At 42.7% G+C, this 57,671-nt stretch carries 53 protein-coding genes and 1 tRNA gene; 27 read left to right on the top strand and 27 right to left on the bottom strand.

Features of this window, described 5'->3' with window-relative positions:
• The first annotated feature begins 76 nt into the window (after positions 1–76).
• The 21 genes from J6I44_RS18975 (at position 77) to J6I44_RS18880 (ending at position 24,318) form a co-directional block, all read left to right on the top strand.
• Positions 77–424, top strand: a complete 348-nt coding sequence (locus J6I44_RS18975; RefSeq protein ID WP_265767785.1) for a hypothetical protein — start codon at positions 77–79, stop codon at positions 422–424.
• A 794-nt stretch (positions 425–1,218) separates the two neighbouring features.
• The gene (erm, locus tag J6I44_RS18970) at positions 1,219–2,037 is read left to right on the top strand and encodes a 23S ribosomal RNA methyltransferase Erm (RefSeq protein ID WP_265767784.1); all 819 of its coding nucleotides are present in this window, start codon (positions 1,219–1,221) and stop codon (positions 2,035–2,037) included.
• 348 nt (positions 2,038–2,385) lie between these two features.
• Entirely contained in the window at positions 2,386–3,483 is a 1,098-nt protein-coding gene (locus tag J6I44_RS18965; RefSeq protein ID WP_265767783.1) for a calcium/sodium antiporter, read from the top strand.
• Between the two features lie 323 nt (positions 3,484–3,806).
• Positions 3,807–5,453: a tetratricopeptide repeat protein gene (locus tag J6I44_RS18960; RefSeq protein ID WP_265767782.1), complete on the top strand. Its 1,647-nt coding sequence runs from the start codon at positions 3,807–3,809 to the stop codon at positions 5,451–5,453.
• Positions 5,454–5,660: 207 nt separating this feature from the next.
• A complete protein-coding gene (locus tag J6I44_RS20960; protein WP_350356721.1) occupies positions 5,661–5,909 on the top strand; it encodes a FitA-like ribbon-helix-helix domain-containing protein in 249 nt (82 codons plus the stop codon).
• Positions 5,906–6,688, top strand: coding sequence for a serine hydrolase (locus tag J6I44_RS18955; RefSeq protein ID WP_265767781.1), 783 nt, complete (start codon positions 5,906–5,908; stop codon positions 6,686–6,688). The genes J6I44_RS20960 and J6I44_RS18955 overlap by 4 nt, the downstream gene beginning before the upstream one ends.
• Before the next feature lie 285 nt (positions 6,689–6,973).
• Positions 6,974–7,474 (top strand): hypothetical protein, encoded by a 501-nt coding sequence (locus J6I44_RS18950; RefSeq protein WP_265767780.1) that lies wholly within the window; start codon positions 6,974–6,976, stop codon positions 7,472–7,474.
• A 183-nt stretch (positions 7,475–7,657) separates the two neighbouring features.
• Positions 7,658–7,867, top strand: coding sequence for a heavy metal-binding domain-containing protein (locus tag J6I44_RS18945; protein WP_265767779.1), 210 nt, complete (start codon positions 7,658–7,660; stop codon positions 7,865–7,867).
• Positions 7,868–8,106: 239 nt separating this feature from the next.
• Entirely contained in the window at positions 8,107–9,210 is a 1,104-nt protein-coding gene (locus tag J6I44_RS18940) for a nickel-binding protein (protein ID WP_265767778.1), read from the top strand.
• 110 nt (positions 9,211–9,320) lie between these two features.
• Positions 9,321–10,433, top strand: coding sequence for a nickel-binding protein (locus J6I44_RS18935; RefSeq protein WP_265767777.1), 1,113 nt, complete (start codon positions 9,321–9,323; stop codon positions 10,431–10,433).
• 169 nt (positions 10,434–10,602) lie between these two features.
• Positions 10,603–11,100: a YybH family protein gene (locus J6I44_RS18930; RefSeq protein WP_265767776.1), complete on the top strand. Its 498-nt coding sequence runs from the start codon at positions 10,603–10,605 to the stop codon at positions 11,098–11,100.
• A 114-nt stretch (positions 11,101–11,214) separates the two neighbouring features.
• Complete coding sequence (locus tag J6I44_RS18925) at positions 11,215–12,609, top strand: FAD-binding oxidoreductase (protein WP_265767774.1); 1,395 nt, start codon at positions 11,215–11,217, stop codon at positions 12,607–12,609.
• 131 nt (positions 12,610–12,740) lie between these two features.
• A complete protein-coding gene (locus tag J6I44_RS18920) occupies positions 12,741–15,182 on the top strand; it encodes a TonB-dependent receptor (RefSeq protein ID WP_265767773.1) in 2,442 nt (813 codons plus the stop codon).
• Positions 15,183–15,791: 609 nt separating this feature from the next.
• Positions 15,792–16,367 carry a Crp/Fnr family transcriptional regulator gene (locus J6I44_RS18915; RefSeq protein ID WP_265767772.1) on the top strand — a complete coding sequence of 192 codons (576 nt, stop codon included), beginning with the start codon at positions 15,792–15,794 and terminating at the stop codon, positions 16,365–16,367.
• A 246-nt stretch (positions 16,368–16,613) separates the two neighbouring features.
• Complete coding sequence (locus J6I44_RS18910) at positions 16,614–17,546, top strand: ring-cleaving dioxygenase (protein WP_265767771.1); 933 nt, start codon at positions 16,614–16,616, stop codon at positions 17,544–17,546.
• A gap of 34 nt (positions 17,547–17,580) precedes the next feature.
• The gene (locus J6I44_RS18905; RefSeq protein ID WP_265767770.1) at positions 17,581–18,255 is read left to right on the top strand and encodes an alpha/beta hydrolase; all 675 of its coding nucleotides are present in this window, start codon (positions 17,581–17,583) and stop codon (positions 18,253–18,255) included.
• A gap of 12 nt (positions 18,256–18,267) precedes the next feature.
• On the top strand, positions 18,268–18,618 hold the full coding sequence (locus tag J6I44_RS18900; protein ID WP_265767769.1) for a cupin domain-containing protein: 351 nt from the start codon (positions 18,268–18,270) through the stop codon (positions 18,616–18,618).
• Positions 18,619–18,673: 55 nt separating this feature from the next.
• Positions 18,674–19,246 (top strand): NADPH-dependent FMN reductase, encoded by a 573-nt coding sequence (locus J6I44_RS18895; RefSeq protein WP_265767768.1) that lies wholly within the window; start codon positions 18,674–18,676, stop codon positions 19,244–19,246.
• 341 nt (positions 19,247–19,587) lie between these two features.
• The gene (locus tag J6I44_RS18890) at positions 19,588–20,280 is read left to right on the top strand and encodes a DUF305 domain-containing protein (protein ID WP_265767767.1); all 693 of its coding nucleotides are present in this window, start codon (positions 19,588–19,590) and stop codon (positions 20,278–20,280) included.
• Between the two features lie 111 nt (positions 20,281–20,391).
• Entirely contained in the window at positions 20,392–22,431 is a 2,040-nt protein-coding gene (locus J6I44_RS18885) for an LVIVD repeat-containing protein (RefSeq protein ID WP_265767765.1), read from the top strand.
• A 237-nt stretch (positions 22,432–22,668) separates the two neighbouring features.
• Complete coding sequence (locus J6I44_RS18880) at positions 22,669–24,318, top strand: TlpA family protein disulfide reductase (protein WP_265767764.1); 1,650 nt, start codon at positions 22,669–22,671, stop codon at positions 24,316–24,318.
• 66 nt (positions 24,319–24,384) lie between these two features.
• Here the strand turns inward: J6I44_RS18880 and J6I44_RS18875 are convergent.
• From J6I44_RS18875 to J6I44_RS18840, 8 genes are all read right to left on the bottom strand, one after another.
• Positions 24,385–24,472 (bottom strand) — tRNA-Ser (locus J6I44_RS18875).
• A 105-nt stretch (positions 24,473–24,577) separates the two neighbouring features.
• Entirely contained in the window at positions 24,578–25,270 is a 693-nt protein-coding gene (locus J6I44_RS18870) for an energy transducer TonB (protein ID WP_265767763.1), read from the bottom strand.
• A gap of 23 nt (positions 25,271–25,293) precedes the next feature.
• On the bottom strand, positions 25,294–26,013 hold the full coding sequence (locus J6I44_RS18865; RefSeq protein ID WP_265767762.1) for a 1-acyl-sn-glycerol-3-phosphate acyltransferase: 720 nt from the start codon (positions 26,011–26,013) through the stop codon (positions 25,294–25,296).
• Positions 26,014–26,019: 6 nt separating this feature from the next.
• On the bottom strand, positions 26,020–26,949 hold the full coding sequence (murQ, locus tag J6I44_RS18860; protein ID WP_265767761.1) for an N-acetylmuramic acid 6-phosphate etherase: 930 nt from the start codon (positions 26,947–26,949) through the stop codon (positions 26,020–26,022).
• A 53-nt stretch (positions 26,950–27,002) separates the two neighbouring features.
• Entirely contained in the window at positions 27,003–27,356 is a 354-nt protein-coding gene (locus tag J6I44_RS18855; RefSeq protein ID WP_265767760.1) for a DUF4260 domain-containing protein, read from the bottom strand.
• A 174-nt stretch (positions 27,357–27,530) separates the two neighbouring features.
• Positions 27,531–29,039: an acetyl-CoA carboxylase biotin carboxylase subunit gene (locus J6I44_RS18850; RefSeq protein WP_265767759.1), complete on the bottom strand. Its 1,509-nt coding sequence runs from the start codon at positions 29,037–29,039 to the stop codon at positions 27,531–27,533.
• A 9-nt stretch (positions 29,040–29,048) separates the two neighbouring features.
• On the bottom strand, positions 29,049–29,765 hold the full coding sequence (locus tag J6I44_RS18845; RefSeq protein ID WP_265767758.1) for an esterase family protein: 717 nt from the start codon (positions 29,763–29,765) through the stop codon (positions 29,049–29,051).
• Between the two features lie 236 nt (positions 29,766–30,001).
• Positions 30,002–30,979, bottom strand: a complete 978-nt coding sequence (locus tag J6I44_RS18840; protein WP_265767757.1) for a phytoene/squalene synthase family protein — start codon at positions 30,977–30,979, stop codon at positions 30,002–30,004.
• Positions 30,980–31,161: 182 nt separating this feature from the next.
• Between J6I44_RS18840 and J6I44_RS18835 the strand changes: the two genes are divergently transcribed.
• Positions 31,162–32,130 carry a phosphoribosylaminoimidazolesuccinocarboxamide synthase gene (locus J6I44_RS18835; protein WP_265767756.1) on the top strand — a complete coding sequence of 323 codons (969 nt, stop codon included), beginning with the start codon at positions 31,162–31,164 and terminating at the stop codon, positions 32,128–32,130.
• Here J6I44_RS18835 and J6I44_RS18830 read toward each other — a convergent pair.
• From J6I44_RS18830 to J6I44_RS18815, 4 genes are all read right to left on the bottom strand, one after another.
• The gene (locus J6I44_RS18830) at positions 32,114–32,365 is read right to left on the bottom strand and encodes an anti-sigma factor (RefSeq protein ID WP_265767755.1); all 252 of its coding nucleotides are present in this window, start codon (positions 32,363–32,365) and stop codon (positions 32,114–32,116) included. The genes J6I44_RS18835 and J6I44_RS18830 overlap by 17 nt on opposite strands.
• 61 nt (positions 32,366–32,426) lie before the next feature.
• Positions 32,427–33,041, bottom strand: coding sequence for a sigma-70 family RNA polymerase sigma factor (locus J6I44_RS18825; RefSeq protein WP_265767754.1), 615 nt, complete (start codon positions 33,039–33,041; stop codon positions 32,427–32,429).
• Between the two features lie 62 nt (positions 33,042–33,103).
• Positions 33,104–34,159 carry a DNA polymerase III subunit delta gene (gene holA / locus J6I44_RS18820; RefSeq protein WP_265767753.1) on the bottom strand — a complete coding sequence of 352 codons (1,056 nt, stop codon included), beginning with the start codon at positions 34,157–34,159 and terminating at the stop codon, positions 33,104–33,106.
• A 68-nt stretch (positions 34,160–34,227) separates the two neighbouring features.
• A complete protein-coding gene (locus J6I44_RS18815; RefSeq protein WP_265767752.1) occupies positions 34,228–35,724 on the bottom strand; it encodes an asparagine--tRNA ligase in 1,497 nt (498 codons plus the stop codon).
• 276 nt (positions 35,725–36,000) lie between these two features.
• Between J6I44_RS18815 and J6I44_RS18810 the strand changes: the two genes are divergently transcribed.
• From J6I44_RS18810 to J6I44_RS18795, 4 genes are all read left to right on the top strand, one after another.
• Complete coding sequence (locus tag J6I44_RS18810; protein WP_265767751.1) at positions 36,001–37,314, top strand: pyridoxal phosphate-dependent aminotransferase; 1,314 nt, start codon at positions 36,001–36,003, stop codon at positions 37,312–37,314.
• A 139-nt stretch (positions 37,315–37,453) separates the two neighbouring features.
• The gene (locus J6I44_RS18805) at positions 37,454–37,903 is read left to right on the top strand and encodes a hypothetical protein (RefSeq protein ID WP_265767749.1); all 450 of its coding nucleotides are present in this window, start codon (positions 37,454–37,456) and stop codon (positions 37,901–37,903) included.
• A gap of 601 nt (positions 37,904–38,504) precedes the next feature.
• Complete coding sequence (locus J6I44_RS18800) at positions 38,505–39,851, top strand: ammonium transporter (protein ID WP_265767748.1); 1,347 nt, start codon at positions 38,505–38,507, stop codon at positions 39,849–39,851.
• 119 nt (positions 39,852–39,970) lie between these two features.
• Positions 39,971–40,669 (top strand): TorF family putative porin, encoded by a 699-nt coding sequence (locus J6I44_RS18795; RefSeq protein WP_265767747.1) that lies wholly within the window; start codon positions 39,971–39,973, stop codon positions 40,667–40,669.
• 158 nt (positions 40,670–40,827) lie between these two features.
• Here the strand turns inward: J6I44_RS18795 and J6I44_RS18790 are convergent, their stop codons facing one another.
• From J6I44_RS18790 to rimP, 8 genes are all read right to left on the bottom strand, one after another.
• Complete coding sequence (locus J6I44_RS18790) at positions 40,828–42,081, bottom strand: M16 family metallopeptidase (protein WP_265767746.1); 1,254 nt, start codon at positions 42,079–42,081, stop codon at positions 40,828–40,830.
• A gap of 102 nt (positions 42,082–42,183) precedes the next feature.
• On the bottom strand, positions 42,184–44,301 hold the full coding sequence (gene pnp / locus J6I44_RS18785) for a polyribonucleotide nucleotidyltransferase (protein ID WP_265767745.1): 2,118 nt from the start codon (positions 44,299–44,301) through the stop codon (positions 42,184–42,186).
• A 297-nt stretch (positions 44,302–44,598) separates the two neighbouring features.
• Positions 44,599–44,868, bottom strand: a complete 270-nt coding sequence (gene rpsO, locus J6I44_RS18780) for a 30S ribosomal protein S15 (RefSeq protein WP_265767744.1) — start codon at positions 44,866–44,868, stop codon at positions 44,599–44,601.
• Between the two features lie 95 nt (positions 44,869–44,963).
• A complete protein-coding gene (locus J6I44_RS18775; protein ID WP_265767743.1) occupies positions 44,964–45,899 on the bottom strand; it encodes a bifunctional riboflavin kinase/FAD synthetase in 936 nt (311 codons plus the stop codon).
• A 128-nt stretch (positions 45,900–46,027) separates the two neighbouring features.
• Positions 46,028–46,405: a 30S ribosome-binding factor RbfA gene (gene rbfA, locus J6I44_RS18770; protein ID WP_265767742.1), complete on the bottom strand. Its 378-nt coding sequence runs from the start codon at positions 46,403–46,405 to the stop codon at positions 46,028–46,030.
• Between the two features lie 35 nt (positions 46,406–46,440).
• The gene (infB, locus tag J6I44_RS18765) at positions 46,441–49,536 is read right to left on the bottom strand and encodes a translation initiation factor IF-2 (RefSeq protein ID WP_265767740.1); all 3,096 of its coding nucleotides are present in this window, start codon (positions 49,534–49,536) and stop codon (positions 46,441–46,443) included.
• Positions 49,537–49,657: 121 nt separating this feature from the next.
• The gene (gene nusA, locus J6I44_RS18760; protein ID WP_265767739.1) at positions 49,658–50,911 is read right to left on the bottom strand and encodes a transcription termination factor NusA; all 1,254 of its coding nucleotides are present in this window, start codon (positions 50,909–50,911) and stop codon (positions 49,658–49,660) included.
• Between the two features lie 24 nt (positions 50,912–50,935).
• A complete protein-coding gene (rimP, locus tag J6I44_RS18755; RefSeq protein WP_265767737.1) occupies positions 50,936–51,397 on the bottom strand; it encodes a ribosome maturation factor RimP in 462 nt (153 codons plus the stop codon).
• A gap of 260 nt (positions 51,398–51,657) precedes the next feature.
• Here rimP and J6I44_RS18750 point away from each other — a divergent pair, with 260 nt between their 5' ends.
• The gene (locus tag J6I44_RS18750) at positions 51,658–52,149 is read left to right on the top strand and encodes a DUF192 domain-containing protein (protein WP_265767736.1); all 492 of its coding nucleotides are present in this window, start codon (positions 51,658–51,660) and stop codon (positions 52,147–52,149) included.
• A gap of 125 nt (positions 52,150–52,274) precedes the next feature.
• Here the strand turns inward: J6I44_RS18750 and J6I44_RS18745 are convergent, their stop codons facing one another.
• The 7 genes from J6I44_RS18745 to J6I44_RS18715 all read right to left on the bottom strand — a co-directional run bounded on the left by J6I44_RS18745 (position 52,275) and on the right by J6I44_RS18715 (position 57,309).
• The gene (locus J6I44_RS18745; RefSeq protein WP_265767735.1) at positions 52,275–52,520 is read right to left on the bottom strand and encodes a DUF6429 family protein; all 246 of its coding nucleotides are present in this window, start codon (positions 52,518–52,520) and stop codon (positions 52,275–52,277) included.
• A gap of 116 nt (positions 52,521–52,636) precedes the next feature.
• Positions 52,637–53,284 (bottom strand): HAD family hydrolase, encoded by a 648-nt coding sequence (locus J6I44_RS18740; RefSeq protein ID WP_265767734.1) that lies wholly within the window; start codon positions 53,282–53,284, stop codon positions 52,637–52,639.
• A gap of 37 nt (positions 53,285–53,321) precedes the next feature.
• Entirely contained in the window at positions 53,322–54,632 is a 1,311-nt protein-coding gene (locus tag J6I44_RS18735; protein WP_265767733.1) for a TlpA family protein disulfide reductase, read from the bottom strand.
• Between the two features lie 197 nt (positions 54,633–54,829).
• The gene (locus J6I44_RS18730) at positions 54,830–55,165 is read right to left on the bottom strand and encodes a type II toxin-antitoxin system PemK/MazF family toxin (protein ID WP_265767732.1); all 336 of its coding nucleotides are present in this window, start codon (positions 55,163–55,165) and stop codon (positions 54,830–54,832) included.
• Positions 55,159–55,416 (bottom strand): AbrB/MazE/SpoVT family DNA-binding domain-containing protein, encoded by a 258-nt coding sequence (locus J6I44_RS18725; protein ID WP_265767731.1) that lies wholly within the window; start codon positions 55,414–55,416, stop codon positions 55,159–55,161. The genes J6I44_RS18730 and J6I44_RS18725 overlap by 7 nt, the downstream gene beginning before the upstream one ends.
• A 448-nt stretch (positions 55,417–55,864) precedes the next feature.
• The gene (locus J6I44_RS18720) at positions 55,865–56,533 is read right to left on the bottom strand and encodes a hypothetical protein (RefSeq protein ID WP_265767730.1); all 669 of its coding nucleotides are present in this window, start codon (positions 56,531–56,533) and stop codon (positions 55,865–55,867) included.
• A gap of 161 nt (positions 56,534–56,694) precedes the next feature.
• Complete coding sequence (locus J6I44_RS18715) at positions 56,695–57,309, bottom strand: hypothetical protein (RefSeq protein ID WP_265767729.1); 615 nt, start codon at positions 57,307–57,309, stop codon at positions 56,695–56,697.
• Positions 57,310–57,671: the final 362 nt, after the last annotated feature.

Raw genomic sequence — 57,671 nt, 5'->3', positions numbered from 1 at the left:
AATAATATGTTAGGCCACATGAAGGCACACAGGAGGTCTAACTTAAAATAAATTGTGCCAAATTAAGGAGAGCATTATGGAAAAACTAAAAGGTGATATTGGCGAAGTCTTACAGAAAAGCATCGAGACTGAAGAAACAGTTTCAGATTGCGTAAATTTCAACTTTGACGTCAAGATATTTAGCGTCAAGGGCAAGTTCTGCAAATCTGGAATTATTGACGTTACAGTTACAATAGCCGGAGTTCAAATACAACACTTACACGTGGATCTTTCGGACGGTGAGTACTGCAACAAAGTAAGTGTTGGCGTCGAAGAGGTGAAGTATTGTTTTTATCTGAAGGGAAGTTGCCTTTACACAAAGGGCTACGTCGACGGATGGTTACATCCTAAACAACCTTGGGATGAAAAAATAGTCTGTATCTAGATGTAGTTGAGTCCTAACAAATAATTCCAGCGGACGGCGTTGGCTTCCGCTTAACTTCGTTCCCAATCACCCGGTTGGGAATACCATAGCGGGCCACCCGATCCGCATAAAAAGGCTCTAAGGTATTTCTTTATCCTTGCGAAGTAGGTCTCCGGAGATTCAGGCTGATTAAGTCAGATAATCGACTCGGCGTCTCCGCCCAAGATTGAGCGTAGTTTGTAGTCTCGTTTCCTTCAGACTCCCGGTTACCCGGAACGCCCTTGCGGCTTACTAATGATTCAGGAGCCTAAAGCCTGCCCATAAGGGATTTTTAGCCTCAAGATTAATGGCTTACATTAGCGTAAGCCAAGACAGCCATGCCGGACACACACGCACTAGCACCATGCCGTTATACCCACAAACACCACTTGGAAGTTGATTATGTAGGCCAAAGATTTTATTATCAGCCTTCATTATCCACTTCAATAAAGCAGAACGAAACCAATCATGGGTTTTGGAATAATAGATATGCGCCAAGTAGACCGGTTGAAAACAACCTGTTAACTTGTAGCGTATAAACACCCCAAAAAATTTAGAACTTCTCCATTCTAACAGGTAGCCTTGCCATGTTACAATGGGAGGGGAATATTCTGCTTTCAGTAATAAGCTAACTTAGCGGAGCTTTATCGGGATTGACAGCACTGATGATTAATAGCTGAATATCAGTGCCTCTCCTCTCTTACCTATACGCTATGATAACAGGAATCAGCTCTTCTTTTCACCCAATTCCTAATTTATCCAGCGTATATCGTATTATGAATAATCTCAAGTATACCCAAAACTTCTTAAATGATCCTGCTATTACAAAAAAGATGATTAATCATGCCCAAGTCACTGGTAACGATATGGTTATCGATATCGGAGCCGGTAAAGGAGCTTTGACGAGTCCACTTTCACGACAAGCTGGAAGAGTAATAGCTGTAGAACTTGACAACAATTTAGCAAGCTCGTTAAAAAAATCATTTGGTAATAATCCAGATGTGAAAGTTCTCCACTTAAACTTTCTCAATATGCCTCTGCCTAACAGTAGCTTCAAAGTAGTTTCCAATATCCCATACAATATTACTGCAGATATATTTGGGCAACTCTTGGATGTTCCACAGACATCTTTTACTGGTGGCGTTATAAATATCGAGTGGGGAGCTGCCAAGCGATTTACCGAGCACTCCACAGACCCAAGGACTATAGGATGGAATACGTGGTACGATATCTCAATCGTTAACCGTGTTTCTCCAGAAGTATTCTCTCCGGCACCCTCTGTACAATCAGCTATGGTAAAGATAGATCAGAGAACAAAGCGATTGGTCAATCCACACGAGTATTACAACTATATAGCTTTTGTGGCTTCATTGCTCGAAAATCCCAAAATGCGTATGAGAGATGTACTTAAACGTATTTTCACCTGGAACCAAATCAAACGAATTAGCAGAGATGCTGGCATAAATCGTAACTTCCCCATTGCAAATCTCACGTTTTCTCAGTGGGCCCATTGTTTCAATACGATGCAAAAATTAATTCCAAAACGGATGCACCCGGTGATGCCAGATAAATATAAAAAGTACTATAAACGTTAGCTTTGTTTTGAAATAAGGTTTTAACAAAATTTGTTTTCAAAATACATTATGAAATATTCTAACAATGTGGGTACAACCCACGCATTAAACGGACGCACCTCGGTGAGGTGCGTCCGTTTTGTTTTTCCGGCGAACAAGTAGTAAACTGAAAATTGAATTTAAATCAAGGTGTGCGCCGCTTATACTAAATGTCGTCAGGTGGCTTTGCCCAAAAAATTAGCTCAAGAAATCTTCTTGAAATTTTAACGTCTATAGTTTAAAGTTTTAAAAAGAGGTTTTTATGAAGATCAGAGTTTACGATACCAAAAATGCTCCGAGGTGGCTTCTAATTAAGGTCCAGAATTTGAAATGACGCTTCTACTATTTATAGTTGGTTTAACCTTTCTTATTCTGGGAGCAGAATTACTGGTCCGCGGGGCATCGAAAATAGCAACTGCCCTAGGAATTTCTCCACTTGTTATCGGCTTAACAGTTGTGGCATTGGGAACAAGTTCTCCAGAGTTGGCAATTAGTATTAATGGGGCTTTGTCAGGGCAGGCCGATATCGCTCTGGGTAATGTTATAGGAAGTAATATATTCAACATCCTCTTTATTTTAGGTCTGTCTGCTTTAATAGTCCCTCTCTACGTTTCCCAACAACTGATTCGTTTCGATGTTCCGCTAATGATTGGGCTTTCGGTAGCGGTATTATTTATATGTCTAGATCAAATGCTTACCCGATTTGATGGCTTATTACTAGTAGCTTGCTTAATTATTTATATTGTTATATTAGTGGTTTTAAGTCTTCGAAATCGTTCAAAAGAAAATGGGGCTGACTTAAAACCACAGGAGAAGTCTACTTTCCAGGATGAAGAAAACTGGATAATAAATATTGTTTTTGTAGTAATTGGTCTGGCCCTATTGGTTTTGGGATCACGATGGTTTGTTATGAGCGTTATCACTTTTGCGAATTATTTTGGGATTAGCGAATTGATTATTGGACTTACAATTGTTGCTGCTGGTACTTCAATGCCTGAAGTGGTGACATCGGTTATTGCAGCTATTCGAGGAGAGCGTGATATTGCAGTTGGAAACGTTGTAGGTAGTAATATATTCAACATTCTGGGAGTTCTCGGTGTATCAACTATTCTAGCACCTTCAGGCATACCAGTTTCAGAAGCAGTAATTGGGTTTGATATCCCAATAATGATAGTGGTTGCAATTTCTTGTCTACCCATATTCTTCACTGGTGGTACAATCAATAGATGGGAAGGTGCTTTATTTTTGAGTTACTACATTTCTTATACCTTGTACCTTGTATTTAATGCAACGCAACATGACTTGCTCCCGATTTTCAATTATATAATGTTGTATTTTATAATTCCATTATCAGTAGTAACAATCATCGTTGTAGTGTTTCAGGAAATGTACGTAAAGAGTAAAACGCCACCTAACCAGGTGAATTAAGCGGATAGGCCTCGCCTGTTCTTGCCCGCTTGCCATTAACCTTTCATTTGTAAACAATTTCAACGCTTCGGCGCCTGCCCTTGTGGAATCCCGCAGAGCGGGGCCACAAAGTGGCATTCCACAGGGCCTTCAGCTTATGCGCAAGGCCGTTATACTACTCCAGCCAATAGTTTAGGTCTCATGACTTCATTCTAAATAGGGATTCAAAATATTTATATAGGTATTTTATTTATTATCAGCTATTTTATTAAAACGATAAGTTCATTGATTGAACTCCAGTAACGCAAGTGGTGATCGTTTTCTACTAACTCAGCCAACGTACAATGAAACGATTAACCGGAAGTATCTTCTTCCTCATATCAACCTTTCTGGTGTTATTACCTGGTGATCTCTTTGCTCAAGATTTGAATAATCCGGAATTCGCTCTGGGCAAGGTACAGTTTGAGGTATCCTGTTCCGAGGAAGTTATTTCGCCCTTTAACAAGGCGGTTGCCTTACTTCACCACATGACCTATCCACTGGCAAAAGAAGCCTTCGAGAAGGTAGCCGCTATGGATCCTAATTGCGCCATAGCTCACTGGGGAATTGGAATGACGTTATTTCAGCCGCTCTGGCCGACCCGGCCGGGACCAGAAGAATTAAAGGAAGGCTGGGAATCGGTTCGTAAAGCTAAATCTTTAAATCCGCCAACCCGTCGTGAACAACTTTTTATTGAAACTACCGAGGCTTTTTACCGGGACCCAATGGATTCAAATTATTGGGAACGCATCGGCCGGTGGGCTGAGGCTACCAAAAAACTTTATGACCAATTTCCGGATGATCCTGAGGTAAAAGCCTTTTTTTCACTTTCTTTGCTATCCGCGGGACAGCTACAAAGAGATAGACTTGATTACAACAATCGAGCTGCAGAAATTGCTTTGTCTATACACGCGGAGAACCAGTTTCATCCGGGGGCTATACATTACCTGATTCATGCAAATGATATCCGGGGGCGCGAACAGGAATCTCTGGACGTGGTTGAAAGCTATGGTGCTATCGCCCCGCGTAACCCACATGCGCTGCATATGCCAACCCATATTTTTACCCGCTTAGGCCATTGGGATAAGGTTATCGAAGGGAATCGCCAGGCCGCCGAAGCTGCTCTTGAACATCCGGCAGGTGACAAAGGACAGTTCATTTGGGATGAATATCCCCACGCCGTCGAATATATGGTCTATGCTTACCTACAGCAGGGTGATGATGAAGCAGCTTCTGCACTACTTACAAATATGCAATCTAAAGAATCCCTTCACCCAACTTTTAAAACGGCTTTTCACCTATCTTCTGCGCCTGCACGGTACGCACTCGAACGCCGGGCTTGGCTCGAAGCGGCTGGTTTGATTCCCCGTGCCTATAATGCCCTTGCTTGGGACGACTTTCCCTGGCCGGAGGCGATAACATGGTTTGCACGCGGCCTCGGTGCAGTCCACAATAACGACCTTGAGGAGTCAAAACGTGCGGTTTCACGGATCCGCGAACTTGAAAAGATAGCACACCAGGCGGGTGAGGACCTGTTTAGGAAGCAAATTAAAATCTTGCAGCTGGGCCTTTCTGCCTGGCTTGCACATGCTGAAAACAAAGAGGCATTGGCTGAATCATTAATGCGGCAGATGGCGGATCTTGAAACTTCGACAGCTAAGCATCCCGTTACCCCAGCCCCGACGCTACCTGCACTTGAGCTTCTTGGAGACCTCCTGATGGAACAAGGTAAGCACGAAGAAGCCTTGGCAGCATATAGAGAGACACTCGCGTTATATCCCCGTCGTTTTAATAGTCTGCTTGGTGTTGCACGCGCGGCACGAGCACTTGAGAATCAGCAAATAGCTGCGGAGTTCTATAGTGCCTTAATAAAAATAGGTGCAGATGGATCAAATCGCTCAGGATTGGATGAAGCTCAGAACTATCTTCAATCAGGTATCAAAAATAAATAACTCAAGTAGATTTAGTATTTAGGTTGCGTTACAACCGCGCTTCAATCGGACATCCTTTCCCCTCTTTCGTTTTTTTAGCTAACCTTTTTATTACAGGTAGTTTCAGGGATCCATCGCCTGCTGCTCAAGCAGAAGTCTGTTATACTGCTTTTCTTACAATAAGCGCCCCTTCTATTTAGTTTCACTTTGAAACCAAATTAATTTCAAATTGCTATACCAACAAATATCACAATCCGGGATATACCCGACGAAGTCTATGCCAAAATAAAGAAACAGGCAGAACTACATCATCGAAGTATTAACAGTGAAGTGATCGTCTATTTGAAAAAATTAGTCCAAAGCAACCGACGAGACCCTGATCAAATAATTACCCGTGCTAAAAAACTTAAACAGAAAGCAAAAGGCAGCCTTTCTATGGACGAAATTCAACAAGCGATTGATAAGGGACGTCCATGATTGTTGTCGATACGAATGTAATTGCGAGCATGTGGGTACCAAACGATATGGACGAGTGGGTTTATAAGGTACTTAAGAAAGATGATGATTGGGTTGTCCCTCTTCTCTGGCGATCCGAATTCAGAAATGTTCTATCGATATATTTACGGAAGGAAATTTTAGAATTATCGGTTGCTTTGCAGGCCACAGAAGAAGCCGAACAATTTATGGATACCAATGAATTCGAAGTAAACTCAACACAAGTTATGATTCTTGTTTCAGATTCATCCTGTTCGGGCTACGATTGTGCATTTGTGGCCTTTGGCGTGTTGGTTGCCGTAGTGGAATTGGTTTCGGGGCAAACGTATGAGGATTTTCTGATCCAACACTTTTTTGAACCGGCGGGGATGTCGCATACCGGATCCTACGGGCAACATGGCGGGCATGCACTTCGAGAATTTACTGTGGGTGCGGGACCTGAAATTATTGGGCTCCCCAATATTCCGCCCAATTGGGGTCCCACCCCCTGGCTGGTCAAAGGCAGTGGCGGCATGTATTCTAACCTGGATGACCTTCTGAAATTTTACCACTTTGTGCGCTCAGATCAATTGCTTGATGCTCGGTATCAGCACTTCTTCAGACAGCTCAGCGTAAACCTGGACGGATCTATGCGGGGATTTGAGTTGTTCAGTATTGCTAAACCCAACGGTGACACGGTGTATCTCTTTATAAATAACAAAGGAGAAACCGGGGCTTTACGAAAAGTATCCCAAGCCCTGGAACAGTTTATGATGGATTGAAACGAGGACTGTCGGAGGACGAAACACATAATTATTATAGGGATCTCCCCTCTTTTAGTATTCATACACCGCTAATACTAATTTTTGCTTTTTAGTGCACTTCTCTCCAAATTATTATTGATGCGCCTCTCGCTCAAGCACTGAGCCCGTATACCTTAATAATTGGTAGTGGATGTTTCTCGTGAAGTCACGGATTTTTCTTATCACCATTTTTCTAACTGTTTCTGTGGCATTATTCAATGGTGGATATGCCCAGATCCCGGAAAAGGCAAAAAGATCTTCTCAATGGAAAAAATTAATCCAAATGCTCCGAAACAACTTTCAGCTTTTGCTTTCCTTCTGGGAAAATGGAACTGTAAAGTTACCGTGAAACAAGAAGATGGAACAACTGTGAAGCTTCGTGCCACCTGGCAAGGACAAACTATTTTGGATGGATATGTAATTGCGGATCAGTTTAGGATGGTAGACACGAAAGAAGACCTGGTGATGCTCGGAATGAATTACCGAGCCTACAATTCAGAAACTAATACCTGGAATATGAAATGGCTTGAAGCCTTGTCCGGTACATGGCTGGATTTGGGAGCTCAAGAACTGGGAGGTGTCCAACTTACTGATACCACTATCACATATAAGGCGGAATATAAACCCGGTGAGCTGCATAGGATTACCTTTTCCGACATAACTGAGAATCATTTTAGGTGGAGTGTCGATATTTCAACGGATGGAGGACAACAATGGAATAAATCGGTAATGGTTATTCAGGCAAACCGAGTTCCAGAATCCTAAGTATCAGTTTAAGCTATCACAGGCACCTCAGCCCAGCAAAAAGATTTACTTCTTCTGTGGGAAGTACACTACACCATTTTAAATAGCTAAAACCTCGTAACTAATCTCTCTAAGGGGAGTATACAATCATGAAATCTATCTACTTTCTATACCAATATCATAAATACTGATCATTTCTCCGGCATGGAAAAAACACTGTGTATCCTGTCATTATTTCTTTTTACTAACCTTTTGGCTTCGGCTCAAGATAAAGCCGTACCAGCATTTTATTGCCCTCCCTGTGATTGCCAAGCCCATGAAGATGACGAAAAATTTAACGCAAGCGGCACCTGTCCCCATTGCGGAATGGACTTGCTGCCGGTGCAAAACAAAAACCACGCTGCTGTATCTTAGTTACAGCATTTCAATAAATCCTCTTTCCAAACCTTTCGCTGGCGACCAGGTTCGTTGATCACCCTCAGATTACCTGCCAAATGTAAGAAAAGCTGTACCGATATCCACAGATACTGAGCTCCTAAAAAGCCCCAACCATAGTTAAGTTTGAGTAGCCATAACCAAATGACTGGAGAACAGAAGTTTACATTTCAATTATTTTTTGTAGATTGAAATATCCATCATAAATAATTTTGCTTATGCCTTTATTCATGGATTATCATATCGTTTCTGATATTAGCATCGATGCGGTAAAACGGGGGCATATGGCAGACAGGTCTGTACAGGATAAATACGGCGTCAAGTATATTCAATTTTGGGTGAACCAGGAAGCCGGTACGATCTTTTGTCTCATTGAGGCACCTGATAAGGAGTCCTGCGAAGGAGTTCACCAAGAAGCTCATGGAAATATCGCCTGCAATATTGTAAAGGTTGAAAGCGGCTTTTATAAATTGTTTATGGGGGAATCACATCAGCTGGATCATGGAATTGTATTGGGGAAAAACGGCGATTTAGACAAAGCATACCGCTTTGTGCTTGCGATTAATATTTGGGGGATTACAAAAGCTGCAGGTTCGAATAATATGAAGCATTTAATCATTCCCTACAAACCCAAAAAACTGATTCGGCAAATTATTCCTTCTTATGAGGGAAGAGAGATTAAAAACCCTGACTATGATGGTATTCTGTGCGTCTTTACTCAAGCTGAAGAATCGATGGATTGTGCCATCGAAATTCAAAAGGAGTTATTAAAACGGATTGATAAACAGGAGGATGAATCCTGGAATATCACCTTCAAAATCGGGATTGGAGGTGGCCAGCCGGTAACGATGAGCGACCAGTTTTTTGAGCAGACGGTAGTGCTTGCCCGACGGCTTAGTTTAATTGCCGATGACGGAGAGATTGTTGCATCGAATATCGTTAACAAATTCACTACAACAGAGGAGAAACCTAAAAGCAGAACAGCATTAAAAGCGATACAATTGGCAGAAGAAGAGTTTCTCAAAAAGCTTTTTGATATAACAGAGAAAAATCTCTCCGATAATGCCTTTAATGTTGAAAGACTCTGCCATGAAATTGGCATCAGCCGTACGCAGCTCTACAGGAAAGTTAAGGCTACGACCGGACGTTCTCCGGTTGCATTTATTCGTGATTTACGCTTGAACAGGGCCCTTTCACTGATCAAAGAAAACAGATACAATCTTAGCGAAATAGCCCTGGAAATTGGGTATAACAATCCCTCCTATTTCTCAAAATGTTTCCGGGATAAGTATGGGGTTAATGCTTCCAATGTTGCTGTTTAGTTTCACAAAATTGGTTCTGTAGAATTACAGAGAGAGACTTTAAAAGTATTAGTACATAACCTGATTTTGAGAGTTATATTAAAAAAATAACACTCTTAACAATTACTACCATGCCTTTATACATGGATTGTCATGATACGCCGGGAATAAAAATTGAAGAAGCCGAAAAGGCTCATTTAAAAGATTTAGCTGTTCAGGAGAAATTTCATGTAAAATACCTGGCATATTGGGTTAACGAAGACAGTGGCAAAGTTTTCTGTTTGATGAAGGCCCCAAACAAAGAGGCCATTCATAAGACACATCTTTTAGCAAATGGGATAAAAACATGCAATATTGTGGAAGTGGAGGGAGGGCTTTACTCAGCCTTTATGGGGAAAGACCTGAGAAACAGAGAGGATTTAGTTGTAGATGAAAACGGAACACCAGATGGTGGATATCGATTTATCCTGAACCTGGATATCATCGCCGTCACCCGGTTGTCTGACTTTATTGATTTTGATGAACTAAAACTACCCCGGAAACCACGTGAAGCTGCGGAACGATTCATTTTAAAAAACAATGGTAACGTTGTAAATCAATTATCTTATGATCGAGTCATTGCTGTTTTTAAAACACCGGAAAGCTGTCTTCTTTGTGCAAAAGAAATCCAGGAAGAATTTCTCTCCCACAAAGTTGAGTATACATCCAATGAATGGAACTTCAGGTTCACAATGGGCTTGTGTATTGGAGAACCTGTTACTACTACTGACGACCGGATTTTTCAACAAGCACTTAATCAGAGTATGTGGTATTGTAAAATTGCTGAAAATGGTAAAATTGCACTACCGATTGAATTTCAAGAGATAAGCGTATTATGCCGAACAGAAATGGATATGCCCGATATTACAGTAATCGACAAGTCTGACCAGGATTTCATTCGGCAGTTGTTTGACCATATAAATGTGAACATTTCTAAAGACAATTTTACAATTGCCAAATTAAGCAGAGAGATGGGATTGAGCAGGGCACAATTGTATCGAAAATTAAATTCTATGTCTAATAGCTCGCCGGTTCAATTTGTCCGGGACCTCCGATTGAAATATGCACTTAACCTCATTAAAGAAAAAAAATTAACCATATCAGAAATTGCATATGAATTGGGATTCTCTAACCCATCCTATTTTGCCAAATGTTTCAAAAAGAAGTATGGTATTTCTCCCTCCAAAATAAAAGTTGAAGTGTAATTAATACAGCAAAAACGAAGCTGTAGCCCCTCTCTCCCCAGCTTTTTGTCTGCTTTTTAAGCCATGCAACAAATGTTGCATTATTTGAAACATATGAAGTGGAAGAGAACCCCAAACGGCAGTATATATAAACCAACACCAATTATTAACTGCCTAAACAATCATAACTATGAACTATTTATATAAAATTACTCTGATGTGTGCCCTTATCTCTTGTTGGGGATTAACGCCCCTTCAGGCCCAATCCGCAGACGGCATTATGACAGAATACCCGGAAGAAAAAGCCGAGATCATGCAGACGTGGAATGAAATTGTGGAGAGTATCAAAGATGGGGATGTAGACAAATTAATCTCTTTCCATGCATACGGCCCCAAATTCACTGAATTTAAACAAGGTGCACCTCGGAACGGTGGCGAGGAAAATGAGGCCTTTGAACGCGGAGTGTTTGGAAGTGTCCAAGAAGTTGTAAAAATGGACGGAAATAATATGAAAATTGCTATATATCACGGGAATGTAGCTGTTGTCACTTTTCATTCAGACTTTCATTTGAAATTTGAAGAAGACCAGGCGGTCATCAACGATCAGATAAGCTTGGTATTTGCTAAAAATGATGCTGGAGAATGGAAAATTGTACATGAGCATCACTCCCCGCTTAGTCAATCATAGGGAAAGATTCGTTCTACTGCTCGGTTAATACACAATAACAGGAATGAAAATAAGTGGGGGTACCCTTTTAGGAGCCCCTGATAATTAATCACTTAAATAACGAGGGAGAAACCCATGATAAATATTGAAGCATTGCAGTCAACGTTTAGAGGTCGTCTCATTCAACCAGACAACTATGATTATGATGAGGTACGACAAGTCTGGAACGGATATATTGATAAACATCCCGCCCTGATCGCACAGTGTTCCGGTACAGCTGATGTGATAGATGCGGTAAAATTTGCACGAAAAAATGATATAGAAGTGTCTGTTCGTGGCGGGGGACATAATGTGGCCGGAAGCGCGCTTTGTGATGACGGAATGGTGATTGACCTGTCTCAAATGCGTGGAATACATGTAGATCCCTCACAGAAACTGGCTCGAGTGCAAGGCGGAGCAACCTGGGGGGATCTGGATCGAGAAACACAGATATTTGGGTTAGCTGCTCCCGGCGGTGTGGTATTTACAACAGGAGTTGCCGGACTTACCCTGGGGGGAGGATTGGGATGGCTTCGAAAAAAACATGGGCTCAGCTGTGATAACCTGCACTCAATTGAAATGGTAACAGCCGATGGCAAATTACTTACAGCCAGCCAAACCGAAAACCAAGATCTTTTCTGGGCGCTGCGCGGTGGCGGCGGAAACTTTGGGATTGTCACCTCCTTTGTATTTCATCTTCACAACGTGGGTCCCACTGTAATGATGTGTGCAATCATGTACCCCATTGAAATTGCTGAGAATGTATTGTCTACATGGAGAGATTTTATGATATCCTCGCCGGATGAAATCAGTTCTCAGGCCTTATTCTGGGCGGTACCGGATATCGATGCTTTTCCCGAAGAGGCAAGGGGAAAACATGTCATCGTCATCTCTGCCATGTATGCCGGTGATCCGGATGAAGGTGAAAAGGCATTCCAAGAACTACGAGAAATTGATACCCCTGTTCTGGATTTGAGTGGTAAGATCCCCTATACAACAGCCAATTCCATGTTTGATCCATTTTTCCCAAAACATGAACGATACTATTATTTCAAATCACAGGATCTGGCCTCCCTAAATAAAGAAACGAGAAGTGCTCTTATTGAAGGAGCTAAAAACAGACCGGTGCCATCGATGTTGTTGGCTATATGGCATTATGGCAGAGAGATGAATCGAATTGCCAGCAAGGATACGGCATTTGGAAGCCGGGATACAACATTCCTACTGAGTGTAGATTCCATTTGGGATGATCCGGCTGACTCTGAAAAAGTCATTTCATGGTCGCGAGCATTCCTGGATAAAATGAAGCGTTTTTCCAGAGACGGGATGTATGTGAATTTTTCCGGATTCGGGGAGGAGGGCGATGACTTGGTTCAGAAAGCGTATGGGGATAACTATAATCGGTTAGCTAAAATTAAAGGCAAATACGATCCCGATAATTTCTTCCATCTGAACCAAAACATAAAACCTCTTTCCAGCTTATTGAAATAAGTATTTATTTTAGAACAGTTGCATCAACCAATAATAATTGCTTGAAATAATGTTTATGGAATTCACTTGTAATCTTTCTATTAAATTTCAACTCCTGTTAGCATTTGGTACGCAGGAAAAACCTCTTACATATGAAAAAGCATACGCTACCCAAATGTATGATCTATTTATTTTTTGTAGGGTTCCTGACCACCGAAGTAGTAGCGCAAGTTCAGGTCAAGGGAACCGTAGTTGATGGGGAAGGTTTGCCGTTGCCTTCAGCAAATGTACTGATCCTGAATGAAACCGATTCTGCGTTAGTAAAGGGGGCTATTTCGGATGAACTCGGGAATTACCAGTTTTTGGATATAAACCACGGGTCTTATATAATCTCAATCTCAATGGTTGGATTTAAAACCCATGAAGAACTTCTCCTTATTGAAGAATTAAACAATGAGCAATTTAGCATCAAAAAAATAACTCTTGAAGAGTCAATTGAACAACTTGGAGAGGTAGTTAAAACAGCCAGGCGACCCTTATATGAACAAGAAATAGACCGTCTGGTCGTAAACGTTCAACGGAGTGTCACTTCTTCGGGCAGTAGCGCATTGGAGGTCTTGGAAAAATCTCCCGGTGTTCAGGTGAATCGTCAAAGTAGTGATATATCACTTAACGGGAAATCGGGGGTCTTGGTAATGATTAATGACAAAACCGTTCGATTACCACTGGAATCTATTATCACCATGCTTAATGGCATGAACGCAGCGAATATAGAAAAGATTGAGCTAATAACAACACCTCCTGCAAGGTATGAAGCTGAAGGTGATGCAGGAATCATAAATATCGAGATGAAAGAATATTCTGACCTGGGATATACCGGCACATTGGGTACAAATGTTGGATATAACAGTGCCGAAACCCTTGGTGGAAATTTTGCATTCAGTCTCAGGAAAAAGAAATTGGCCTTCCTTTTAAATTATTCCATCAACTACAACAACTCTGAAGAAATTATGTTTGGCGAAAGGTTCTTGACCCAGGATGATTTTACCCAGACCATCCGCAGCGAAAATTTCCGCGATCCTATTACAACCGTGCAGAATATTTCGGTGGGTTTTGAATATACTTTAACTGAAAAAACGAATGCTGATCTTTTATTGACAGGATTCCAAAGAAATTGGGATACTTCAGATATTTCAGAAACCCTGGATCATTCCAGCCCCAGCTCTATGCTTATTATGGAGCAACGTATAAATGAAAAGAACTTGTGGAGAAATGGGATCGTAAATTTTGGTGTTGATCATTCGTTCAGTGAAGATAGATCACTAAACTTTGACTTGGATTACCTGTATTATAAAAACAGCAACCCATCCACTTACCGGAATGAAGTGATTACAGGAAATTTATCTCCAACGGACCCTGATGCTATCAACGTGGAAAAAGAAACTCCAATTAACATTTGGGTTGCCAGGCTCGATTATAAACACACGATATCCCCAAAGCTAACGCTTGAATCGGGAATGAAAAGTACTTTTTCTGACTTTTCTAATGACGTTAGGGTTACCGACAATATTAATGGCAATATTGTGGTTAATAACGCCTTTACAAATAAGGCTAATCTGGATGAATATATCGGGGCTGTATATTTTTCTACGAATATAACTCCTACTGATGGCTTACAAATAAATAGCGGGATTCGCTACGAGTATATCAACCGAAATTTAAACTCGGTAAGTGAAGGAAATGTAGTTGACCAACATTCAGGTCGCTTATTTCCAAGTTTATTTATCCAAAAGAGTATCAACAAAGATAATAATGTAAATTTCTCTTACAGCCGAAGAACCACCCGTCCTACCTTCTTGGACCTGGCACCTTTTGTTTTTTTTGTTGATCCAAAGACTTTTCTATCAGGTAATTCAAACCTGAAATCCGCCATCAGTGATGGATTTAGTTTGGGGTACTCCAGAAAACAATTTTTGGTCACTCTTTCTTATACACACAGCAACGATGAAATTGCTCAGTGGCAGCCTGCAATAAATACTCAAACCAATGAACAAACCTATAGTACTCAAAATTTAGACTATTTAGATACCTACTCACTGACAACAAGTTTCCCCCTGGAACCGCTGGCTTGGTGGAGCCTGCGTATCAGTGCTACCGGTAGATACCAATTTTACCGCTCCGCACACTTGCAAGATAATTTTTCCGGAGAGGCGGCTGGATTCAATTCAAATGTCGTGAATACGATCGATCTGCCAAAAGATTTTTCGTTTGAAGTGTCCGGCTTTTACCAGTCAAAGTCAGTTTGGGGCATTGCAAGGTCCAGACCCCAGGGGGCTTTAAATCTTGGCTTACAAAAAAAGATAGGAAACGGTCAGGGTACACTGAGATTATCAGCCACAGATATCTTAAATACCAATATATTGCAAGCTAACAATGATATTGAAAGTTCCAATATTAATTCTTTCTGGAGGTATAACTTTGATGCCAGATCAGTTGCTCTTTCTTTTACATGGAACTTTGGCAGTAATGAGTTTGAAAAAATCGAAGTAAAGTCTGGGTCTCAGGAAGAGCAAAATAGAGTTGGAGTCAATTAATTTTATTATTAGCTATGATGAAATTCAATTTCCCGACAAGTAACCAAGTAATGATATCTCTGCTATCTAACCAACTATAATTCACGACTGGTAAATTTCTGAGAGTATTTTAATCGTTAGCTTGGTTACCCCTCTTCCAAAGGCCGGAATGTACAGGTAAATTTGAAAGTAAATTCAAAAGTCGCTCAATAAGATTAGACCGTTTCTGTTATTAAGTAGAAGCTATCCCCTCCTATACTGCAAGTTCGACGTACTTCATTTTAAACTACCCTGACTTCAGTAAGGGGCCACTATTCGATACAATCATAGCAGACTTTTCATTGACCAGCAAAATCAACTCTGATATTATTATCCACGTATTGATTATCAATTCATTATGGTAATAACTATATGACGGCTGGAGCGGAAATCAGCTCAGACAAGTGCTGGATAGCCTTACAGACATCGTTGAGGAGTATTATCCCGCCTCTGTGTAATCCTGTAACTGATCAGCCTTCCTGCAATTGTGATGTCACATGTATGTTGAAAAATTCCTGTCTCATTATTTAATATGGATATTAGTTATACTTTAGGTATTTATCATCGACAGAAAAGACTATTGGATAAATAATGAGTTACGATTTTAAGAGGTATTTAAAAGGACATGCAGGTGTAACAGAAGAGCAGTCAGAACGGCTTGCAAAAGACATCTATAAAAGATCTCTTGAGGCGAATGAACTTTTATTAAGTAAAGGGGAGATATGTAAGAATTTCTTTTACGTTGAAAAAGGACTCCTTCGGTTTTATTCAATCGATAGTGCAGGTAAGGAACATATTTTAGAATTTGCCCCTGAAAAATGGCTTGTTGTTGACAGGGCGAGCTTTTATTTCGATGAACCTTCCGAATTCTACATCGATGCTATTGAAGAAACTACGGTCACGGTATTAGATGAAGAGTTCATCAATATCGCTTCTGAAATAAGTCCACAGTTTAGAAAATATAATGAGCGTATCCTGCAGAACCACATTCGTCACCTGCAAAAAAGAATTGGACAGCTGATCGGAACCAGTGCTAAAGAACGATATTTAGACTTTATCGAACAATATAAAGATGTAACCGCTCGGGTTCCTCAATGGATGATTGCTTCATTTTTAGGGATAACACCCGAAAGTTTGAGCAGAATTAGAAGAGAACTATCAAAATGAATAACACTCATCAGAGGCCAAACTTTAGGAGAAAATCGTTACACCTGCTCTCAATTCTTACCATACATCAATGCGCTTTAGTAAATAAATTCATACCATCCTTCTAGTGCTTGAATGTAGAACTATAGATAACAATATAGACTGTGATGTGTGTCGGTACATCCCGGATCTCAATAATCCGGATAGTTAGTTGTTAAAGCAGAATGAACTAAAATACTCTAATTAAATCCAAATAAACTAATCGTTATGAATGACACATCGAAAGGTATTCATCATATAACTGTTTTGGCAGGAAATGCACAACGTAATGCTGATTTTTATGTAAAATCGTTGGGAATGCGATTGGTAAAAAAATCCGTAAATCAGGACGACCCCGGTACCTATCACTTATTCTATGGAAATGCTGAGGCTTCACCGGGTTCCGGTCTTACCTTCTTCCCCTGGCCCATGGCTCGGCAAGGGAAACCGGGTCTGGGAGAAGCCGTTAAGGTTGCCTTTGCGGTACCAACGGGATCAGTAAATTTTTGGGCCGAACGTTTTGGAGAAGAAGGCATTGATTTCGACGGTCCCTATGATCGGTTTGGACAACAGGCCATCAGTTTTAAGGATCCGGACCACCTGCAGCTTGAACTGGTTTTCGATAAGCAAGCCGAACAACTGCCCGGCTGGGAAAAAGGTTCTGTGCCTGCCCAACACGGCATCCGAGGCTTTAGAGGTACTACCCTTCGCCTGAAAGAAACCGAACCAACAGCTAATGTCTTGGAAAATGTGTTTGGATTTCAGGAAACGGACAGTACCGAAAACACCCGGCTTTACACAACAGATGCTCCTATTGGGGGATCGGTCATTATCGAGGAAGGAGAAGAAAAGCCGTCCGCCAATGGACGTGGCATCATCCACCATGTAGCCTTTCGGGCCAAAGATGATGACGAGCTTTCGTCCATGCGTAAGCAGGTACTGGAGATGGGACTCTCCCCCACCGATGTTATCGATCGGCACTGGTTCCATTCGGTCTATTTTAAATCACCGGGCGGTGTGCTGTTTGAAATTGCAACCGACGGTCCCGGCTATGCGGTGGATGAAGACGCGGATAAACTCGGCCAGAAACTCATTCTCCCCCCCTGGCTTGAACCACGACGAAAAATGATCGAAAAACGGTTACCGGAAATCAACGTATAATAATTTAGAATCTTTGACTATATAAATTGTTTTCATGACTTTATTTAGAGTTGATGCCAATAATCCATTTAAAGGGCCACACCAACAATCCAAAGCGTTTGAACATGGGGCCTCGTTATCACGGGCAAAAGCGGCCATGATTATGGTGCACGGCCGGGGTGCCACCGCCAAAGGTATGTTTCCGCTGGCCGATGCCTTTGCACAACCTGACTTTCATTATGTCGCTCCCCAAGCAGAAAATCGTACCTGGTATCCCTATTCTTTTCTGGAACCTAAAGAAAAGAACCAGCCGGGTATATCCAGTGGATTACAACTTCTGCATGATCAGCTGGAATCTGTTGTACAGGCTGGCATTCCCAAAGAGAAGATTATCTTGTTAGGTTTTTCTCAGGGTGCCTGTTTGGCAACCGAATTTGCCGCGCGTCATCCACAGAAGCTGGGCGGAATCGTGGCCTTTAGTGGCGGACTCATTGGTCCCCAGATTGATGAAACGAATTATACGGGTTCACTAGATCAATCACCGGTATTCATGGGGTGTAGCGACTATGATCCCCATATTCCTCAAGAACGGGTTGATGAAACCGAGGCCGTCTTTAAGAGGCTCAACGCCGCTGTCAACAAACAAATCTACAAAGGTATGGGCCATACGATCAACAAAGAGGAAATTAAAGAAGTCCGTGCTATAATGGCGGATCTTCTCAAAAACTAAATATGATCTATTATGCAAATTACAAGACTGTATACCGGCTCAGACAATGAATCGTATTTTGAGGAAATTGAAATAGAGCTTGATGATGCGGGCAATATCGGTCAACTTTCAGAAAAGGTAGAAGCTACCGGTATTATTTTCCGCCGCACGGGTCCTGATTATGATTATGACTGGCATAATGCACCCCAACGCCAGTATATCCTCATGCTGGATGGAGCTGTGGATGTCGAAATTGGCGATGGAACAGTAAGGCGTTTTTCAACCGGCGATATCTTACTTGCCGAAGACACCACCGGCCGGGGCCATAAAAGTAAAGCCGTTAATAATGAAGCACGTACTTCGGTTTTTGTAACATTGGATTAAGCAGCACCACGCCTTAAGAATAAATAGCAATCAAAAATAACCTTCATTTAAACGTATGGCAGATTCAGAAAAAAATCAGACTATCGAAATATTAGCGTTTGCCGGGAGCCTTCGCAAGGGATCTTTCAATAAAGCTGTACTACGAGCAGCAAAAGAGCTTGCTCCTGAAGCATTGAATATTAAAATCTTTGACCTTCAGGGCATTCCCCTTTACAATGCGGATGTGGAGGCCCAGGGTGACCCCGATCGAGTAGCTGAATTTAAAGAAGCAATTGACCAGGCGGATGGGCTCCTCATTGCAACACCCGAATATAATCATGGAGTGCCGGCAGTGACTAAAAATGCTATTGACTGGGCCTCCCGGCCTCCGAAGAAAGCACCCTTAAATGAAAAGCCTGTTGGCATTCTGGGCGCCTCTCCCGGCATGACGGGCTCGGCACGTGGACAGAGCCAGTTACGGCAGGCCTTTGAATTTACCAACTCCTACTGCATGCCACAGCCGGAAATCCTGGTCTACCGCGCCCACCAGAAGTTTGATGATGCCGGTAACTTAACTGACGAAGCTACCCGTAAATATCTGGGCAAATATTTGGAAGCGCTATCTGACTGGGTCCACAAATTTACCTAATAATAGTCCGACTGGCAGACCTGAGAGTAAAACATACCGATTTGCCCGGAAACAAAAACTTTTTGGGCAAATCAAGACCCACCTATTACTGACAATAATCCGACCTTGTACAATAATGTACAAATAGCTGAGGCACTACTCGTCAAGAGGTACTTTAGTTGGAGAGATGATAAGGAGCGATGCATAGCTGCATGATTTGGGCTCACTATTTGTTATAATATTTAAAATATGGGTTTTCGTAGCCTTGTGAGTAAGATGCTATTGGTTTTTCTGATTTTTTGGGTTTATAATAACAGAGTTATAAGAAATATAAATCTCCAATCCAATACTATTCCAAACAAGTGATACGAAAAAACTATTATAATCTCTTGATCAAAGGCGTTGCTTGTCTGTTCGTCCTGCTGGGTGCCATAGCTTGTAAAAGCTCTGATACCGCTCGGCAAAGTACATCTGCAGACAATCAATCCAGCCTTGAAGAATTGTACTGGGCTCGTCAAGACAGTGCCCGCATGGCGTTTACGAAGGCCGACGTTAAATTCATGACCGGCATGATTGCCCATCACGCCCAGGCGCTTATCATGTCTCGACTGGCCCCCACTAATGGAGCCAGCTCCAGTATACAGACGCTGGCCTCACGGATTATCAACTCCCAGAAAGACGAAATTGCAACTATGCAGCAGTGGTTACGTGTCCGGGACCAAGCGGTGCCACAAATCTCTTTTGATGGTCTTGATATGACGATTATGCTTGGCGGTGAGCCATTTACCAGCTACCGTAAAATGCGGGGCGTGCTTTCTCAGGCGCAGTTGGAAAAACTGGGACAAGCCCACGGTAAAGAATTTGATCGGCTGTTTCTGAAACAGATGATTGAGCACCATGCGGGAGCCGTCTTTATGGTTGAAAACCTTTTTGCTACTGATGGTGCGGCCCAGGGCGATGCGGCCTTCCGACTGGCAAGCAACATCCAGGTTGACCAGCGTACAGAGATAGACCGGATGCGACAAATGCTCAATCGACTTACCCAACAGGGATAACGGCAGGTTGAACGATCAGTATTCTTCTCGTTGTACCATGATGAACTTTTCAATCAGTTTATAACTACCAAACAACAACACTTCACTATTAATCCAGACAATCATACACATATGAAACTTATCGATAAATTAATGCCGCCGGCTCACCTTCCGGGAGTTGGCAGATACTGTCTTTGTCTAATGCTAATCACCGCCCTTTTTGGGGCCTATGCCTGTACCCCATCCAAAGTGGTGGATGAACAGTCAGGTACTTCAGCAACAGCGGTAAACGTTAAGCCTTTAAGTGAGGTCAATCCTCCCAGTCCTGACAAGCGGGTAGGCCTTAAAGCAGGACTTTTTGATGCCGAAGAAGCCATCTGGAATCTTGAAATGCTCTCCCAAAAACGACCACCGGAAGACTTTGTGGGAGTTACCAATTCTGACCTCGCTTTTAAAGATAATTATGCCATCCAGGGGAATTACAACGGTTTTATGGTATGGGATATCTCTCAACCTAAAACGCCAGAGCTTGTTGTTGACTTCCTCTGCCCTGCTTCCCAGAGTGATGTCTCCGTATACGGAGACCTGCTGTTTGTATCTGGTGAAGGACTCGGTGGACGTCTGGACTGTGGTACCGAAGGCGTTGAGCAGACTGTAAGTGATGATCGGCTGCGCGGTATCCGGATTTTTGATATCTCTAACATCAAGGAGCCTGAGTATATCTCTAATGTACAAACCTGCCGGGGCTCTCACACCCATTCCGTGCTGAAAGACCCTGAGGATGATGAAAACGTATATGTCTATGTGTCCGGTTCTGCTCCCGTTCGACCGAACGAAGAATTGCCCGGTTGCTCGGATGCCATGCCTGAAGAAGATCCCAACTCGGCGCTTTATCGTATTGAAGTAATCCAGGTTCCGCTCGATAATCCTGAAGATGCCCAAATCGTTAACTCACCCCGCATTTTTGAAGAGCTGGATCCTGCTCCTACTCACGGTATCTCTCCTGCCGACCGAGCTAAGCTGGAAGAAGCCCGCAAAGAAGGTGCTTTTATTGTCCATATCTTTGGACAAGACCGTATTCTGCCTGATCGCTATGTTACGCCCATGCTTCAAAATGTTGTTGAAGAACGGGGTGGCAGCGGAGAGCCAACAGCAGCTGACAGTGCAGCCTTACGCGAGCAACTTCCTGAAATTATGGCCGAAAGATTCGGCGGTGGTGAAGAGAATCCCATGGATAACCGTGGACCCAACCAGTGCCATGATATTACCTTGTATCCGGAGATTGGCTTAGCCGGTGGTGCTTGCGAGGGTTATGGACTGCTGCTGAACATCGAAGATCCGGCCAACCCCCGGCGTGTAGATGCCGTAGCCGATTCTAACTTTGCCTACTGGCACTCTGCGACCTTTAGCAATGACGGTGAGAAAGTACTTTTCACCGATGAGTGGGGCGGCGGCGGACAGCCTAAGTGCCGCGAAACTGATCCAATGGAATGGGGTGCTAATGCCATCTTTACTATTGGTGATGATGATAAAATGGACTTCAAGAGTTACTTCAAAATGCCGGCACCACAAACGGCCCAGGAAAACTGTGTGGCGCATAACGGATCGCTTATTCCTGTCCCGGACCGCGACATTATGGTCCAATCATGGTACCAGGGTGGTATTTCCGTTTTTGACTGGACTGATCCGGAAAACGCAATAGAAATTGCGTATCACGATCGTGGTCCCGTTGATGCTAACAGCATGCAGATGGGCGGAAGCTGGTCGGTCTACTGGTATAACGGTGTGATTGTGAATTCCGAAATTGCCCGTGGACTTGATATCTTTGAGCTGAAACCCAGCCCCTATCTCACCGAAAATGAAATCGCTGCTGCAAAAACTGTAACATTCGAGCAGCTTAATCCACAGGGACAGCCCAAGTATGATTGGCCAACAACCTTCGTGCTTGCTAAGGCCTATGTTGATCAGCTGGATCGCGGTAAAGGATTATCTTCCGAACATATTGCCATGGCCCGGACTCAACTGGCTATAGCTGAACAGGCTTCCGGCAATGAGCAAGACGAAATTCTAACTTCTTTAGCTGATGAAGTAGAAAGCCAGGCTTCTGGTTCCAGTCAGAGTGAGAAAGTAGAAAAGCTGGTCACTACCGTACGTAACCTGGCGAGCATGTAACGCCTCCTTGCGTACTTCTTCATATTTCTACAAGGTATGGCTCCGTTAAACATTAGCGGGGCCATTTTTTATTTTGCCCTCCTTTTTGAACATCAGAAATACTTCTCTTCCCTTCAATAAGCACGCTTTTTAATCAATTATACTTACTATTATTTAATAAATTTAATAACATAGTAAACCGTATATACTATGAAATACATTGGGAATTAAAATTACATAAACCACCTATTAATAAATATGTATCAGGAGAAAATATTATTACTATTTATAATTTTATTTTTGTGCCTCGCCTGTAATAAAGAAAAAGTCCAAACGCCTTCTGTTACCGCTACAGTCATTGACCACCAAGGCAATAGTCTATCAAATTTCAGCCTACAGTTAATTGATGCTGCTGAAACATGGACTGGTAAGCCTTTCGTAGCAAAAGTCAGTGACAATACGAATACTATTACTACGAATCTTCCAACAAATCGGCCTGTTGTGCTAAGATTTGGTGCACCTGGTTATCAACCATTATTTACCTTTCTGATGCCTGTTGACAAGGCCGTAAAAATGAAAGTTAAACTTGGTGCTCCAACTAAAATACCTAATTCCAAGCCCGTTCTGGTGGGTAACTTTAATAACTTTGATGCCCAATCAGGTAAACAAATGGTTCAAAAAAACGATGGAAGTTGGTCCACAGAAATAAGATCGACAACAGATACGCTCAATTATGCAATAAGCCACTATATATTTGGAGCAACTATTGCGGGTACACAGGGGAGCTACCGTTTTCAAAAAGAAAGTCGTGGTCCAGAAACTTCTTTTACAAATACGATCACACGTTCATCTGAGGATTCAACTTTTCATATACGATTTAATCCTAAAGCTTACCAAGCAATCTTCAACTCTGCAAAGCCTGAGATTTCTTTTATAAGCCAAATCCCGGCTAGTGTAGAAGGGATTGCAAAAATCTATACAGCTATGACAAAAAAATTCGCAGATGATATAACGTCTCGGTATTTGTCTAAGCTTGGCCAAAATGAAACAGAAGCTTCATCCCCTTCTTTCAAAGAAAAACTTGTATCTATTGAACAAGAGTATGATGAAACCGCTGTATCCCATGCCTCTGATATAGCTAAATTGAGAATATCAGGATCAGATGCAATGTCGGTACCTGAAGCTGAATCTCTTTTGCAGAGTATAGCCGCCGACTCTCCACTTTGGCTGATCCATTTTCCTGCCCTAACCTCTGCAGTAAATCGGGTAGGACTTAAGAATAGTTTTGAACCAATTTCCAGGATAGCCGAAGAAACTCCCTATAAAGATCTACAGGGTGAAGCTTTATTCAATCGCCTTCGCTATTATTATGAGCAAAAAGCCGAAGCGAAATGGTATGCCACTTTTACAGAGTTGGTTTCTAATCATCCCGACCACTTTCGAACACCATATGCTTACAAAAAGTATGCCCCTTCTCAACCAATCAGTAAAGGCAACCCTCTACCCTTTGACCATTTTAATGGTCTAACAGAGGATACAAGCATCAATTTATCCGATTTAGAAGAATCTTACCTTTTAATTGACTTTTGGGCTACATGGTGCGGACCTTGTATCAAATCTCTTCCAGAACTACAAAAGATTCACAATCAATTTTCTAATAAAGACTTTGCCATCGTAAGTATTTCTCTTGATGACAGTCCACAGGAGGTAATAAGATTCAAGAATAGTAAAATGGCGATGCCTTGGTACCATGCTTATCAAAAGAGGGGAAGTAAAAAAATACGAAAGATGGGTATTACAAGTATCCCTCATTACCTCTTGTTAGGTCCTGACCGAAATGTCATTATCAGTGATCAAACAAAGCTTAAAGGCGACAGCCTTGCTAAAACCCTAAGCAGATATTTATAAGAACTACGCTGAGTTATTAACTGCAGTTTAGGAATAAAGAAAGCAATCTAAGAATTGATAAAAATGCGGAGAGAGGGGGATTCGAACCCCCGGTACGCGCTAGACGCACACACGCTTTCCAAGCGTGCGCCTTCGACCGCTCGGCCACCTCTCCAAAGAAGAATCGCAAATATAGGCTAATTTTTATGCGATCGCAACGTTAATTCTTATTCAAAAATATTATTGAGCAAGGATAGGGTTCTGCAGCCACTAAAGAGGGTTAAAACCCAAAGGTGAAAATCTGGGTAGAATATGCCCATACCACCTCTCCATTACTACGAGCAGGTTTAAAGGTCCACTGCAACGCGGCATTGAGCGTAGCCTCCGTCAGTCCATAACCGATCGTTTGCACCATCTTATAATCACTGGAGTTGGGACTGTCGTACAACCGGATTTCTTTGATACTGGCCTCCTGCACTTTTCCCGCTTTATCTACCAGCATATTGACCGTAATTTCCGCCTTTATGTTAGCCTGCTGAGCGGCATCCGGCGTAGCGGGCTCTACAATACGGATTATGCGGGGTGGCTGCTGAGGATTTCCTGACACCGGTCCTTCCTCATCCCCCTGCTCGCCAATAACAGCCTCCGACAGTGGGTCCGGATTCTCTGAAAACTCAATGTTATTTATCTCTGTGATCTCCTCCTCAATAATCTCGTCAGTCGGTTCCGGTATGGGGGCCGTTGGCTTGGGGGGTGGTGGCGGACTGCTGGACTGACGGGTGATTACGGCATCCTCCAATGTCACAACATCCTCAGAGAAATCATTCTGGTTAAAGGAACCTCTTTCATTTGCCTGTACGGGCCAGAATTTAACAATAGCAATACACAGAAGCTGTGCTACCACAATAGACATCAGGATTCGAATCCGATAAGCCGACTTTTGCTGGTTGCTATATTTAGGGGTATCAGCCAAATGAACTCCAGGATTAACAGCGATTATGACGAATGTAATTCCTTTTCTATTAACGAAAAAGCCGTGTCTTTTAATTCAGTTACCGAATCATACTGCTCAGAATCGAGGGGATCTAAGACCGAAATTTTGAAATTCTGTCGTGGAGCTATTCTCCAACTTCCGGATGGCATGGCTTCTCCCCCCCCTTGTAGAACGATGGGCAGGATCTTAAAATTATACTTTTTAGCCAGTTTAAAAGCACCGTTTTTAAAAGGCTTAAGTTCACCCGTGCGGCTGCGAGTACCTTCGGGAAAAATCATGGCAGGAATACCGGCCTGGATGGGAGCAACCAAGTCATCAAGCTTCTTGGCAGACCGCATGCTTTTCCGGTCAATGCCAAGATGGCCGGTCATATAGATAATCCAACCCAAAATAGGGATATAAAACAGTCCTCTTTTGGATACCCACTTCATACTCCAGGGCAACAGGTATGAAAGCGGCAGGTCAAGGAAACTTTGGTGATTAGCAATAACGATGGTTGGCTGTGCAATTTTTTGTGGATTGGCCCCTTCAATTTCAATGTTCCAGCCTGGATTCACTTTTAGCATGATCCACCCCAGCCCCTGCAGGCTCTTGTTGGTAATCGTATTAAAACGATCAAAAAGAAACGTAAGCAGGTACAGTACCAAGACGATCCCGAAGAATCCAATGATACATATCGCCCAGTATATCCACAAAATGATACTGAAAAGCGTCTTCATCATTGATAACTATACGGACGTTTCTTGCAATACTTTTCGAATAAACCCATCATGCTCTTCCAGCTTCTGCCGAGCCTCCAACTGGCTAAACCCCGTCTGTGCCATCACTAAAGCTGTCTTAACGTGTCCCCCGGCCTTTTCCAACCAAGTACCCGCCTCTTCATAGCTGGCCCCGGTAAACATCATTACTATGCGTTTCGACCGTTCTTCCAGCTTCTGGTTGGATAGCTGAAGATCTACCATCACATTTTCGTACACTTTTCCTTTTCGAATCATGGCGCCGGTGGTGAGCATATTCAGCACCATCTTCTGGGCCGTGCCACTCTTCATCCGGGTACTGCCCATGATGGGTTCAGGGCCGACCGGTACGTCTATCATGACATCCACATCAATCGTAATCTGGTCGGCGGGGACGGTTGTGACAAAAATAGTATGGCATCCCAATTCCTTTGCTTCTTTGAGCGCTCCATGTACATAGGGTGTACGCCCACTGGCTGCTAATCCACACACAATATCATTGCTCGTCAAATTGGCTTCTTGCAGGGCTTCCCTTCCATTGGATTCATGATCTTCGGCCGATTCCTGTGACTCAAAGACGGCCTCCTTTCCACCGGCAATTAAACCAATTACCTGTCCAGGATCCGTTCCGAACGTCGGCGGACATTCGGAAGCATCGAGGATCCCCAACCGTCCGCTGGTGCCCGCACCAACATATATCAGACGCCCGCCCTTATCGAAGGCTTCTTTAATCAGATCAATGGCACGTGCAATTTCCGGCAACTTTTTTTCTACCTCAAGTGCTACTTTTTGATCTTCGGCATTAATCAGGCGGGCAATTTCAAGCGGATCAGCGAGATCGATTTGCTGGGTAGAAGCGTTGCGCTGTTCGGTATCAAGTTCTTTAAGCTGGCTAAATAAACGTTGGTTTTTATTCTCCACAAAGGTCAGGATTTAGTAAAAATTATGCAACGATAAGTTAGTAAAAAGACCGCTTAGTTTGTACCTATTCTTCCAAGATGAGTATGCTTAAAAGAATCCGGATATTTGAGCCCAAATCCGAAGATACGATCTAATGCGGCATGCCCCAATAGAATAACTCCTGTTAATTCCAATAAGGAGATAGCGGCAAAGTAGCCGGCGAGATAGATCACAACGGCTATCCCCATGTGATGAAATAAATTATAAATTGATGCTCCAATTTTTGGATTCAGCAGATAGCCTATCATTCCTATATCCGGAAGCAAGATAAGTAGCGGGAACCACCACCAACTGAAGTCAGTGAGCGAAAATAAAAAAATAGAAAAACAGAATATACCAACTTCTTCCAGCCGTAGTAACGTTCTCATAGAAAAAAGTTTTATACCAATTATTAATACATAAAAGAATAGTCCTTTTCACAATATGCAGCAGAATACATAAAGTTATGGTGAATATCCGCTGGCTTTTAGCTTGCTACCTCCACATAACAAAGCCAATGCATGCACTTTTCCCCGATCCAAATGAGCTAACAATCAGGGAGGTTATTGGCGGCGTTTCCACCAGGCTGAGTTGGAATTATAGGCCTCACCCTTTTTATCAGAGCTGACGGAAGAATCCGTCCCCTTCCGTTTTGTGAGCTTCAAAAGAGCAGCGGCCAGAGCTTGCACTTCCGTATCTGCCTTCTGATAACTATCCAATACTTCCGGACCAAAGTGATCCGGCACAAAGTGGGTGTCATACTGGGCTTTTTGAAAAGCATGATGCCCAAGCACATAGCTACAGAAAGGAATGGTCGTACGACATCCCGCAATCTCATACTCATCCAGTGCCCGAAGCATACGCCTGATAGCATGCCCGCGGTCCTGTCCATAAGCACAAAGTTTGGATATCATCGGATCATAGTTGATGGTCACTGCCTGTCCCTCCTCAACGCCGGAATCTACACGTATGCCATTGCCCGAGGGAATGCGGTGCTTGGTGAGCGTACCGGTACTGGGCAAGAAGTTATCGCGTGGATCTTCCGCATAAATGCGGCACTCGATGGCATGACCTTCAGTCTCAACGTCTTCTTGCTTAATAACGAGCTCTTGGCCCTCTGCCACCTGTATTTGCAGTGCCACTAAATCTAACCCCGTAATGAGCTCTGTCACCGGATGTTCTACCTGCAGCCGGGTATTCATCTCAAGGAAATAAAAATTGCGATCTGCATCCACGAGAAATTCTATGGTGCCTACGCCTACATAATCGACCGCCCTTGCAGCCGATATCGCGGCCTCAGCCATTTCTGAACGCAGCTCCTGGGTTAAAATAGCACAGGGGGCTTCTTCTATCACTTTCTGATGGCGACGCTGAATGGAACACTCGCGGTCAAAGATATGTAACACATGGCCATGCCGGTCAGCCACAATTTGAAACTCTACATGTCGCGGTTCCACCAAGTATTTTTCAATATAGACCCGGTCATCACCGAAGGCACTCCGGGCTTCCGATTTCGCTGCTTTAATACCCGATTCAAACCCTTCTTCGGTATCCACGATACGCATACCTTTTCCACCGCCGCCAGCCGCTGCTTTTACCAGCACGGGATAACCGATATCGCTGGCTATAGCTTTGGCCTCCTGAATATCAGACAGCTCCTTCTTTGTTCCCGGTGGAAATGGAACCTCAGCCTTGCTCATCAGTTCGCGGGCGGCCGTTTTATCGCCCATAGTTCGAATGGCATGAGGATCAGGCCCGATAAAAATGATTCCCTCCTCCTTGCAGCGTTGCGAGAAATCAGCGTTCTCTGACAGGAAGCCGTAGCCCGGATGGATGGCATCGGCTCTGGTCTGATGGGCCGCCTCAATAATTTTATCGATGACCAAATAGCTTTCTGAAGAGGCAGCCGGACCAATATGTACTGATTCATCTGCCTGCAGCACATGGGGAGCTTCAGCATCGGGCGTAGAATAGACGGCTACTGTTTGTTTGCCGAGCTCTTTACAGGTTCTGATGACCCGAAGGGCTATTTCACCGCGGTTGGCAATCAAAATTTTGGATATATCAGGCATGAAACTGGATTAAATGATATGTGTTTTTAGCATTTGCTGCCACTGGCTCCACTCATCCCTGCTATCCATATCCCAGATATCCAGTTTATGCTCAATAAACTTCATACGGAACACATTGCTCAACCGACGGCTATAATCCATACGCGGATCGTTGTGATAACTCACTAATCTAAAATCGATATCACGTATGTTATTTAAAATCGGCTGACGACTAAGATTAGGGATAAAATCCATCGGATTATTGTAATAGACATCATCTTCGTAATAGCCATTCATAAACTTTTTGATGTCATAAATACCGCTCAGCCCGATGGCTTTATCAAATTCTGCGGGATGCTTGAGTGCTGTATTTATTGCGTGATAACCTCCCAAATCGGTGCCGGCGATAATCAAATAATCAATAGGGTTCTGATCTTTAATGTAGGATACGACTTCATCTACCAAATACGATTCGTACTGCTGATGACGAACCAGACGCTGGCTTGGAGAAGCATCTTCATTTAGAAAGCTTTCACTATCTACGGAAGACACGCAATAAAGTTGGTTAAACCCATTTTCAATTTGATAAGAAATAGCATCTACCATGCCGAACTCTTCCCATTGTCCACAAGATGCTCCTCTTGTTGGAATACCAATAATGGGCGTTCCTGAGGATCCGTAAACTTTTAGAGTCAAATCTTTCCCAAGACTGGGGCTTCGCCAGTTGTGAGTATTTATTTCCATCATATATCCCCTACAATTAAATAGTATCTCTTAGAAGGCTTTACAAAGCCCAACTGTCATCCTGAACGAAGTTGAAGGACCTCCCCTTAGAAGCTTTTGTATTGTTTGGAGACTCTTCGGAAAGCTCAGAGTGACAAATTCTATGGTTTTGCAAAGCCTTCTCTTATTTAATATAAGAATATAATAGATAGATTGCTTTAGTGTAAGCCTGGAATTATCGGAGCCTATCTATTTAACTGTCAGGTGGTTGCTATCTTTGTGCGATAAAAGACCTGAGGTATGATCGACAGTTTCTCTGTAGTATTGAGATACGCTCGTATATCAAACACATTGTAATTATTCTGCTCTATCTTATCCAATATTCGGCTGTAATTGTGCCGTGCCAGGTACACGGGCAGACGGCTATCTGCAGAAAGCATTCCAATGCCTTTATCGGAGCGCACATAATAACGGCGGGCTCGGTCTATCTGAAAGGCCAGCAGCTCTTTTACGGCCTCTGTGCGTGCATGGTTAAACAAATCACTTTCTGAGACTCCGAACTTTCGAAGATCTTCCTGTGGAAGATAAATCCTGTCTTTTTGCAGATCTTCTCCCACATCGCGTAAAATGTTGGTCAACTGCATGGCAATCCCCAGATCTATAGCATAGCCAAGCGCCTCTTTGGATTCATAGCCAAAGACCTGGCTGGTCATTAAGCCCACAATAGAGGCGACCTTGAAGGAGTAGTCATAGACTTCATCAAATGACTCATATCGGTTTTTGTACAAATCCATACAGACGCCCTCCATCAGTTCAAAGGGCATTTCAATGGGAATATGATACCTGCGCAATACATCCGAGAAAGCAAAGAGAATGGGATTATCGAATGATCTTCCTTCATACGTATCCTTCAGCTTCTGTTTCCAACGGTTAAGTTTTAACCGAATATCCTGATGGTTCAGCTGCTGTTGTTCAACCAAATCTTCTGCTTCATCCACTAAATCATCCACATACCTACAGAGACTATATATGGCAAAAATACCCCGCTGCTTATGATTGGGCAGAAATCGAGTAGCCATATAGAAGGTTTTCGCATGTTTGCGGGTAATGGCTCTGCACTGAGCGTAGGCGTCTTTTAGCTGCTGATCATCAAGCTCTTCAATAACCGACCGATGAAATGAGGTCCGCTGGTAGAGTGGCTTAATAAAAGCATACGGTATGCGCAGAAAATCATTCATACATCATTTTTAATTAACTGATCCATATAATCAATGTAATAAAAGAGGGGATTAGTTCCCGAGTGATAAATTTTTAATAATTAACATTTATCTTACGGTTTAAATCGCAAGATAGATTTCTATTCTTCTAAACTTTTTTCGATTTTCTAATCGATCATTAATTTAAGTAAACTCTTGCTACTGTGGATAATTCTCCGATCAATAACCGAGTTCTCAACAATTGCATAACACGAACCGATGTGCCCGGAACCGAACCTCCCTACAGAGGAAAAGTCCGTGATGTATATTCACTTAATGAGCACACCTTGGGTATTGTAGCCAGTGATCGTATTTCTGCCTTTGATCACATTATGAAGCAAGCAATTCCGTATAAAGGACAGATTCTAAACCAGCTTGCTGCCTTTGCCTTCGAGAAGGTAGATGATCTTGTCGATACCCATATCATTGATGTGCCCCACCCCAATGTAACCATCGCCAAAAAATGCGATCCCGTTCCCATTGAGGTCGTTATCCGTGCTTGTCTTACAGGTCATGCGGCACGGGTCTATAAATCGGGCGAGCGTACGCTTTGTGGCGTAGCATTACCGAATGGCATGGTAGAGAACCAGAAATTTGATGAACCGATTCTAACACCTGCTACGAAAGCAGAAGAAGGCCATGATGAAGATATTTCGGAGAAAGAAATTCTCGAACGGGGCATTGTTGATTCTGAGGTGTGGGAAGAGATCCGTTCTAAAGCCTTTCAAGTATTCCAACGGGGACAGGAAGTGGCTCAAAAACAGGGCCTTATTTTAGTAGACACGAAATACGAGTTTGGGTTACACCAGGGAGAAGTAACGTTAATTGATGAGGCTCACACAGCGGACTCTTCTCGATACTTTTATGCCGATGGTTATGAAAAACGATTAAAGGAAGGAAAACCACAAAAGCAACTCTCCAAAGAATTCCTGCGCGAGTGGCTGATGGAGCACGGATTTCAAGGCAAGAAGGGACAGACCCTGCCCGATCTTCCGGACGCATTCCGTACCAAGGTATACAATCGATACGCAGAGCTTTTTGCCCAGCTAACCGGCCAGTCTTTTGAACCTACCCCGGTTGATACCGACAGTTTTGATCAACAGATCAAAGAAATATTTAACCAATATCAGTAGCTGTAATTGAAGACGATAGCTTTTCCTTTATTGAGGGGTTATTAGTAAAGCGACGGGCCAAGCGAGATAATGCCTTTTTGCCCATTATTGCTTTACGGGCAAAGTTATCTTCTTTCTCATTATTGGCAAGATACTCTTCAAAAGATTGGCGCTCGCCGTCATCTAAATTTCCATCTATGTAATCAGTCAGAAATTCGGAGAGAACTTCATCACGATCAAATTCGGTAATATCCATAATGAAATGATATGAGGGTAATAAATGAGTTAACAAGTTCATCTATTACCCTCTTACGGACTTACGCAGAAATTGTTCCCGGATAAACGTGATCTTCTAAAAGTTCTTGCAGATGTGCCCGTCCCCTGTTGATACGAGACTTCACCGTGCCCATCGGAAGATCAGCTATTTCAGAAATCTCTTCGTAGGTAAGTTGTTGGATATCACGAAGAACGACAACCTCACGGAAGTCTTCGCTGAGTTCCATAAGAGCCTTTTCCAGCTCATCCATGCACATTTTTTCGTGCAGAGAATCATCCGGAAGGATATTGCTATCTTCTAATTCCATGGGACGATCTTCCGAATCATCGGGATCTTTGTGAATGGTTACCGTAGTCATTCTTTTCTTCTTTTTATATAAGCTTTTCGCCAGGTTAATGGCGATAGTATACATCCAGGTAGAAAATTTTGCGATGCGTTCATACGAATGACGGCTGCGGAAGACTCTAAAAAAAGTTTCCTGGACTAAATCTTCGCAGTCCTTGTGATTATGGGTATAACGATAAAGAAAATTGTGCAGGCGATCGGTATATCGCTCCACTAAAAGATTAAAAGCTTGCTCGTAACCAGATTGAAAATGCTCCATTAAATCTTCATCAGATAACTGCTGAAGTTTAGCTCTGGATAAAGCTTCCATATAAGACCCCAATTAATTTGTTGCAAATGATTATTAAAACTCACTAACAACGACTGAATAAATCAGTTGATGATTCTTTTGATCATCAAGAGAAGTATCGTGGAGGGGTTCATTTTGGAAAAGCCTTTCGCTGCGCGATCGGCATCCAACAGTGTTTCAAAGATTCGTGGCATCTCCGAGAGCTTAAACCTCGAAGCGTCTTTCCACAGTTTGTTAAAGTACCAGCTATTACTGATACCCAGTGTATTCTGAACTTGTTTTTTCGAATTACCCTGTGCGGATAGACGCTGGATTTGCCAGATATTTGAAAACACATTGTAAAAGAACCCCACGGAACGAATAATTTCTCCCGTGTTCGCTTTAGAGTGTTGCAACATCTGTTCCGCAATAAACAGGGCCTTATCCAGGTTTCGCTCAAAAAGGGCATCTTTTAGCTCAAACACCGAATATTCACGATAAAGGCCGATTATTTTTTTTATATCGCTCTCTTTGATGGTATCAGAAGTGTCTACAAAAGTACACACTTTATCTATTTCAGTAGACAGTAGCTGTAGACTATTACCTACAAATTGGGCCAGCATTTGGGCCGCCGGCGGCTGAATAGTCTTATTATGATGCTTTTTCGCCCAACTGATAATCCAATCGGGCAGTCGATAATCCGGGACTTCCTCAAATTCATGGAAACCAACATGGCTGCTCTTTTTGAATGCCTTGCCTATCTTGGATCGCCCCGAAGGTTTCTTGGTGTCTATACAAACAAATAGTGTGGTCGGGTTGGGATTATCCAGGTATGGGAGCAGATCGTTAACCTTGCCACCGTAGCCATCGGCATACTCATTCAACTTCTTAAAGTCGCGCAAAATCACCACCCGCTGTTCCGCCATCATCGGATAGCTGCGAATAATGGAAAGCAACTTCTCGGGCGAGATATCTCTCCCATAAAGCAGATCATAGTTAAAATCTTTCTGATCCTCAGGGACCAGTGATTCCACAACCTGCTGTAGCTTATCCAGAAAGAACTCCTCCTCCCCATAAAAAAAGTATACGGGCTTCCGCTCCTCCGAACGTAATTCGCTCAGAAGCTGAGAATAGAGTTCTATGCTGGTATTTTTAGCCACTTGGTTATTAGGTATTTGTTAATGGTTATCAGGCAAAAACCCAATAACCAATAACGATTAACAAATCACTACGGAGTAAGTCGTCCCATCATGCGGGGGAAAGGAATGGTCTCTCGCACGTGATCGAGCCCACAAAGCCAGGCAACAGTACGCTCCAAACCCAGTCCAAAACCGGAGTGAGGCACCGATCCGTACTGTCGCAGATCCAAGTACCACTGGAAAACATCTTCCGGAAGATCATGCTCATGTAATCGTTCTTTGAGCGTTTCAAGATCTGCCTCCCGCTCGCTTCCCCCGATAATTTCGCCATAGCCCTCGGGGGCCAACATATCTACGGCCAGCGCCAGCTTTTCATCCTCGGGATCCCGTTTCATATAAAAAGCTTTGATCTCGGCCGGGAAACGATGGACCAGGATGGGCGTATCGTACTGCATGGTGAGCAGGGTTTCGTCGCTTCCACCAAAGTCTTCGCCCCATTCAAAATTGAGGGCTGACTCTCTCCAATCGGGGATATTTCGGAGATCTTCCTCAATCTGATCGATGCGCGCTCCAATATCTTTGATCCGCTGATCAATCTGGGCTTTCCGCCATTTCTTGGCTTGCCCGCGTTCCTTCTTGATCTCTTCTCGCTCCTCCCGAAGTTCTTTCTTTTCCTGCTTTCGATCGTCCACCATCTGATCAAGCATCGCTGCCATCTCATCACTGCGCAACGTTTCGACGGCTTCGGTATATGAAATGCGTGGGAACTCTTCTGAAACTGTTTTTTCGAGCTTTGTGGTATCTCGCTCCAGGATCTCCAGTTCTTTTTCGCAGCGATCCAGCACGCTCTTAATCACGAACTTGATAAAATTTTCGGCCAAATTCATGTTCATCACCAAATCATAAAAGGCCATCTCCGGCTCAATCATCCAGAATTCCGTTAAATGCCGGCGTGTTTTGCTTTTCTCGGCCCGAAAGGTCGGTCCAAAGGTGTAAATAAGTCCATGGGCCATGGCCATTGCCTCGCCGTATAACTGACCTGATTGCGTCAAATAAGCCTGATCATCAAAATATTCCGTTTCAAAAAGATTGGTTGTTCCCTCTGCGGCATTGCCTGTAAAGATAGGAGCATCCATCTGTACAAATCCACGCTCCTGGTAAAAAGTATGAATGGCATAAATGATAGCATTACGAACGCGCATGGCCGCCCATTGGCGCTGGCTACGTAACCAGAGATGACGATTTTCCATCAGGAAATCGACCCCGTGCTCTTTGGGTGTAATAGGATAATCCTCAGCTACCTGCAGCACTTCCAACTTACTTACCTGCAACTCATACCCGCCAACACTGCGCTCATCTTCTACCACTGTACCCGTTATAACCACAGAACTTTCCTGACGTAACGATTCCGCTGCTTCCCAGCTCTCCTCAGACACGCCGTCTTTGGCAACTACACACTGACACAGGCCTGAACCATCACGAAGTTCCAGGAAATAAAGGTTTTTACTGCTTCGAAAATTATAGATCCAGCCTTTTAGGGTTACTTCTTGATCTTCATGATCTGCAAGATTCCTGATATAAACCATTTAAAGCGTCTTTTTTATTGTTTTGATCGGTTGTCTTCCAAACCCGAAATCCGGATTAGGTATATAAAGAAAAAGTGTACCCAAGGATAGCAGTTATTGCAAATACAATCAAAGAAATTGCCGGGGATATTTGGACCGTTATCCGAAAGAGATATTTGATCACTGGCGTTGATTATTTTATCCCAAAAACAGCGGTTTATTTCTTTCAATTGCCATTCATAGTTGGTAATCTTGGGACTATCTGAAAATAGTAAATAGCAAGTGTTACAAAGCGGTATGAAAGACGGGAAATTACGACGAAAAATTTTACATGATGGCTCCGGCCAACTCACTTATGAAATTCGTGAGATTGTTAACCTGGCCCACCAATTTAAAGAGCTGGGGCTCCCTATTGTTTGGGAAAACATTGGTGATCCTATAGAAAAGGGAGAAAAAATTGCCGACTGGATTAAGGAAATCATCATCCAACTGGTGGAAGATGACAGCTCCTACAGTTACAGCAGCACGCAGGGAAACCTGCAGACGCGGGAATTTCTGGCAGAGCTGGTTAATAAACGCGGGGGCTGCCAGATAACAGCAGATGAGATTATCTTTTTTAATGGTCTTGGCGATGCCGTCGGCAAAGTATTCGGATACCTAAAAAAGGAAGCACGGGTCATCGGTCCCTCTCCCGCCTATTCTACCCATTCATCCGCTGAGGCGGCTCACTCAGGATATAAGCATTTAACATATAACCTGGATCCGGATAACAACTGGATGCCTGATATCGAAGATCTCCGCAAGAAGGTAAAGTATAACGACTCTATAGCGGGACTACTGCTGATCAACCCTGATAATCCTACAGGAGCCGTCTACCCAAGAGCCATTCTGGAAGAGATGGTAAGTATTGCCCGGAAACATCGCCTGTTTATTATCTGCGACGAAATTTATGCCAACATTATATATAATGGATCCGACACTGCTTCCTTGAGTGAAGTTATTGGGGATGTGCCCGGCATTGCACTTCGGGGCATCTCTAAAGAGTATCCCTGGCCCGGTGGACGCTGTGGATGGATGGAAGTGTTCAATCAGGATAAGTATCCTGCTTTTAAAACGTATATCGAAACTCTCATTAACGCTAAAATGCTGGAGGTCAGCTCTACCAACCTGCCACAGCTGTCCATTCCACTGGTGATGGGAGATCCACGCTATGAGCAGCATCTCGAAAGCCGAAAGCAGCTTTTTGCAAAACGAGCAGCAGAAGCTGAGCAAATTTTCTCGGCGGTGGAAGGGATCCAGGTGGTTAAACCTCAGGGGGCATTCTATATGACCGTGCTTTTTGAAGAAGGGACACTCCACGAATACCAGCAATTGCCGGTTGAAAATTCAGAAATTCATTCCTTACTATCTGAGAACATCCAGAATATCGCCCTTGACAAACGCTTTGTATACTACCTGCTGGCCTCTACCGGCATCTGCGTTGTACCTCTTACGGGTTTTGCCAGCGAAAAATATGGCTTCCGTATTACTCTTTTAGAAACGGATGACGAAAAGAGACGGCAGATCTGGGAACGTATTGCTAAAGCAATTAAAACTTATCTTGCCTCATAATATACTTTATTTATACCTGACCGAATTTCGTATTAGTTATCGCTACTGCTGAATGTGTATCTAATATAGAGACCTGTACATGATATCAGGATTTATATAGACTAATCTGACTAATTACTCCCACAAAGGCTCGGTATTTATGAGGGTTATTAAAAGACTTGTTTTGATTAGTACTTTAGCTCTTACCTTACAAGGCTGCTTCTCTTCCGATAATACCAATTCGATTGTTGACCCTGTTAATTGTACAGGAGTATTTGTTACAAGCTCCATTGTTGTTCTTAATCCGGCCGGAACCCCTCTCGACTCAGTGAAGATCACAGTGCAAAATAAAAACAGTAACCGCTACTATGATCTTTGTGAAAACGAAACCTGCTATACTAATCAACAAGGTGCCGCTGCGATTATGAACGATGCGTTCCGTGACCACCTAAAAGAAGAGGGAGGCGAAATAATAGTAACAGGCTCAAAAGATAATCTGTCGTTTGAAGAAGAATTTGAATTTAAGCCTGGCGTGTGCCACATCCAGAAAGTAGCAGGCCCCGACACTGTTACTCTAAGCTCGAATTCATCCCCTTCAATTAGTTATTAAACATTGCCAGGTAAATTGACAGTCACTGGCAAGTATCACCTACCTTTTTACATTAATACTTAGTGTAATTTTCTCCTGCCTAATTAATGCACAAGAATTACTCCCAGTAATTAGCTAACCCAAAATACATTGCCAAAAGTTGGATGACGAGCATCGCTCTATCAGCCTAATAACACACTCTCCTTTTTCTATAAAGGCCCTCCGAAATTCCTGTAAAACTTAAAAAAGAAGACATTATTTAATAAAAGCTTCCCCAAAACTTATTTATTTAATCAAATAAATATCACCCTTATCCCATTTAAGCTATTTTTTACGATGAAAAATCCCTTAAATACACAAATCCTTAATTATTTAGGTGAAATTTACCTAAAAATTTAAGTATAAATCATTTTTTGACATTTATTTATAAAAATCATATACACCTATGTTTTTAATGATTTTTAAATAATTTCCTTACTTTTTTACTACAAATTACATATAAATATAATTATTTAAGTTGTTTGTTTAGCCGACACAAAATACATTAGTGCTGTTCAACAAAGAGTAAAAGTTTTAAGGCTCTTTAGAATATTAACCTAAATTTAATAACGGGGTTACCCAAATGACTAAATATTGCATTATCACTTTAGCATTTCTCTTAACGGGAGCGACAAGTGCATTCGCAATTGATTCTGCAGCAATTCAGGATGCTGCTGCAACACAAACCAACCTTAATTATGTGTGGACGATGCTTGCGGCCATTCTGGTTTTCTTCATGCAGGCTGGCTTTGCACTACTGGAAACCGGCTTCACCCGGTCTAAAAATGCAGTTAACATCATTATGAAGAATTTCCTTGATGTGGGTGCAGGTGGACTCGCTTTCTTTGTAGTCGGTTTCGGACTCATGTTTGGAACCACTGCTGGTGGCTGGATTGGTACTGACGGTTTTTTCCTTTCTGGCATTGAAGGTCAGGAGCAAACCTGGACATGGGCTTTCTTCCTCTTCCAGGCTGTATTTGCAGCTACCGCAGCAACCATTGTATCAGGAGCGGTTGCAGAACGGACCAAATTTACCGGCTACCTGATCTTTTCCATTGCTATCACTGCCGTAATCTATCCTATTTTCGGATCTTGGGCATGGGGTAGTTTATTTAACGGTGACGGCTGGTTAGAAGGACTGGGCTTTATTGATTTTGCCGGTTCTACAGTGGTACACTCCATTGGTGGATGGGCGGCATTAGCAGGAGCATTGGTCGTTGGCCCTCGTGTAGGTAAATATGATGATGAAGGAAATCCCAGACATATTCCCGGGCACAGCCTCCCCCTTGCTGCTTTGGGTGTCTTTATTCTGTGGTTTGGATGGTTTGGATTTAATGCCGGTTCCACAACAACTGGTAATACAAGCATTGCTTTAATTGCCATGAATACGTTCTTAGCTGCCGGTGCTGGAGCTACCGCAGCGATGGTACTCACATGGTTACAATTTGGCAAACCCGATGCCCCTATGACTCTTAACGGAGTGCTTGGTGGCCTGGTAGCCATTACGGCCGGTTGTGCAAACCTTACACCGGGTATGGCTATAATTGCAGGCGCTATTGCCGGTATCATTGTTGTCTATGCTACCGAGGGTATTGATAAATTCGTTGATGACCCTGTTGGGGCTATTGCAGTGCACGGTGTCTGTGGAGCATGGGGTACCCTTGCGGCCGGACTTTTCGATGCTACAAATGGCTTGTTCGGGACCGGAGCTTTTGATCCCTCAATCATCGGCGTGCAGCTTATTGGAATTGGCGCTGCTTTCCTCTGGACCTTCCCTATAAGCTATGCCCTGTTTAGTTTCATAAGCAGCACCGTTGGACTCCGTGTAAATGGTCAGCTTGAAGCAAAAGGCCTTGACCTGCACGAGCATGATAATCGAGCTTATCCTGAATTTGTAGGAACGGACGAATTTATCCCGGGCGAGGTTTAATCTCCACTACTCTATCTATAAAAAGGCTGACGGAAAAACTTTAGGGTGAACTCCGTCAGCCTAATAATCACTCAAAACACCCTTTAACAGAATTTTCCAAACACTATATTATTAAAACCATGAGTAAATCATATAAGAAAAAATTGTTACAATACTTTTTTATTTCTTCTTTTATAGCCCTATTGGCTTGCTCCTTTTCCCCCCAGACTGCGAATGCCCAGGAAGTAACAGTCACTCCGGGTGTTGATCTCTACAGTACGTATGTATGGCGTGGTGTCGCCTACTCCGGTCCCTCCATTCAACCCTATGTAGAACTGGGTGCTGGCGGCTTTGCCTTAGGTGCCTGGGGCTCGCAGGGCATTGACGGTTCATTTACTGATGGATCCACCGGATTCCAGGAAATGGATTTGTATGCGAGCTATAGTTTCGATTTTGGTTTGAGTCTTGGAGTAACCGATTATTACTATCCTGGAACACTCTATTTCGAGGAAGACAGCCACGCCTTTGAGCTGAATGGTGGTTATACGATTGGCAACCTTTCCCTCTCGGCCAACTATATTTTTGCAGGCGGTGGTTCCGTAGGTGACGATGTTTATTTTGAGGCAGGTTATTCTGCCGGACCTGCAAGCCTCTTTATAGGCGGTGGTGACGGATGGCACGTTAACACTCCTGAAGACGGCTTCCAAATCGTCAATATCGGAGTTGGAACCAGTAAGGAAATTCCCATTACGGATGATTTCTCTTTACCCGTAAGCGGATCTGTGATCCTCAATCCTGATACAGAACAGCTGTATATCCTGGCAGGTATTTCATTATAAACACAACTATCAAAATCAAAGAGGGCTAACATAACCTCCTCAATACAGCATTAGTTACGCTACTTGAGCTGCTACTTACATATAGAATCCATAGGCTTCCGTCCCTGCAACTGTTACGTTGGCAGGGGCGGAAGTTTTTTATGCCCCCCCCTACTAACCTACCCTTCCGGTGTTAGCACAGCCTCCGAAAATATTTCTCCTTGAAAGAAGTTTTGGGCAAAGTGCTGCACTTCATCCGACTGTACACCATCAATGTTTTCGATGAGCTCATCAAGTGTTATGTATCGATTAAAGTAGATTTCACTCTTGGCCAGGCGCCTCATCCGGCTGCTCATGCTCTCCAGCGACAGCAAGAGCTTTCCTTTAAGTTGGGATTTGGCCTCAAAAAGCTCCTTCTCCGGTATAGGTTCTTCTTTAAGCTTATCCAACTCTTTCTGAATCAGGTCGCGAACATGCTCAACATATTCTTCATCCGTTCCCACATAAATGCCGTACATACCCGTATCCTTATACGACTGGTTGAAAGAGGTAATGGTATAGCAGTAGCCATATTGTTCACGCACGTTTTGGTGAAGTCGTGAACTCATCCCTCCTCCTAATACGGTATTTGCCAACAGAAGCTGATATTTATCATCATGATCATAATCAAGACCACGACGCCCCATGATAAGATGGGTTTGTTCTATAGGCCTGGACAGTTTAATTTTCTTGGTTTCATAATCCGTCAGCGTTTGGTCCAGCTCTTTTAACGGCTTGGATTCAATCTCTGCAAATACTTCAGATACAAGCTCAACAACCTGATCGTGATCTACATTTCCGGCTACAGCAACTAACAGGTTGGAAGGCTGATATCGATCAGTCATGTACTGATAAAGATCTTCTCGGCTGAAAGCTGAAACCGATTCCTCGTGTCCCAATGTGGATCGCCCCAAAGGGTGACCATTAAAAAGATGTGCACTAAACTCCTCCAAAAGGTAATCTTTGGGACTATCGCGATACATCTTCATCTCTTCGATGACCACATTTTTCTCTTTCTGAATTTCATCTTCCGGGAACGAAGGGTTCAGTACCATATCCGAAAGAACATCCAGTGCCCGGCTCAGATTGGTATTTAAACATCGGGAAAAGTAACAGGTATATTCCGATGAGGTAAAGGCATTCAAATACCCCCCCACAGACTCCATGCTCATGGCAATATCGTAGGATGACTTTGTCTCCGTACCCTTAAAAAGCATGTGTTCCAAAAAATGTGTAACACCGGATTGTTTTTCCGTTTCGTTGCGACTACCTGTTTTCGCCCAGATTCCCACCGCAACACTTTTGACGCTTTCTACATGTTCTGTAACAATCTTAAGTCCATTATCCAGAATGGTCTTTTCTACGGAATTTTGTTCTTGAAAATGTTGGTTCATTATCCAGAAATACAAATTAGGTTGAACAATAAAAACGCCACCCCGGATTATGAGATGGCGCTTTATCTAATAATAGGTTAAAAGAAAAGATAGTAAGTGACGCTATTCTTCTCCATCTTTAGGAAGCAAAGCCTTACGGGAAAGGCGGAGTTTGCCTCCGTGTTCTACTTTCAGCAATTTCACATCCAGTTCATCTCCTACAGATAACACATCACTCACATTTTTAACGTGACTGTGATTGATTTCTGAGACGTGGAGCAGACCATCCTTACCAGGTACAATCTCAACAAAAGCGCCGTAATCCTTAATCGCTTTTACCGTACCGTGGTATGTCGCTCCTTCTTCGAGGTGACCTACGATGCCTTCAATGCGTTTCTTCGCTTCTTCCGCTTTGGAAAGCGCATCAGCGGTAATGGTAATTTTACCCTTGCTCCGCTCTTCGTCTTCCTCGACCCAAATCTCAGTATCTGTTTCTTTCTGAAGCGTTTGAATCACTTTTCCGCCTGGCCCAATAACGGATCCGATGTCATCAGCATCAATTTCCATATTGATAAACTGAGGTGCAAATTCAGAAATCTGATCTTTAGGCTCAGAGATTGATTCGGTCATCTTATCCAGAATGTGCAGACGTCCTTTCCGAGCTTGCTCCAGAGCTTCCTCAAGCTTCTCGAATGAAATACCACTTACTTTCATATCCATCTGGCAAGCGGTAATACCGTCTTTACTTCCAGCCGTTTTGAAGTCCATGTCTCCCATGAAATCTTCTTCGCCGCGTATATCGGAAAGTACCACGGATTCCTCTTCACCGACGATCATGCCCATTGCGATTCCCGCAACTGGCTTCTCAAGCGGTACACCGGCATCCATAAGGGCCATGGAACCGCCACAAACGGAAGCCATGGAAGAAGAACCGTTGGATTCGGTAATATCAGAGATAACACGGATTACGTAGCCAAACTCATCGAACGATGGCATCAATTTGCCAATTGAGCGCTCGGCCAAATGACCGTGCCCTATTTCACGACGACCAGGTCCACGCATGAAACCCGCTTCACCCACGCTGTAATTGGGGAAGTTATAGTGTAGAAAGAAAGTTTTATCTTCTTCTTTAAGTAGCGTATCTACGGCCTGTGCATCTTGTTTGGTTCCAAGCGTAACAGAGACCAAGGCCTGTGTTTCACCCCGGGTAAATATCGCAGAACCGTGCGTTCGAGCGAGGTAGTCTACCTGTGTCCAGATATCACGAATGTCTTCCGGAGAACGGCCATCAATACGACGTTTCTCTTTAAGGATCAGATTCCTCAGCTCGTTCTTCTCAATTTTGCTGAAAATATCTTTAATAGCTCCTTCTTGATCTTCATACTCTTCCTGTGCCGTAAGTTCTTCAATAACGGCCTCTTTTACTTCACCAAGCTTTTCGCTATAGTCTTCTTTGCCAAGACCAATGCGTGCGACTTCCCGAACTTTTTCTTCTGCCAGTTCGTGAACCTTAGCCTTAAGATCTTCGTCCACAGGCTCAGGGGTAAATTCTCTTTTGGGCTTACCAAACTCTTCGCGCAGTTCTTCCTGAAATACGCACAGCTTTTTAATAGCCTCATGACCGGCTTTGATCGCATCCAGCATTTCCACTTCTGTAATCTCATCCATATCGCCTTCCATCATCAGGACGCTCTCTTCCGTACCCCCGATAATCATGTCGATATCGCTGGCTTCCATCTCACTAAGCGTAGGATTGATAACAAACTCCCCTTCTACACGACCTACGCGAACTTCGGCAATAGGTCCGGCAAATGGAACATCAGAAATGTGAAGTGCTGCAGACGCGCCAACACCACCTAAAACGTCACCGTTATGCTCTCCATCGGAAGAAAGGACAGAACAGATGATTTGTGTATCAAATCGGTAGCCATCAGGGAAAAGTGGACGTAAGCTGCGGTCAATCAGACGGCTGGAAAGTACTTCTTTATCATTGGGACGACCTTCCCGCTTGATGAAACCACCGGGAAACTTACCTCCCGCGGAAAAGCTTTCACGCAGGTCAACAGTTAAAGGGAAAAAAGGTTTGTCAGTAGGCTCTTTGGAACTAACAGCCGTACAAAGAACCATGGTATCACCCATGCGTACTACAACGGCACCATCAGCCTGCTTGGCAATTCGACCGGTTTCTATCGATATTGTTTTACCCGGTGCAAATTCAACACTTCTAAAGTCTTCTTTCATTATAATATCTATTCAATTCAAATTTTTTACGAACTATAGCAGCTGACAAACAGGTGTAATCAGCTGAAAAATAAACAATCCTCTGGGCCCAGCCCCGAGGTATTAAAACAGGAATACATTCACTTCTTATCTTAATGAAAACCTCAGGTTTTCAAACTTTCCTTGTCTTACCCCAAGGCAAGCCTCGGAGAATTCTTTGAGTAAAACGGTCGAAAAGAGAGGGGCTTTTCTTACCATAACAGAGGTGGAACCAGTAAAATAACACAAAAAGGCACGCCTTTGAACGTGCCCTTTGCTCTACTTACGGATGCCTAATTCGCTGATAAGCTCACGATATTTTTCAATATCTTTTTTCTTCAGGTAGTTTAACAGCTTTCTTCTCTTCCCTACCAGTTTCAATAGCCCCCGGCGAGAAGCATGATCTTGCTTATTATCTTTGAGATGCCCCGTTAAGTCATTAATCCGCTCAGTAAAAATAGCAATTTGAGCTTCTGTTGACCCAGTATTGTCTTTGGATCCACCAAATTTCTCAACAAGTTCTTCTTTGCGTTCTTTTGTTATCGACATGTGATAATTAAATTCTTTTTCTTTACTACAACTACTTATTTTTCTAATCTTAATAGCGGTCAAAGATAAGCTATTAAGCAGTTGTTTGCAATTAATTAATGACCGGCAAGCAATTCTTGGGCTTTTTTTTCATCTTTTTTCAGCTGCTGGATAAGTTCATTTATTCCATCAAACTTTATCTCTTTGCGGATACGATTAAAAAAACGGACCTGTACTTCCTTACCGTAGATATTTTCATCGAAATCAAACAGGTTTACTTCAAGAGTTCTCACCTTACCGTCAAAGGTGGGACGAGTGCCAATATTCATCATCCCTTTAAACCAGTTATCCATGACCCGAACTCGTACAGCATACACCCCATCCTGGGGGAGAATCTTTTCTGGATGTTCAGGTTTAATGTTGGCAGTAGGATACCCAATCTCTTTACCCCGCTTGTCTCCATGCACAACCATACCATTCAGTCGATAAGGGCGCTGAAGAAATGTTGCCGCTCGCTCTACATTGCCCTCTTCACTGATAGCTTTTCGGATGGCTGTGCTACTGACCGTTTGATCTCCAATTTCACGTTTTGAAACCACATAGGCATCAAAGTCAAGCTCCTTGCCAAGTGTTTCAATAGTTTCAATGGTTCCCTTCCTGTCGCGACCGAAGTGATGGTCATAACCAATAACAAACTCACTCACTCCTATTTTCTCATAAATGACATCACGTATGAATTCTTCGGAACTTAAAAGTGAAAAATCACGATCGAATGGAATTACGACCATTTCATCAATTCCAAGTTCTTTCAAAATCTCTGACCGCTCCTGGGTGGTTGTCAATAATTTTATTCCTGACTCGCCCGGATTTATAATATTACGTGGATGGGGATCGAAGGTGACTAACACACTCCGGGCCTTTCGCTCTTTTGCTTTGCGTACCACCGTATCTAAAATAGCCCGATGTCCGGCATGCACTCCGTCAAAAGTTCCTACCGTCAACACGGTATTGGGATTGTGCACCACATCATCCAGTAAAATAAGCTCAGCCATTACTACAGTACATCATTTAGGATATTACAAGAAGTTTGTTGAAGCTATAAAGTAGGGAAAAGCTGTAACGACGCAAATTTCTATTTAGGGATCCTACATCTAATCGACAGTATTGAGCCTCTGCCAACTCACTCCTCTTCAGAACTGTTGTGACGCTCCTCTCTCTCCTTGCGAACTTTCTGAAATAAGTTCTCCATCTTTTCGACATATTCTGCCGTTTGGTCGTTAATAAAATGGAGCTCAGGAATACGTCGGACCTGATGTCGTATTTTATCGGCTAAATCCTTTCTGATATTGGCCTTATTCTCCTCAAGATGGGCAAACAGAGCCTCCTCATCTTTGCCGGGAGCGTATACACTCAAATGTACTTTGGCAATCATCAAATCAGGGGTAACCTCGACTTTTGTTACCGTCACAAAAGAGCCGCTGGCTTGATAACTTTTTTGAATAATTTGACCGAGGTCCCGTTTTATAACGGCACCCAGTCGTTCAGTACGGATACTCATATCTACTTACAATATCTTAAATAAGTTTGAAAGGATTAGTCGTTCCCTTTCACATCCTCAAGGCTACGACGCTCTTCAATGACCTCATAATTTTCAATGACATCACCGACTTTCAGATCGTTGTAATTTACAATACTGAGTCCACATTCATAGCCGGTCTGTACTTCTTTGACGTCATCTTTAAACCGCTTAAGCGAGTCAATTTCACCGTCATAAATCACCACTCCATCGCGCACAATGCGAACCGGATTATTGCGATTCACTTTACCGTCGGTTACATAGCAGCCTGCAATGGTTCCCACACTGGAGACCTTGAATATTTCTCGCACTTCCGCATTTCCAAGGAGTTTCTCGCTAATTTCTGGTGAGAGCATACCTTCCATCGCATCTTTGACTTCGTCAACGGCATCATAGATAACGCTGAATAATCGAATATCGATCTCTTCGTTATCTGCTACCGATCGTGCATTGGAAGTTGGCCGTACCTGGAAGCCAATGATAATAGCATCGGAAGCTGAGGCTAACAGTACATCGGATTCCGTAATTGCTCCTGCTCCTTTATGGACAATATTAACGGATACTTCATCATTGCTTAACTTCTGTAACGAACCGGAAAGGGCTTCGATAGAACCATCCACATCGGCTTTAATAATAAGGTTCAGATCGGAAACTTCACCCAGGGCCAGTCGGCGTGAGAGATCATCCAGTGACAGATGCTTAGATTGACGCAATTCTTGCTCGCGGCGAATTTGCTGTCGCTGGCTGGCAATTTCTTTAGCCTTCTTCTCATCCTCGAGCACAACAATTTTATCACCGGCTTGCGGAATATCATCAAATCCTGTTAGCTGAACAGGTTCTGAAGGCCCTGCAGCTTCCACACGGTTACCAAGTTCATTTTCCATGGCTCGAACGCGGCCAAAGCAAGGTCCTGCAACAAATGAATCTCCCACACGCAGGGTACCATTTTGAACCAGAATGTTCGCGACTGTTCCTTTACCTTTATCGACTCTCGCTTCAAGCACCACGCCATCGGCTTTACGATCGGGGTTGGCCTTAAGCTCCATCAGCTCAGATTCAATGAGCACTTTTTCTAACAACTCAGGAATTCCTTCTCCCGTCTTTGCCGATACCTCGGCTGCCTGATTTGTACCGCCGTATTCCTCAACAATCACATCGTGCTCAGCCAGTTGCTGCTTAATCTTTTCAGGTTTAGCACCGGGCTTATCCATCTTATTAATCGCAACAATGATAGATACGCCGGCCGCCTTGGCATGGTTAATAGCCTCAATGGTCTGGGGCATCACAGCGTCATCAGCGGCAACAACCAGGATAACAATATCAGTAGCCTGGGCACCACGCGAACGCATCGCTGTAAAAGCTTCGTGACCGGGTGTATCAAGGAATGTAATGGGGCGTCCATCATCAGTTTTAACCTCATAAGCACCTACGTGCTGGGTAATTCCACCGGCCTCGCCTTCAGCAACCTGCGACTTTCGGATATAGTCCAACAACGAAGTCTTTCCGTGATCAACGTGTCCCATAACGGTAATAATTGGCGCTCTGGGCCGTAAATCTTCCGGATCATCTTCTTCGAGCTCAATCTCTTCGATAGCTTCCTCAGCATCGACAAACTCTACTTCATAATTGAATTCTTCAGCTACGAGTTCGATTGTGCTGGCATCCAGACGCTGATTGATTGAAACCATCATGCCCAGATTCATGCACGTAGTGATTACTTCATTAGCCTTTACATCCATCAGTTCGGCTAAATCACTTACGGTTATAAATTCTGTAACTTCTAACAGACCTTCTTCTAACTCTTCCAGTTCAGCCTGCAGCTGTTCTTCTTCCTCGCGTTCTTCCTTACGCTGCTTTCGTCGCTTCTGACGACGGCTACCGACTGTTTCTGACGACTGCATCTTACGCAGCGTCTCCTTCATTTTCTGTTCTACATCTTCATCGTCAACACGGCTGCCTCTACGCTTACGACGTTTTTTCTTCTTCTTACCCTTTTTCTTTTCACGCTTGGCCGATTTCGTATTGGATCCTTCATCCTCATCACGGCGATCTTTCTTGCGCTTCCGTTTTTTACGGCGCTTGGGCTTACTGTCGTCTATCGTAACCTTACCTACCACTTTGGTTCCTTTCAGACGACCAGCACGTCCACGGATAACTCCTTGTTCTCGCGTTTCTTCCTCTTCATCTTCATCAGCCTCATCTTCGTCGTCAGATTCTTCTTTCTCTACTTCAGCAGACTCAGGCTCATCATCTTCTTCTGATTGTGGCTCTTCCTCCTCTATTTCTTCCGAAACGGGCTGCGTATCTTCTTCCTCTTCATCAGCCTCTTCCTCTTCAACCTCTACATCTGACGTATCTTCGCCTTCATCGGTCTCACCTTCGACCTCTTCGGAATGGTCAACCTCTTCGGAATCACTGACTTCAGCAGTTTGAGGCTCTTCAGCTTGTTCTTGAGTATCTTCTTCCTCCTCAACAACATCGGCATCTTCCTGGTCTTCTTCCGTTTCCGCCGCTACAGGATCAGGCTCAACGTCTTCTTCAGGTTCTGGCTCTTCTTCCTCTATTTCTTCCGAAACGGGCTGCGTATCTTCTTCTTTTTCTTCTGGCGTTTCTTCTTTTTCCTCAGCTTCAACTTCTTCAACGGACTCAGGCTGTTCTTCTTTTTCCTCTGGTTGGGACTCTTCCTCAGACTCAATCTCCTCTTCCGGGGTGTCCTCTTCCTCCTCACCTTCTATAGGTTCCAGTCCTCCAATCTCTTCAGGCTCTTCCTCTTCTTCGGGCTCAAGAGGTAAATCCTCCTCGGGCTCCAAAGGAAGATCATCCTCGAGGGGTTCAAGGCTATCTTCTATAGAAACACTCTCATTACGGCTGGACCGAATCTGATCACGTCGGCTGGCATAATCTTCTTTTGCCTTAGCATGCTGTTGGCTATTAGCTTTGTCAACGCCATATACCTCTTCCAGCACCTCGTACATTTCGGGTGTAACTTTGGTGTTGGGCTTATTGGTAACATCAAAGCCTTCTTCCGATAGCGAATCTACAATCGAAGTCGTAGATACGTTAAATTCAGATGCAACTTTAAATAACCGTTTTGGCTTTTTCTTTGGCGACATATAAATGTATTTCTGAAAAGTGCGTTTCCTATGTTATCTGTTTAATTCGGCCCTTAGAACCTTTCCTTATCGGTTGCAAGTATAAGGTAAAACTTATTCAGGGGAAATCTAAGTTTCAGAACTAATCTTCATCCTCGAATTCATAAGCAATAATATCGATGATGCGTTCTGCTTGGTCTTCGGTAATTTCTCCCTCAGTTCTGCGAACGATTTCCTCTTCATCAAGCTCTAACACCTGTCGAGCCGTATCACAGCCGATATCATGAAGCAACTGAATAACCTCTGGACCGAAGTCAATTTCGAACTCCTGCAGGTCAATATCATCTTCCTCTTCAACCTCACGATAGACGTCAATTTCACACCCTACCAACTTGGAGGCCAATCGAATATTGACGCCTCCTTTCCCAATGGCTTTGGATACTTCATCGGCGGGCACCAAGACCTTCGCCAGGCTTCCATCCTCCGTCAGATCGACACTCAACACTTCGGCCGGCTGCAAGGCCCGCTTTATAAACTCATGCTGGTCGTCGGTATAATTGATGACGTCAATATTTTCATTCTGAAGTTCGCGAACGATAGCGTGAATTCGGATACCTTTCATCCCGACACAAGCGCCGACGGGATCTACCCGCTCATCGTGCGACATGACAGCCACCTTTGAGCGATCTCCCGGCTCACGTGCAATCCGAACCAATTCAATGATGCCATCAAAAACTTCCGGAATTTCATTCTCAAACAAACGCTCGAGGAACAAGGGGGAAGTCCGCGAAATAATCACCGATGGATTGCTGTTATACCGCTTAACCTCTTTGACCACGGCCCGGATGGTATCGCCCTTGCGGTAACGATCTTTGTAAATCTGCTCCTTCTTAGGCAGCACCAATTCTACACCATTATGATTAATCAGCATCTCACGGCTTCGAATCTGATACACATCTCCAAGAACTATTTCCCCTACACGATCGGAGTACTCTTCGAAAATATTATCTTTCTCAATCTCGCGAATGCGCTGAGCAAGCTGTTGGCGGGCCATCATAACCGCACGACGGCCAAAATCGGTAATCGACAGTTCCTGTGCAAACTCATCATAGAGTTCCAGGTCAGGATCGTGCTTCAGAGCCTCATCTATGGTAATTTCCTGTACCTCATCCGTCAGTTCTTCTTCAGGTACCACCTCACGAATATGGAGTATCTGGATCTCTCCCCGATCCGCATTTAAAATCACCTCAAATGCTTCATCGGAACCATACTTTTTACGAATCATGGTTCGAAAGACATCCTCGAGAATCGACAATAATAAATCTTTTCCGATGTCTTTATCCTTTGCTATCTCAGCAAAAGATTGAATTATTTGTTTCGATACATCATTTGCCATCGTTAGACTCCTGTCTGCTTAAAATTATTTAAAAGAAGGAATAATTTTGGTTTCAACCAGATCATCAAAGGGCAGGGTAACTGTCGTTTGTTCATTGATCTCTACAATAATACCTTGTTCGGAGATATCCTGTAAGGTTCCTTCAACCCTTAGGTCTTCTCCGCCCTGCTCATATTTCACTTTAACTTTGCGGCCTTTATTCTTCGGATATTGCCGCCGGTCAACCAATGGACGATCTAAACCCGGAGACGAAACGTTAATACGGTAACGTCCCGAAAATAGCTCGTGCGCATCCATTAAAAAGCTAATTTCATTACTTATGTCGGCGCATTCATCCATGTTCACGCCGCGCTCTTCACCATCAACGGACACCCAGACTTCCGGGATATCGCCCCCTTTAATTTCCACATCAACGAGGAAAAAGTCGGTCGTCGCAAGTACCGATTCTGACAGTTCAGAAATTTTATTTATAACCTTATTAGACACAATTTTCTTAATTAACAGGTACAAAAAAAAGCGAGTACCTCACGGCGCTCACTTAAAGCAATCAAAGATACCGTTAATCCGTTAAAAAAACAACTATAGAAGACTATCAAATATCTACTTGAAATTTAGCTATGGATAAGATGATTTTTTACTATTTCTATTGTAGATTTTTGCTTTAACGTTACCTAAGCTGACCCTAGCACTACTACTTAGTAAGAATAATCAAACTATAACACCCTTTACCACCAACAATCGTCTTTATGAATCGAACGCTATCCCTCTTTCTGATCGCCGCATTTGCTATGCTCACAACCGCTTGTTCTCAAGATTCTGAAACGGAAGATAACGATCCTTCTTCCCAGGACCGCAGTACTTCTCTGGAGTACGTACGCTCTATTTCTTTTCTTTCCGCCGACACTGATACCATCTCAACCATAGAAGCAGCCTTGGCAGATGATGATAAAGAGCGAAGCCAGGGCTTGATGGATGTGCGAAGCCTTCCTGCAGATAAAGGAATGCTCTTTATTTTTGAGGAAAATAAACCCCGTGGATTCTGGATGGCCAATACCCCTCTCCCACTGGATATCATTTTTGTAAATGCTGATAAGCAGATTGTACGTATCCATCACAATGCAGAACCTTTTTCGGAAAAAAGCTTACAGTCCGGGAAGCCTGCTCAGTATGTTATTGAGACGAATGCCGGATACTGTATTTCCCACGACATCCAGGAAGGTATGAAGGTGGCCTTTTAATAAATCCGATGTAAACAATAAGCAACAAAAAGGCCAAAAAACTCTGGCTGTGATAAGCGTTCACTTAATACTCAGTTTCAAGCGTGGACGCTTGAAACAGCCAGAAGATAGTTTAACCTGTCAGGCTATTCAGTGCTCTCAATTCCGAAATATCGGTTAAATAATTCCTCGGCAAGCCTTTCCCCTTCTTCGGTAACAACGACAGATTTAGCTTTGCTTTTGGGGTTACCGATGTATCCTTTTTCATGAAGACGATCCAAGTGTTCCCAATTGTGCCCTTTCCAGGCTCGCACGGCATCTCCTTTGTCAAACATGGTAAGCCAAAGGAAAGCAAGCATCATTTCATCAACTTTATCTTTATTGTATTCCATTTTCAAGATGGCTGAATATATTCTGAATAATTAAAAGCCGCATAAACTGCCCTGTGGAACCTCCCGAAGGGTCGGGAGATCTCGCAGCAGCATTCCATGGGGCCCGGTTGCGCTGGTTATACACCCAGCTTGGCAAAAATGGCTTCCAGATTACGGAATGCTGATACTTTGAACGTGCTTTCGACGCTATTACCAACACCAACAAATTGATAACCAAGTTGATTGCTAGCTATTCTGTCCCATTCTCCATCACCAAAATATGTTTTTTTATGGGCGGTCTTTCCATTCAATGCCCGTCTTTCAGCAATTTGCATAATTTCGATGCGATCTGGTGAATCTGAGGCTGTAGCGAGTGGAAAACTACCAGAATCGATTCCGATCGCCTGAAGTTTCATTCGTGCAGTTTCTTCCCAACCACCAGTAGCAATAGCAAGCGCTACTCCTTTTTTTGTACTTAGAGCTTCAATCAACTTTTTAGCCCCTGGGATTTCAGTGAGGGAACCTGAAAGGTTTGATATATAGTCCTCGGTCTTTTTGACAAAACATCGGTGTACTTTTCGATGAATATCTATACTAGAGTGGTGCAGGTTATTTTCCTCAATGATTTGATTTAGAATGCCACTGTCAGTTACTTGTTTATACTTGCTCCAATCTGAACCAATTTCCACATTTAGCACTTTTTGTATCGACTCCACATACAAATTGCTATCAAAATCTTGTGAGTCTATCAGAGTCCCATCGATGTCAAAAGTAACCAGGTGCATAAAAATTCATTTAGGCGCTCATGCCGTTGTTAGGTTTCTAATTTTCTTTTATAAGTTTTAGAATAACTTCATAATCTAACTTTCCAAATTGATAAAAAGTCTTTTCTTCTAAATTGATTAGATAGTTGGTAGGATACATGAGTATTCTAAAATCATGTTCGATATTTTCAGATACTTCGATATGATTCCAACTTAGATTCTCACTTTCAATAATTTCTTCCGCTTTAGGATAATTTGCAGCTTTTAAAAAACTTAAGATCTTAATTTTTTTACCATTCCCGCTTCTCAATTTTTTTAGTTCAGAGATTTCTGCTATACAGGGACCACACCACTCACCCCAAAAATTTATCAAAAGAAACTCAGTATCATAATCACTGATATTGACTAACTCCCCTTCAATACTGTTAAATTTCATCTTAAAAAATGGAGATTTAAGACGACCAGAGGCAGAGGCCTGAATACTATTATTTATCTCTTTGTGTGAAAAAGTTAGAAAAGGATGTGCTGTTGGATTGTTATCTATTCGTTTAACCTGCATGTAATTTCCATATTTTTCGATATCGGTTACAATAAAATTATTATTACCAACAGTAAGGGTGTCTTCTAAACCAAATATTTCACTTCTCTCATAATAACTTAACTTTCCGTTATTGTTTAAATCTAAATAAACTCTATCGTCATCGTCGTTATACAGACCATTGACGCTATAATCAACTAACCCAATCATAGTTGTGCCCTGGGGATGTGTTAATTTACCTCGTCTAAGATTTAATCGCTCTGTAAAGTAAAATGAACCTTTTGATCCATCGAAAGCAGGATTATGTCTTCGCCAATAGTTGATCCAGTAGGAATTTAAACTGCCATCCGAGTCGAAATTGCTTTTAATAAATTTTTCTTTTTTTATAGACTCGCCTATAACTTCTGATGGAAGTCTTAAGAGAAGTCGTCCCGTTTTTTGTTTGGGGTCAGTTGGGTCAGTAATCCAAAATTCAAATCTTTTTTTTGTATACGGAAAAAAGTAACTCTGCTGATCTTTTGTTATTATCTCATCGTTATCAAGGTCTATATGCAGTAGCTCTCCATCAGTTTTCTTTTCAACAACAATGTCCATTTTTGGGTCTTCAGAAGTTTTGAAGGTGTAAAAGACGACTAGATAAAAAAGTTCATTCTTTTCCCATTCTTTTGGTATTGAAACTGATGTAGTTGGTTTTTTAGTAAAGGATTTGATGCCCTTATCCACATAGTCATGGGTAGTTGGTTCTCCTAATTTTATCGTTTGCACTTGACCCAATAAAGCCAGAGGAGAAGTAATTAATACAAAAGAAAATATTAAGTATTTAAAACTCATAGGTTTAATTAAGAAGGAAATTAGAAGCATAACGACCTTGCGGACTACTACGCCGAAGTAGCACGGCTACGTAGGCTGTACATAAGGTGCGCACGAAATGCTGTTTATTTTGCAACTAACGAAAGATGAAACTCAAAACCAAGGCCGGCAAAGAATTGGCGAGGCACGTCCCTGTTGAAGGGGTTAGGTTCGCGCATTTATGGGGCAAACATTTCTTGTAATGTATTTAACGTTTTATCTTGGGCAGAAGAACTAATAGTTCCGAGTTTTTTGATCAGTCGTTGCTTATCGACCGTTCGAATTTGATCTAAGACGATCTGTCCGCGTTTCTTTTGAAATGTAGTTGTAACTCTTGATGGGTAATTCTTGATAGTCGACGTCATTGGAGCAATAATAACAGTCCGAATATGCCGATTCATTTCATTTGGGGAAATAATCAGGGAAGGGCGGGTTTTCTTTATTTCTGAACCTTTGGTTGGATCAAGAGATATTAAATAGACATCAAACCGCTCGACTGGTTCCCGTTTTACCATGTCCACTCAGTTTCATCCCACTCGCTTGGGGCCTCAACTTCTTCTTTGTCAATCAACTGGTCATCATCTTTTTGGGCCATTTTTTCAAAGGCACTATCCCAGCCCTTGCGGGTTTGCTTGGCAGAACGCAGGATGATTTGATTGTCTTTGAGGATCATTTCAATTTCTTCAGATAGCCCAATTTCTTCAATGACAGGCTTCGGAATGCGAACCCCTTGGGAGTTTCCTATGCGAATAAGCTTTGTTTTCATAACACTAAGATCTAATCAGATTCTGTTATAATGTAATTACATTATAAGTACTATGCAACGACTGAAATAGGATTTTAGTGCGTAACGGCCTTGCGCATAACCGGCGTGCAGGCCAACGTAAATTATTAATAAAAGTAATTGTAGCTATAAAAGGATTGGGAAGCAAGGAATTGGCGGGGCACGTCCGCGTTGATGCGCGGGTTATAGTTAAATTATCCCATCTTATTTTTCCAGTAATTAATTGTATATGCTACTAAAGTGAATATGTAAGAAATAGATGTAACTCCTGCGAGAATTACTGAAAACCAAAATATGACTACAAGGCAATAATATTCTGAAAGACCAACACCCAATAGACAAATTACTAAAGCCCATAAATTTTGATTCAGGTTGATTTTGAAATGATCGGTAGCGGACATAATCAATTTTTGAGGATTAGCGAATAGAATTAAATAAAATTATTGTCGGTCAATTCCTTTACTATTTCTCTAACATCATCATTCTTTATTTTATCAACTAATGCTATTCGTTTACCTAGTCCATTTAGGGAGGTACCGGAAATTATTCCTTCACTGCGATTATTACTGATCCAAAATCTGTCATGGAAGATACTCGTATTAATAAATTGAACTTTGATTTTTTCCCTTTCACAGATCCCTTTTATGTAATTATAAAAACGCTTATTTCGACTAGACTTTTTACTTATAAAAATTATCTCATCAAGCTTTGTAAAATATCTACTTAGAATATCTTCAAGTAATTCCCATTCACTTTTATTGGATGTTGCGAATAAATATGAGTCGATAATTATTAATTCTTCATTTATTCCGACAGAATCTAAAAATCTTTGGAAAATATTTACTATGGCATTTTTGCTCTCGCCTCTTTTAACAATATCTTCATTTACTTGTTTTAAGTTGATTAGGGTTGAAAATCCATATTCTAAAATGTATTCAATAAATTGTTCGCGAAAATGTATTACAGGATCATGGATTTGAGACACTTCAAAGTCTGATAAATCGACTAGCCTGTCATTTGCTAAATCTACAACGATCTCTTCTGCAAAATTGAATTCATCTTTAAGGGGCTTCAGTTGCCAGTATATATTTTGATCCATGAGCTGTATTCTTATTTAACTATAACGACATTGCGCATAAGCTGCACGCGATGAAATGTTGAATTAGCAACTAACGAAAGAAGAGCCTCAAAACCAAGGCCGACAAAGGATTGGCGAGGTGCGTCCGCGTTAATGCGCGGGTTAGCTACATTTAGTAGTGATTAAATGAGATATTTTATTATAAGAAACCAGATTTCATAACCTGCTAGAATAACTCCACAAGAACCAGCTATTAACGTAAGATTCAGATGTTCTTTTCTATATTTGGTGTAGATTAAAATAGGCAGAAGTAGAATTACAACTCTGATATAAAAGAAGATACTTTGCATGCGACTGTCTTTTAGCACATACCTACCTTGATCTATTTTTGCTACATCTTTTCTTACCTCAAATATTCTTGATCGAAATATTTGCAGAGTATCCCCAACTGATAATTTCCTAGCGAAGGGATCTGACAATTCAATTGAAGAAGTACGATTCAAAAGTGGCTTATTCTCATTGTAAATGGTGACATGCATGAAGGTTTCTTGAGGCTTCTCTTCATCAAATATCAAGTAGAAGTAATCACCTCTGTCATATGTATTATCAATACGTTCTTCTAGCCAATAAACTTTAACCTGCTCAGCGGATATTAAAGGGAGAGAAGAGTCGAAAATAAATAATAGAGCTACTAAGATTGATGGGATCGAACCGAATTTAATAAAAGTTGTAATCCAGTCATTATAATCAGTATCAACCTTGTTTCTTTGTTCAAGCCACTTCTGATGATTGTTCATTTAAGATGATTTAGTAAATGTAGCTAACGACATTGCGCATAAGGGGCGTGCAAAATGACGCTGAATTTCTTTTAAAATGTACTACGGAAACTGAGAAAATCGAAACTGGCAGCCAACGGCGAGGCACGTCCCACTTAATCATACTATTAGGGCACCCTCAAGGTTGACGTTCTTCACAGAAGAGGTCACCTTGGTTGTTCCACCACGAACGAACCCTATGAGGATGCCCATGAAGAAGATTACACAATGTTATGACAGGGACAAACCTGATCCCTCACATTTGCTTTTGGCAATTGATGTGAGCAGTCGCCGGCTGGATCTGTACAGCCGATACCGGCAAGACGGGCACGAATACGAGATCA

Origin of the sequence: Fodinibius salsisoli, from assembly GCF_026229185.1 — a bacterium.
In the GTDB taxonomy this organism is placed as follows: Bacteria; Bacteroidota; Rhodothermia; order Balneolales; family Balneolaceae; genus Fodinibius; species Fodinibius salsisoli.
This window is presented reverse-complemented; position numbering and strand designations above follow the sequence as displayed.

Bases quoted from the DNA above. Each gene is read 5' to 3' on its own strand.
- J6I44_RS18975 (WP_265767785.1), top strand. From the start codon at position 77: ATGGAAAAACTAAAAGGTGATATTGGCGAAGTCTTACAGAAAAGCATC.
- erm (WP_265767784.1), top strand. From the start codon at position 1,219: ATGAATAATCTCAAGTATACCCAAAACTTCTTAAATGATCCTGCTATT.
- J6I44_RS18965 (WP_265767783.1), top strand. From the start codon at position 2,386: ATGACGCTTCTACTATTTATAGTTGGTTTAACCTTTCTTATTCTGGGA.
- J6I44_RS18960 (WP_265767782.1), top strand. From the start codon at position 3,807: ATGAAACGATTAACCGGAAGTATCTTCTTCCTCATATCAACCTTTCTG.
- J6I44_RS18955 (WP_265767781.1), top strand. From the start codon at position 5,906: ATGATTGTTGTCGATACGAATGTAATTGCGAGCATGTGGGTACCAAAC.
- J6I44_RS18950 (WP_265767780.1), top strand. From the start codon at position 6,974: ATGGAAAAAATTAATCCAAATGCTCCGAAACAACTTTCAGCTTTTGCT.
- J6I44_RS18945 (WP_265767779.1), top strand. From the start codon at position 7,658: ATGGAAAAAACACTGTGTATCCTGTCATTATTTCTTTTTACTAACCTT.
- J6I44_RS18940 (WP_265767778.1), top strand. From the start codon at position 8,107: ATGCCTTTATTCATGGATTATCATATCGTTTCTGATATTAGCATCGAT.
- J6I44_RS18935 (WP_265767777.1), top strand. From the start codon at position 9,321: ATGCCTTTATACATGGATTGTCATGATACGCCGGGAATAAAAATTGAA.
- J6I44_RS18930 (WP_265767776.1), top strand. From the start codon at position 10,603: ATGAACTATTTATATAAAATTACTCTGATGTGTGCCCTTATCTCTTGT.
- J6I44_RS18925 (WP_265767774.1), top strand. From the start codon at position 11,215: ATGATAAATATTGAAGCATTGCAGTCAACGTTTAGAGGTCGTCTCATT.
- J6I44_RS18920 (WP_265767773.1), top strand. From the start codon at position 12,741: ATGAAAAAGCATACGCTACCCAAATGTATGATCTATTTATTTTTTGTA.
- J6I44_RS18915 (WP_265767772.1), top strand. From the start codon at position 15,792: ATGAGTTACGATTTTAAGAGGTATTTAAAAGGACATGCAGGTGTAACA.
- J6I44_RS18910 (WP_265767771.1), top strand. From the start codon at position 16,614: ATGAATGACACATCGAAAGGTATTCATCATATAACTGTTTTGGCAGGA.
- J6I44_RS18905 (WP_265767770.1), top strand. From the start codon at position 17,581: ATGACTTTATTTAGAGTTGATGCCAATAATCCATTTAAAGGGCCACAC.
- J6I44_RS18900 (WP_265767769.1), top strand. From the start codon at position 18,268: ATGCAAATTACAAGACTGTATACCGGCTCAGACAATGAATCGTATTTT.
- J6I44_RS18895 (WP_265767768.1), top strand. From the start codon at position 18,674: ATGGCAGATTCAGAAAAAAATCAGACTATCGAAATATTAGCGTTTGCC.
- J6I44_RS18885 (WP_265767765.1), top strand. From the start codon at position 20,392: ATGAAACTTATCGATAAATTAATGCCGCCGGCTCACCTTCCGGGAGTT.
- J6I44_RS18880 (WP_265767764.1), top strand. From the start codon at position 22,669: ATGTATCAGGAGAAAATATTATTACTATTTATAATTTTATTTTTGTGC.
- J6I44_RS18865 (WP_265767762.1), bottom strand. From the start codon at position 26,013: ATGATGAAGACGCTTTTCAGTATCATTTTGTGGATATACTGGGCGATA.
- J6I44_RS18855 (WP_265767760.1), bottom strand. From the start codon at position 27,356: ATGAGAACGTTACTACGGCTGGAAGAAGTTGGTATATTCTGTTTTTCT.
- J6I44_RS18850 (WP_265767759.1), bottom strand. From the start codon at position 29,039: ATGCCTGATATATCCAAAATTTTGATTGCCAACCGCGGTGAAATAGCC.
- J6I44_RS18845 (WP_265767758.1), bottom strand. From the start codon at position 29,765: ATGATGGAAATAAATACTCACAACTGGCGAAGCCCCAGTCTTGGGAAA.
- J6I44_RS18840 (WP_265767757.1), bottom strand. From the start codon at position 30,979: ATGAATGATTTTCTGCGCATACCGTATGCTTTTATTAAGCCACTCTAC.
- J6I44_RS18830 (WP_265767755.1), bottom strand. From the start codon at position 32,365: ATGGATATTACCGAATTTGATCGTGATGAAGTTCTCTCCGAATTTCTG.
- J6I44_RS18825 (WP_265767754.1), bottom strand. From the start codon at position 33,041: ATGGAAGCTTTATCCAGAGCTAAACTTCAGCAGTTATCTGATGAAGAT.
- J6I44_RS18815 (WP_265767752.1), bottom strand. From the start codon at position 35,724: ATGGTTTATATCAGGAATCTTGCAGATCATGAAGATCAAGAAGTAACC.
- J6I44_RS18810 (WP_265767751.1), top strand. From the start codon at position 36,001: ATGAAAGACGGGAAATTACGACGAAAAATTTTACATGATGGCTCCGGC.
- J6I44_RS18805 (WP_265767749.1), top strand. From the start codon at position 37,454: ATGAGGGTTATTAAAAGACTTGTTTTGATTAGTACTTTAGCTCTTACC.
- J6I44_RS18800 (WP_265767748.1), top strand. From the start codon at position 38,505: ATGACTAAATATTGCATTATCACTTTAGCATTTCTCTTAACGGGAGCG.
- J6I44_RS18795 (WP_265767747.1), top strand. From the start codon at position 39,971: ATGAGTAAATCATATAAGAAAAAATTGTTACAATACTTTTTTATTTCT.
- J6I44_RS18790 (WP_265767746.1), bottom strand. From the start codon at position 42,081: ATGAACCAACATTTTCAAGAACAAAATTCCGTAGAAAAGACCATTCTG.
- pnp (WP_265767745.1), bottom strand. From the start codon at position 44,301: ATGAAAGAAGACTTTAGAAGTGTTGAATTTGCACCGGGTAAAACAATA.
- rpsO (WP_265767744.1), bottom strand. From the start codon at position 44,868: ATGTCGATAACAAAAGAACGCAAAGAAGAACTTGTTGAGAAATTTGGT.
- J6I44_RS18775 (WP_265767743.1), bottom strand. From the start codon at position 45,899: ATGGCTGAGCTTATTTTACTGGATGATGTGGTGCACAATCCCAATACC.
- rbfA (WP_265767742.1), bottom strand. From the start codon at position 46,405: ATGAGTATCCGTACTGAACGACTGGGTGCCGTTATAAAACGGGACCTC.
- infB (WP_265767740.1), bottom strand. From the start codon at position 49,536: ATGTCGCCAAAGAAAAAGCCAAAACGGTTATTTAAAGTTGCATCTGAA.
- nusA (WP_265767739.1), bottom strand. From the start codon at position 50,911: ATGGCAAATGATGTATCGAAACAAATAATTCAATCTTTTGCTGAGATA.
- J6I44_RS18750 (WP_265767736.1), top strand. From the start codon at position 51,658: ATGAATCGAACGCTATCCCTCTTTCTGATCGCCGCATTTGCTATGCTC.
- J6I44_RS18745 (WP_265767735.1), bottom strand. From the start codon at position 52,520: ATGGAATACAATAAAGATAAAGTTGATGAAATGATGCTTGCTTTCCTT.
- J6I44_RS18740 (WP_265767734.1), bottom strand. From the start codon at position 53,284: ATGCACCTGGTTACTTTTGACATCGATGGGACTCTGATAGACTCACAA.
- J6I44_RS18735 (WP_265767733.1), bottom strand. From the start codon at position 54,632: ATGAGTTTTAAATACTTAATATTTTCTTTTGTATTAATTACTTCTCCT.
- J6I44_RS18730 (WP_265767732.1), bottom strand. From the start codon at position 55,165: ATGGTAAAACGGGAACCAGTCGAGCGGTTTGATGTCTATTTAATATCT.
- J6I44_RS18725 (WP_265767731.1), bottom strand. From the start codon at position 55,416: ATGAAAACAAAGCTTATTCGCATAGGAAACTCCCAAGGGGTTCGCATT.
- J6I44_RS18720 (WP_265767730.1), bottom strand. From the start codon at position 56,533: ATGGATCAAAATATATACTGGCAACTGAAGCCCCTTAAAGATGAATTC.
- J6I44_RS18715 (WP_265767729.1), bottom strand. From the start codon at position 57,309: ATGAACAATCATCAGAAGTGGCTTGAACAAAGAAACAAGGTTGATACT.